This is a genomic window from Pedobacter terrae, from assembly GCF_900100705.1.
In the GTDB taxonomy this organism is placed as follows: Bacteria; Bacteroidota; Bacteroidia; order Sphingobacteriales; family Sphingobacteriaceae; genus Pedobacter; species Pedobacter terrae.
The window spans coordinates 1-56,732 of record NZ_FNCH01000028.1 but is presented as its reverse complement, the minus strand read 5'-3'; the positions used below and the strand labels follow the sequence as shown (position 1 = coordinate 56,732).

General features: G+C 37.9%; 63 protein-coding genes. 3 read left to right on the top strand and 60 right to left on the bottom strand.

Annotated elements, in window-relative coordinates; genetic code table 11:
- Nucleotides 1–173: 173 nt before the first annotated feature.
- The 11 genes from BLR60_RS25265 to BLR60_RS22675 all read right to left on the bottom strand — a co-directional run bounded on the left by BLR60_RS25265 (nucleotide 174) and on the right by BLR60_RS22675 (nucleotide 10,536).
- Entirely contained in the window at nucleotides 174–3,008 is a 2,835-nt protein-coding gene (locus tag BLR60_RS25265) for a TraG family conjugative transposon ATPase (RefSeq protein WP_090504205.1), read from the bottom strand.
- Entirely contained in the window at nucleotides 2,992–3,291 is a 300-nt protein-coding gene (locus BLR60_RS22720) for a DUF4133 domain-containing protein (RefSeq protein ID WP_090504201.1), read from the bottom strand. The genes BLR60_RS25265 and BLR60_RS22720 overlap by 17 nt, the downstream gene beginning before the upstream one ends.
- On the bottom strand, nucleotides 3,291–3,605 hold the full coding sequence (locus tag BLR60_RS22715) for a DUF4134 domain-containing protein (protein WP_244155731.1): 315 nt from the start codon (nucleotides 3,603–3,605) through the stop codon (nucleotides 3,291–3,293). The genes BLR60_RS22720 and BLR60_RS22715 overlap by 1 nt, the downstream gene beginning before the upstream one ends.
- A 235-nt stretch (nucleotides 3,606–3,840) precedes the next feature.
- Complete coding sequence (locus tag BLR60_RS22710) at nucleotides 3,841–4,164, bottom strand: DUF4134 family protein (RefSeq protein WP_090504196.1); 324 nt, start codon at nucleotides 4,162–4,164, stop codon at nucleotides 3,841–3,843.
- 1 nt (nucleotide 4,165) lies between these two features.
- Entirely contained in the window at nucleotides 4,166–4,522 is a 357-nt protein-coding gene (locus tag BLR60_RS22705; RefSeq protein ID WP_143009133.1) for a hypothetical protein, read from the bottom strand.
- 26 nt (nucleotides 4,523–4,548) lie between these two features.
- Nucleotides 4,549–4,974 (bottom strand): hypothetical protein, encoded by a 426-nt coding sequence (locus tag BLR60_RS22700; RefSeq protein WP_090504191.1) that lies wholly within the window; start codon nucleotides 4,972–4,974, stop codon nucleotides 4,549–4,551.
- Nucleotides 4,956–5,606, bottom strand: coding sequence for a ParA family protein (locus BLR60_RS22695; protein WP_090504188.1), 651 nt, complete (start codon nucleotides 5,604–5,606; stop codon nucleotides 4,956–4,958). Before BLR60_RS22695 ends, BLR60_RS22700 begins: the two co-directional genes overlap by 19 nt.
- Nucleotides 5,607–5,617: 11 nt before the next feature.
- Nucleotides 5,618–7,450 (bottom strand): relaxase/mobilization nuclease domain-containing protein, encoded by a 1,833-nt coding sequence (locus tag BLR60_RS22690; protein ID WP_090504186.1) that lies wholly within the window; start codon nucleotides 7,448–7,450, stop codon nucleotides 5,618–5,620.
- Between the two features lies 1 nt (nucleotide 7,451).
- Nucleotides 7,452–7,850, bottom strand: coding sequence for a plasmid mobilization protein (locus tag BLR60_RS22685; RefSeq protein WP_090504184.1), 399 nt, complete (start codon nucleotides 7,848–7,850; stop codon nucleotides 7,452–7,454).
- A 1,160-nt stretch (nucleotides 7,851–9,010) separates the two neighbouring features.
- Nucleotides 9,011–9,955, bottom strand: coding sequence for a helix-turn-helix transcriptional regulator (locus BLR60_RS25140; RefSeq protein WP_208600705.1), 945 nt, complete (start codon nucleotides 9,953–9,955; stop codon nucleotides 9,011–9,013).
- Entirely contained in the window at nucleotides 9,952–10,536 is a 585-nt protein-coding gene (locus tag BLR60_RS22675; protein WP_090504183.1) for a GNAT family N-acetyltransferase, read from the bottom strand. The genes BLR60_RS25140 and BLR60_RS22675 overlap by 4 nt, the downstream gene beginning before the upstream one ends.
- A gap of 221 nt (nucleotides 10,537–10,757) precedes the next feature.
- Between BLR60_RS22675 and BLR60_RS22670 the strand changes: the two genes are divergently transcribed.
- The 3 genes from BLR60_RS22670 to BLR60_RS22660 all read left to right on the top strand — a co-directional run bounded on the left by BLR60_RS22670 (nucleotide 10,758) and on the right by BLR60_RS22660 (nucleotide 12,247).
- Nucleotides 10,758–11,171 carry a helix-turn-helix domain-containing protein gene (locus BLR60_RS22670; protein WP_090504180.1) on the top strand — a complete coding sequence of 138 codons (414 nt, stop codon included), beginning with the start codon at nucleotides 10,758–10,760 and terminating at the stop codon, nucleotides 11,169–11,171.
- Between the two features lie 65 nt (nucleotides 11,172–11,236).
- Nucleotides 11,237–11,980: a ParA family protein gene (locus BLR60_RS22665; protein WP_090504178.1), complete on the top strand. Its 744-nt coding sequence runs from the start codon at nucleotides 11,237–11,239 to the stop codon at nucleotides 11,978–11,980.
- Between the two features lie 3 nt (nucleotides 11,981–11,983).
- Nucleotides 11,984–12,247 (top strand): hypothetical protein, encoded by a 264-nt coding sequence (locus BLR60_RS22660; RefSeq protein WP_090504175.1) that lies wholly within the window; start codon nucleotides 11,984–11,986, stop codon nucleotides 12,245–12,247.
- 29 nt (nucleotides 12,248–12,276) lie between these two features.
- Here the strand turns inward: BLR60_RS22660 and BLR60_RS22655 are convergent, their stop codons facing one another.
- From BLR60_RS22655 to BLR60_RS22410, 49 genes are all read right to left on the bottom strand, one after another.
- The gene (locus BLR60_RS22655) at nucleotides 12,277–14,697 is read right to left on the bottom strand and encodes a hypothetical protein (RefSeq protein WP_090504174.1); all 2,421 of its coding nucleotides are present in this window, start codon (nucleotides 14,695–14,697) and stop codon (nucleotides 12,277–12,279) included.
- On the bottom strand, nucleotides 14,681–14,884 hold the full coding sequence (locus BLR60_RS22650) for a hypothetical protein (RefSeq protein WP_090504171.1): 204 nt from the start codon (nucleotides 14,882–14,884) through the stop codon (nucleotides 14,681–14,683). The genes BLR60_RS22655 and BLR60_RS22650 overlap by 17 nt, the downstream gene beginning before the upstream one ends.
- Nucleotides 14,885–15,200: 316 nt before the next feature.
- Nucleotides 15,201–15,452 (bottom strand): hypothetical protein, encoded by a 252-nt coding sequence (locus tag BLR60_RS22645; RefSeq protein WP_090504169.1) that lies wholly within the window; start codon nucleotides 15,450–15,452, stop codon nucleotides 15,201–15,203.
- Nucleotides 15,453–15,487: 35 nt separating this feature from the next.
- Nucleotides 15,488–16,744 (bottom strand): Y-family DNA polymerase, encoded by a 1,257-nt coding sequence (locus tag BLR60_RS22640; protein ID WP_090504166.1) that lies wholly within the window; start codon nucleotides 16,742–16,744, stop codon nucleotides 15,488–15,490.
- Nucleotides 16,741–17,223, bottom strand: coding sequence for a LexA family protein (locus BLR60_RS22635; RefSeq protein WP_090504164.1), 483 nt, complete (start codon nucleotides 17,221–17,223; stop codon nucleotides 16,741–16,743). The genes BLR60_RS22640 and BLR60_RS22635 overlap by 4 nt, the downstream gene beginning before the upstream one ends.
- A gap of 158 nt (nucleotides 17,224–17,381) precedes the next feature.
- On the bottom strand, nucleotides 17,382–18,617 hold the full coding sequence (locus BLR60_RS22630; RefSeq protein WP_090504161.1) for a hypothetical protein: 1,236 nt from the start codon (nucleotides 18,615–18,617) through the stop codon (nucleotides 17,382–17,384).
- The gene (locus BLR60_RS22625) at nucleotides 18,618–19,838 is read right to left on the bottom strand and encodes an AAA family ATPase (RefSeq protein WP_090504157.1); all 1,221 of its coding nucleotides are present in this window, start codon (nucleotides 19,836–19,838) and stop codon (nucleotides 18,618–18,620) included. It lies immediately after the preceding gene.
- Complete coding sequence (locus BLR60_RS22620) at nucleotides 19,825–20,994, bottom strand: hypothetical protein (protein ID WP_090504154.1); 1,170 nt, start codon at nucleotides 20,992–20,994, stop codon at nucleotides 19,825–19,827. The genes BLR60_RS22625 and BLR60_RS22620 overlap by 14 nt, the downstream gene beginning before the upstream one ends.
- 1 nt (nucleotide 20,995) lies before the next feature.
- The gene (locus BLR60_RS22615; RefSeq protein WP_090504152.1) at nucleotides 20,996–22,324 is read right to left on the bottom strand and encodes a DNA methyltransferase; all 1,329 of its coding nucleotides are present in this window, start codon (nucleotides 22,322–22,324) and stop codon (nucleotides 20,996–20,998) included.
- Between the two features lie 2 nt (nucleotides 22,325–22,326).
- Nucleotides 22,327–24,225 carry a DNA methyltransferase gene (locus BLR60_RS22610; RefSeq protein WP_090504149.1) on the bottom strand — a complete coding sequence of 633 codons (1,899 nt, stop codon included), beginning with the start codon at nucleotides 24,223–24,225 and terminating at the stop codon, nucleotides 22,327–22,329.
- 57 nt (nucleotides 24,226–24,282) lie between these two features.
- The gene (locus BLR60_RS22605; RefSeq protein ID WP_208600704.1) at nucleotides 24,283–24,858 is read right to left on the bottom strand and encodes a recombinase family protein; all 576 of its coding nucleotides are present in this window, start codon (nucleotides 24,856–24,858) and stop codon (nucleotides 24,283–24,285) included.
- A complete protein-coding gene (locus tag BLR60_RS22600; RefSeq protein ID WP_090504146.1) occupies nucleotides 24,855–25,802 on the bottom strand; it encodes a toprim domain-containing protein in 948 nt (315 codons plus the stop codon). The genes BLR60_RS22605 and BLR60_RS22600 overlap by 4 nt, the downstream gene beginning before the upstream one ends.
- A gap of 328 nt (nucleotides 25,803–26,130) precedes the next feature.
- The gene (locus BLR60_RS22595; RefSeq protein WP_090504143.1) at nucleotides 26,131–29,361 is read right to left on the bottom strand and encodes a sacsin N-terminal ATP-binding-like domain-containing protein; all 3,231 of its coding nucleotides are present in this window, start codon (nucleotides 29,359–29,361) and stop codon (nucleotides 26,131–26,133) included.
- A gap of 146 nt (nucleotides 29,362–29,507) precedes the next feature.
- Nucleotides 29,508–29,750, bottom strand: coding sequence for a hypothetical protein (locus BLR60_RS22590; protein ID WP_090504142.1), 243 nt, complete (start codon nucleotides 29,748–29,750; stop codon nucleotides 29,508–29,510).
- A gap of 29 nt (nucleotides 29,751–29,779) precedes the next feature.
- Nucleotides 29,780–30,028, bottom strand: coding sequence for a hypothetical protein (locus BLR60_RS22585; RefSeq protein WP_143009132.1), 249 nt, complete (start codon nucleotides 30,026–30,028; stop codon nucleotides 29,780–29,782).
- A gap of 69 nt (nucleotides 30,029–30,097) precedes the next feature.
- Nucleotides 30,098–30,697: a hypothetical protein gene (locus tag BLR60_RS22580; RefSeq protein WP_090504138.1), complete on the bottom strand. Its 600-nt coding sequence runs from the start codon at nucleotides 30,695–30,697 to the stop codon at nucleotides 30,098–30,100.
- Nucleotides 30,698–30,722: 25 nt separating this feature from the next.
- Nucleotides 30,723–31,415 (bottom strand): hypothetical protein, encoded by a 693-nt coding sequence (locus tag BLR60_RS22575; protein ID WP_090504137.1) that lies wholly within the window; start codon nucleotides 31,413–31,415, stop codon nucleotides 30,723–30,725.
- A 125-nt stretch (nucleotides 31,416–31,540) separates the two neighbouring features.
- Nucleotides 31,541–32,338, bottom strand: a complete 798-nt coding sequence (locus BLR60_RS22570; RefSeq protein WP_090504135.1) for a Fic family protein — start codon at nucleotides 32,336–32,338, stop codon at nucleotides 31,541–31,543.
- A 26-nt stretch (nucleotides 32,339–32,364) separates the two neighbouring features.
- Nucleotides 32,365–32,604 (bottom strand): hypothetical protein, encoded by a 240-nt coding sequence (locus tag BLR60_RS22565; RefSeq protein ID WP_090504134.1) that lies wholly within the window; start codon nucleotides 32,602–32,604, stop codon nucleotides 32,365–32,367.
- A gap of 230 nt (nucleotides 32,605–32,834) precedes the next feature.
- Nucleotides 32,835–33,113 carry a hypothetical protein gene (locus tag BLR60_RS22560; RefSeq protein ID WP_090504132.1) on the bottom strand — a complete coding sequence of 93 codons (279 nt, stop codon included), beginning with the start codon at nucleotides 33,111–33,113 and terminating at the stop codon, nucleotides 32,835–32,837.
- A gap of 11 nt (nucleotides 33,114–33,124) precedes the next feature.
- Complete coding sequence (locus BLR60_RS22555) at nucleotides 33,125–33,319, bottom strand: hypothetical protein (protein WP_090504130.1); 195 nt, start codon at nucleotides 33,317–33,319, stop codon at nucleotides 33,125–33,127.
- 41 nt (nucleotides 33,320–33,360) lie between these two features.
- The gene (locus BLR60_RS22550) at nucleotides 33,361–33,621 is read right to left on the bottom strand and encodes a hypothetical protein (protein WP_090504129.1); all 261 of its coding nucleotides are present in this window, start codon (nucleotides 33,619–33,621) and stop codon (nucleotides 33,361–33,363) included.
- Nucleotides 33,622–33,675: 54 nt separating this feature from the next.
- The gene (locus BLR60_RS22545; protein ID WP_090504127.1) at nucleotides 33,676–33,924 is read right to left on the bottom strand and encodes a hypothetical protein; all 249 of its coding nucleotides are present in this window, start codon (nucleotides 33,922–33,924) and stop codon (nucleotides 33,676–33,678) included.
- Nucleotides 33,925–34,895: 971 nt separating this feature from the next.
- Nucleotides 34,896–36,122 (bottom strand): hypothetical protein, encoded by a 1,227-nt coding sequence (locus BLR60_RS22535; RefSeq protein WP_090504124.1) that lies wholly within the window; start codon nucleotides 36,120–36,122, stop codon nucleotides 34,896–34,898.
- Between the two features lie 235 nt (nucleotides 36,123–36,357).
- Nucleotides 36,358–36,717 (bottom strand): DUF6876 family protein, encoded by a 360-nt coding sequence (locus BLR60_RS22530; protein WP_090504122.1) that lies wholly within the window; start codon nucleotides 36,715–36,717, stop codon nucleotides 36,358–36,360.
- 371 nt (nucleotides 36,718–37,088) lie between these two features.
- Nucleotides 37,089–37,406, bottom strand: a complete 318-nt coding sequence (locus BLR60_RS22525) for a hypothetical protein (protein WP_090504120.1) — start codon at nucleotides 37,404–37,406, stop codon at nucleotides 37,089–37,091.
- Nucleotides 37,407–37,700: 294 nt separating this feature from the next.
- A complete protein-coding gene (locus tag BLR60_RS22520; RefSeq protein ID WP_090504119.1) occupies nucleotides 37,701–37,970 on the bottom strand; it encodes a hypothetical protein in 270 nt (89 codons plus the stop codon).
- Between the two features lie 86 nt (nucleotides 37,971–38,056).
- Nucleotides 38,057–38,317, bottom strand: a complete 261-nt coding sequence (locus tag BLR60_RS22515) for a hypothetical protein (protein WP_143009131.1) — start codon at nucleotides 38,315–38,317, stop codon at nucleotides 38,057–38,059.
- Between the two features lie 410 nt (nucleotides 38,318–38,727).
- The gene (locus BLR60_RS22510; RefSeq protein WP_244155730.1) at nucleotides 38,728–39,588 is read right to left on the bottom strand and encodes a J domain-containing protein; all 861 of its coding nucleotides are present in this window, start codon (nucleotides 39,586–39,588) and stop codon (nucleotides 38,728–38,730) included.
- Nucleotides 39,589–39,712: 124 nt separating this feature from the next.
- Nucleotides 39,713–40,213 (bottom strand): beta-barrel fold lipoprotein, encoded by a 501-nt coding sequence (locus BLR60_RS22505; protein WP_143009130.1) that lies wholly within the window; start codon nucleotides 40,211–40,213, stop codon nucleotides 39,713–39,715.
- 17 nt (nucleotides 40,214–40,230) lie between these two features.
- On the bottom strand, nucleotides 40,231–40,572 hold the full coding sequence (locus tag BLR60_RS22500; RefSeq protein ID WP_167354807.1) for a PH domain-containing protein: 342 nt from the start codon (nucleotides 40,570–40,572) through the stop codon (nucleotides 40,231–40,233).
- A gap of 133 nt (nucleotides 40,573–40,705) precedes the next feature.
- Nucleotides 40,706–41,824, bottom strand: coding sequence for a hypothetical protein (locus tag BLR60_RS22495; protein ID WP_090504112.1), 1,119 nt, complete (start codon nucleotides 41,822–41,824; stop codon nucleotides 40,706–40,708).
- 158 nt (nucleotides 41,825–41,982) lie between these two features.
- Nucleotides 41,983–42,798, bottom strand: a complete 816-nt coding sequence (locus BLR60_RS22490) for a topoisomerase C-terminal repeat-containing protein (RefSeq protein WP_090504109.1) — start codon at nucleotides 42,796–42,798, stop codon at nucleotides 41,983–41,985.
- Between the two features lie 48 nt (nucleotides 42,799–42,846).
- Nucleotides 42,847–43,320 carry a hypothetical protein gene (locus BLR60_RS22485; RefSeq protein ID WP_143009129.1) on the bottom strand — a complete coding sequence of 158 codons (474 nt, stop codon included), beginning with the start codon at nucleotides 43,318–43,320 and terminating at the stop codon, nucleotides 42,847–42,849.
- Nucleotides 43,321–43,504: 184 nt separating this feature from the next.
- The gene (locus BLR60_RS22480) at nucleotides 43,505–44,449 is read right to left on the bottom strand and encodes a DUF4099 domain-containing protein (RefSeq protein WP_090504103.1); all 945 of its coding nucleotides are present in this window, start codon (nucleotides 44,447–44,449) and stop codon (nucleotides 43,505–43,507) included.
- Nucleotides 44,450–44,467: 18 nt separating this feature from the next.
- Nucleotides 44,468–45,682 (bottom strand): ArdC family protein, encoded by a 1,215-nt coding sequence (locus tag BLR60_RS22475; RefSeq protein WP_208600702.1) that lies wholly within the window; start codon nucleotides 45,680–45,682, stop codon nucleotides 44,468–44,470.
- 10 nt (nucleotides 45,683–45,692) lie between these two features.
- Nucleotides 45,693–45,869, bottom strand: a complete 177-nt coding sequence (locus BLR60_RS24985; RefSeq protein ID WP_167354806.1) for a hypothetical protein — start codon at nucleotides 45,867–45,869, stop codon at nucleotides 45,693–45,695.
- The gene (locus BLR60_RS22470; RefSeq protein ID WP_090504096.1) at nucleotides 45,859–46,515 is read right to left on the bottom strand and encodes a M23 family metallopeptidase; all 657 of its coding nucleotides are present in this window, start codon (nucleotides 46,513–46,515) and stop codon (nucleotides 45,859–45,861) included. The genes BLR60_RS24985 and BLR60_RS22470 overlap by 11 nt, the downstream gene beginning before the upstream one ends.
- 245 nt (nucleotides 46,516–46,760) lie before the next feature.
- Nucleotides 46,761–48,737 carry a type IV secretion system DNA-binding domain-containing protein gene (locus BLR60_RS22465; protein ID WP_090504092.1) on the bottom strand — a complete coding sequence of 659 codons (1,977 nt, stop codon included), beginning with the start codon at nucleotides 48,735–48,737 and terminating at the stop codon, nucleotides 46,761–46,763.
- A 424-nt stretch (nucleotides 48,738–49,161) separates the two neighbouring features.
- The gene (locus tag BLR60_RS22455) at nucleotides 49,162–49,632 is read right to left on the bottom strand and encodes a hypothetical protein (protein WP_090504086.1); all 471 of its coding nucleotides are present in this window, start codon (nucleotides 49,630–49,632) and stop codon (nucleotides 49,162–49,164) included.
- Entirely contained in the window at nucleotides 49,632–50,480 is an 849-nt protein-coding gene (gene traN, locus BLR60_RS22450; RefSeq protein WP_090504084.1) for a conjugative transposon protein TraN, read from the bottom strand. Before traN ends, BLR60_RS22455 begins: the two co-directional genes overlap by 1 nt.
- An 11-nt stretch (nucleotides 50,481–50,491) precedes the next feature.
- Nucleotides 50,492–51,742 carry a conjugative transposon protein TraM gene (traM, locus tag BLR60_RS22445; protein WP_090504081.1) on the bottom strand — a complete coding sequence of 417 codons (1,251 nt, stop codon included), beginning with the start codon at nucleotides 51,740–51,742 and terminating at the stop codon, nucleotides 50,492–50,494.
- Complete coding sequence (locus BLR60_RS22440) at nucleotides 51,739–52,185, bottom strand: hypothetical protein (protein ID WP_090504079.1); 447 nt, start codon at nucleotides 52,183–52,185, stop codon at nucleotides 51,739–51,741. The genes traM and BLR60_RS22440 overlap by 4 nt, the downstream gene beginning before the upstream one ends.
- The gene (traK, locus tag BLR60_RS22435) at nucleotides 52,163–52,777 is read right to left on the bottom strand and encodes a conjugative transposon protein TraK (protein WP_090504076.1); all 615 of its coding nucleotides are present in this window, start codon (nucleotides 52,775–52,777) and stop codon (nucleotides 52,163–52,165) included. Before traK ends, BLR60_RS22440 begins: the two co-directional genes overlap by 23 nt.
- A gap of 66 nt (nucleotides 52,778–52,843) precedes the next feature.
- On the bottom strand, nucleotides 52,844–54,010 hold the full coding sequence (locus BLR60_RS22430) for a TraJ family protein (RefSeq protein WP_244155729.1): 1,167 nt from the start codon (nucleotides 54,008–54,010) through the stop codon (nucleotides 52,844–52,846).
- Nucleotides 54,007–54,798 (bottom strand): hypothetical protein, encoded by a 792-nt coding sequence (locus BLR60_RS22425; RefSeq protein WP_090504073.1) that lies wholly within the window; start codon nucleotides 54,796–54,798, stop codon nucleotides 54,007–54,009. Before BLR60_RS22425 ends, BLR60_RS22430 begins: the two co-directional genes overlap by 4 nt.
- A gap of 3 nt (nucleotides 54,799–54,801) precedes the next feature.
- Nucleotides 54,802–55,467 (bottom strand): hypothetical protein, encoded by a 666-nt coding sequence (locus BLR60_RS22420; protein ID WP_090504071.1) that lies wholly within the window; start codon nucleotides 55,465–55,467, stop codon nucleotides 54,802–54,804.
- Nucleotides 55,464–56,114 carry a hypothetical protein gene (locus BLR60_RS22415; protein WP_090504067.1) on the bottom strand — a complete coding sequence of 217 codons (651 nt, stop codon included), beginning with the start codon at nucleotides 56,112–56,114 and terminating at the stop codon, nucleotides 55,464–55,466. Before BLR60_RS22415 ends, BLR60_RS22420 begins: the two co-directional genes overlap by 4 nt.
- Before the next feature lie 6 nt (nucleotides 56,115–56,120).
- Nucleotides 56,121–56,732, bottom strand: a 612-nt coding sequence (locus BLR60_RS22410) for a hypothetical protein (protein ID WP_143009128.1), incomplete at its 5' end; no start/stop codon positions are given.

Below are 56,732 nucleotides of genomic sequence, written 5' to 3'. Positions count from 1 at the left end.
TTTTCCTTGGTAACATTCAACTGCGAATTGATCACGCTTGCGTGTGCAAGCTGTGCAGCAGAGGTAACAGGGTCGATGTATAAAGATTGGGCGTTTACCTTTTGCATTAGCATAATGCCTAAGCCAAACAACAATAAAAATCGTGTTTTCATAAGTAAATGAATTTGGATTGATTAACTAACTAACTGTAGTATTTCGGTCTTGCCTTCTTCGTAGATTGGCCTACGCATACTATTGACCTTATTGAAAAACTGGGGAAGTTTTAATCTTGATCGTTTAAGGTCTCTAACAAAATTGTCTATACCTGCCCTGTAACTGCCGTAAAAGCTGCTATAGCATTCAACTGCGGTTTTCTCCGGCTTCTCGGTAGTATAAATTAAATATTGCTCGAGGGCTACCTCTACACCGTAAACCTCGCCCGTGGCTCCCCTTCTGATATAAACCTCTTTAAATCGGCCTCTATTTTCGTGGTTATCCAACTGGTTAATGGTAAGGATTTTTTTGCGCTCATGGGCGTTGATCGCCAATAGCTTTGCTATTTCATCGAAATTGTCTTTAAACTTCGATTGATCTAACAGCATAGTAGTGTCGGAATTATTAATAATACTGTCTTTCACTACCGCATTACCTATGATATCGCCTAATTCCTGCGTAACCACTATTGCTTCTCCCCAAAACTTTCTAACTGTTTTGTACAGGTAAAGGATGTATCCGGCCATAAGTGGTGAAGCAATAGCCTTCCATGCTTCTTCGATTATTAGTGCCTTTCGCTGTTCGGTACGGAAACGCATCTTTTGGATGAAAACATCCATAATAATCAGCGTTACGATTGGGAATAATGTTTTATGCTCCTTAATACTATCTATTTCAAACACCACAAAGGATTCAGTGAACATTGAATTATCGGCTTCCTCATTTAAGATCGCTTGGAACTCGCCACCTTTATAGAACTTTTTCAGAACAAAACGGAACTCGTCAATATCGAAGGGTATGCGTTCCTGCTCTTTTATCTCGGGAATTTTGTACAAAGCAAATTCATAAAAAGAGTTGAAATTAAGTTCAACAACATTCTTCCTTTTAAATTCCTCCTTGTTTTTTATTCTCGCTTCTGTCAATTTGGTGTTGTACAGATCATCGGCCTGTGCATCTTTAAGCCATTCGATGGCTCCTTGCAATTGCTCGTCATAAAGCCTTTGATATTGCTGTTCATAATACGTAAGCTTTTCGTCTGGATTTCCTTCAAAGCTATTAGTGAGTGCTTGGGCTTCCGATAACAAACCGTCCAGGTCTAATGATTTTTTTGCTTCTTCGGTATAGTCCAACTGCGCTGCCTCGGCTTCCGCTTCCTGTTGAATTTCCCTTTCTTCTTCCTCGGTAATATCGACGAAAAGGGGCTTCCCAAAAAAGTTGCTGTAGTAAGATGAAATTGCCTGGGAAATAACGTCGCTTTCTACCTGATTGACTGTCCCATCAGCGCCCTTCCACAATAAGCTAATGAGCGTTTTTAAAAAGTCCTTTTTTTCGATATTGTACTCACTTTCACTGATCGCAAAAGGGTTCATGGTAATGGGCTTTTCCTCCGAATAGGTAATATATTTACCGCCATAATAAGAACATAATCCTGAATAAGAGTGCCCGGTATCGACAATTACAACATCCATCAACCATTTAGGCTTATCTGATTTATTGTACATGCAATATTGCTCTATAAGGGCATTCATAAAAAAGGACTTGCCCGAACCACTCGGGCCAAGAACGAACTTGTTTCGATTGTTAATCCTATTGGTCTGCATTGGCAAATCTGCGGGGTCGATTGCTACAGGTATGCCCTGTCTATCAGTAAAGCGAATTTGAAAGCCACTCACTTCATCTTTACTTAGGGCTTCTTTAAAAAAAAAACAAAGGGCTGCATCTGCTGTGGTCAAAAACAAATCATATTCCGCTAACTCGACCGTATTGCAAGGCATGGCCGTTCTGAAAAGTTCCATTTGGTTGTAGGCATTTTTGTTAGGTATAATGCTCTGTTGAAACAAAGAACTTTCAATGTAATTACACGTCTGCTGAATGGTTTCTAATGGGGCGCAAACCAAAATATTGAAATGACAGTAAACAAGCATTTGGTTTTCCCTGGCTACGTCTACAAGTAAATTATCAATATCCTCAACGCACATCAGATTTGCAGGGTCGGGAATACCTGAATGCCTTTTTCTTTTTAACTCCAACTTGCGCTGTGTCATGTTTTGGGCAGGTATATCTATGATCTGATTGTAAATTATGGTTTGATATAATGGTACGTTATACAAAAAACCCATTGTATCAATAGGGAACCCTTTAAGGGTGTCCTTATCGTTCCGCTCGATGTGTGTCGAAACTTTCTCCGGCAAATCAATTGTATCGATATTGACAAGCGGAATACTGCGAACTGCTTTATCGCCCATCTGTATTTCTACATCCGTAGCACGCATATTATTGAGTGAAACATTATTAGTACTAAAATTCATACTAAGTATGCGCTTCACGTAAAGGTCAATTTCATTTCGGGTTAGAATTTTGGGTGACAGGCTATTTCTTTTTAGCAGGTCTTCTAACTTGCCGATATTCTGCTCAAAATCGGAATAGTTCTTTTTATTATAACTGTAAAAAGAACCTCGTTTAGCTTTTCGGGTAACTACCAAATAAGTAGTGAGGTCGGTGTACTCTCGACCGTTGAAATGCTCGTCATACTTCTGCTGTAAGTATTCGGTGCTATCTGCTTTATTGTAAATCTTCTTTGTTAAAACATCCTGCTTTTGAATTACATACCCTTCGCCCAAAATCTTTGTGATGTTTACATACAGTTGGTGTGAGCCATCATAGGCGCTTGGGTCTGCTGAATATTGCAGTACTGGGTTATTAATTTGTATCACTACGCCATAATCCCCTTTTAAATTATAAATGGTTGGGTATTTCCCACTTTCGTCAATTCCGAAATACGGTAAATTGAACTCTGTTTTACGTTTTTGTGCCATATCTTAATTTTCTAAAATCAGTACCAAACCTGAATATGCCTGTGTGCCTTGTTTTGAAGTGCAATCCTTTTTTCTGCTGTTGAGCGGTGAAAACTAAGCCTCCTACAAAGCCACCCACACAAATGAGCCCTCCTAACGCCATGCTTGTTAAACTGCCGACAACTCCACCTGCAACTAAGCTTATGACAAGGGATGCTATGCCCCATCCGATGAATTTTCCTTGAAAACCACGATAAATAAGGGGCTTTTGAAGCCCCCTATAAATGTTGAATTGCTTTGCCATTATACACCAAAGAAAGCTTTGATAATAACGCCTACCAGTACTAAGAAAAGGCAAGAACCGCCCCATCCCATGATTTCTTTGTTGATATCTTGATCTCCGCTGTTCCATTTGATGTAAACACGAACACCACCGATAATACCAACAACCGCCCCGATTGCAAGGCAAAGTGTAGCAACTGGGTCAACGTACTGGCGTAAAGAAGTGTTGGCTGCATTGATACCAGTGATACCATCTTGCGCCATTGATTGACTTGCAGATACTGCGACTAAAGTTGCAACTGCGAACGCTTTTTTGAATTTGCTTGACATTTTCATAACAGATAAAAATTAATGGATAAAAAAATTTGAAATAAAAAATTGATTAATTGCGGATTGTGAAGTTTACCGATAGGTTTTACTATCAGTTTAGTTTAACCTGGTTCGCTGCAGCGAAGCTGAATGCTATCAAAACGAGCTGAGGGTCTTCGAACCGGTTTGAGAAAATGCTATCATTTGATCGGTGGCGCTGCCCTGATCTGCGGATGCTCCGGCTTTACTATGATAGCAAAGGTTATACACCGTACATGGCACCGATAATTACTGCGATAAGTTGAAGGAAAATAAAAGCCCCCAACCAACCCATTACCTGTGCATCAATGTGATGCTTTCCTGATTGCCAATTGTTATAAATTCTTAGGCCACCGACCAGACCGAAAATAGCGCCCAGTATAGATGCGGTATAGGTCAAAGCATGGTATTGATTTTTGACCATTCGTGTTGCATCCCCAAATTCTTGAATGCCGGGGGCTTGTCCGAAGGATGGCGAAATAAGGCAATAAAAAAGGGCTGTTAATGTTGCAGCCCTGATATAATGTATCTTCTTATAGTTTTTCATTTTAAAAGACGATTGACCGTTTATAATCTATGGTATTGCTTTTCGCAAGCTTGATAACTTCTGACATTTGGGTAATGCCACCTGTTGAACTATTGATATTATGTGATATAATATTGAGTTCCTCGGTGTCTTCGTCCTCGCGCTCCCAAACTGCGTTTTGGCTATCATCCTCAAATTCATCAAGGACTGCTACCGGAATTATCGCCCGTTCTTCTTCATGCTCTACAGGCGTGGTTTGTACTTCCTCACTAAATGTTAGAACATCCCCTCCGCTTGTTGCAGCACTTACGTTTTTGCTTTTCAAACTATCCATGATAATGTTGAATAAATAGTAGACTACATAGGCAACTATCAGCACTATTGTAAATTTTGACCAACTCATAATTATATCTCTTTAAGTGAATTTTTTAGTGAATTTTTCATTAGCGTTTTGATATCAGGATTCGTTTCAAAGAACCGTTCAACCAAAAAATTAACGAACTGAACAACGTTGATTTTCAAAGCTGGTTGAAGCATATTCAAGACTGGCATGTGCTTGTCGTCAAACCTGATCAACATCTTTGTTTGACCTGATACCTTTACAGAAGTAATCTGCTGTATGAGTTCTGTTAAATCCTGCCCATCCGTCAAAATAACTGGTGGTGGTTTAACGCTTATCGGTGGCGGTAGGGTCGATGCCTCACCGTCTAACGGTATTGCAATTGGGGCTTCTGGTTGTATGGTTTGGCTTTCCGTGCCCCCATTCAAAATTACCTGCTCTCTCTCTTTACGAACCCGTTCGGTAATTGCCTTTATACTTTCTCTTTCCATGACCCAGTATATTTATGTATGAACTCATTGAATATTAAATCGAATACCGGGGAAACTGCCTGTATGATACTGGGCGGTGTCTCAAAGGTGGTTATCCTTTGAAAGTCTATCCTTTCAGGAAGTGGCCTTGTGACCGCCCCAAAATTCAAAAGCACCTTGTTGACGCTCTCGAGCGTTTCGTACTTAACATTCGTTTTAATGCGGTTTGGCACAAAAACAATATTTGCCTTTTCATTCAGTGTGCGCACCACTTCCGAAAAGTCGATAGTCGCACCTACCGAAAATTCATCATAAGCAAAAGGGCAAATAATTAAATCAATACCCTTAAATATGGGAATAAGGCTATCGTTTTCAATGTTGCCCGCTACATCTAATATTGTAATCAGCCCTTCCTTTTCTCTGACTATTTCATTAATGGTGCTGAACTGCTCCATCTCGGCAGCTTCTACTTCATATAAAGGCTTATTCTCCAATACCTGGGCAGCTTGAACTTTATTATAAATAGACCGTTGGTTGTCCATATCGAATATAACAACCTCTTTATTCTGTACTAATGAAAGGTAGTTTGCGAATAAAACGGCAAGGGTAGATTTACCAACTCCCCCCTTTTGATTTGCGAATAGTATAATCATATGCTTGTGATTTATCTTGTGTTTACTCTTGATTTTCTAACCCTGCGCCTGTTCCTTCCGTTGATCTGTTCATCATCAATATCATTGGCAATGCTTAGTTCAAAATTTTGAATAGCATCTAATAACGCTGATTCATCATGACTGCTCATGACTGGTTGAGAAACGGCACCTTCGGAAGTATTGCCTTGATAGGAGTTTGAATTTGACCGCTCGTCCGGTTCTGATATCTCCCAGTCGTTGCGTTTGACTACCTTTTCTTCATAATGGGTGGTATTTCCCTGGGCATCTTTAACGGGAACTTGTATTTGCACCTCATTAAAGCCTTTGTAATTAAGCTGTACTGTGTCTCCAACTTGATACCCTGATTCGGCCACCGCTCTTTCAAGGTCGATACCCCAAACCATTTTTAAGGTTCCATCAGGCTTCAATAGTTCAATGAAGTAACTTGGCTTACCGTCTTTATCAAACTGGTAGTTAGCTGCTCCGTGATTTTTAAGTATGCCCTTAAGTGAATAGGCTTTGCTGTTATCGGTGTTGAGTATGACCTCTTTTTCTTTTTGCGGTAATTTCAAGCCTGAACGCCTTGCCATTAAAGCATAATCGGAAGTGCTTAATACCCGCTTTGCATCGATCATAATATTGCTGCTTTTGTCCAAAACGTACAAGCCTTGGTTATCTGTAACCAGTTCTATCTTATGTCGGCTTAAGCCTTCACTTACTGAATTGAACTCATGCAGGGCCGACTTAAGAATTACATTTATCAATGCCATTTTTTCTTTTGGAATGGCTGCAAAGAATACCCTGCCTAAACGCTCGCCAAAAATTCTTGCAGACGCTTCTTTTTCCTTAAATCCATCTACAGTAATTTGTATTGGCTCTGTGTCCTGAATAGTCCGGCTTTTATAATTGCTGTTATCTATAAATTCTTTAAGTGGCATTATCTCCCCTCCTTTGTAAACAGCTTTATTAGCATGATCTATGATGCTATAACCGTAAGGCGGTAATCCTTTTTTGCCGTGGTAGACGATATCCAAACCAAATTTTTCTTTCAGAACCTTTGCCAAATCAGATGTGTAGCCAATAGGCTTTTTTACATCTTCAAATTTTGATGGCTCGTACACTACACTTATTGAAGCATCAGAACGGCCTTTATATTTGTTGATGATACTTTTTAATTGAAGTATCCTGGTGTTGTCTTTTTTACTTTCAGCAATCAAAGAATTAACTTTTTCCATCGGAATTATTTGCTGAATATCGTCGTACTTCCGCAAGGTCATATCCTTATCATTATAGCTAACCGAATAGCCTTGTTGTTCGAAAAGTAGCTTAAACTGCGCTACGGTCGAAATACTATAATCGAATGATTTTTGAACTTGTGCTATTGTCGAATAGGCAACATCATTCTTAATTATCTTTTGAATAGCGGCCATTGCTCGTTTATATTCGAACGAGTCATTAATCTTCTTGCCCTCGGAATTTATACGGCTACTTACTATATGAACATGGTTGTTGGCCGTGTCGTTATGAAAAACAACCATGTAGGGATTTTTACCATAGCCCATTTCTTTCATGAAGGCATCGGCCATATCTGTTAACTGGTGTTTGTTATACTCCCTACCCTCGCCTGACAATACCAGGTGCAGCTGTTTGTCCTGAACTACGAAGTTGGTACTTGAATGGGCACGGAGATAATTTTTATATTCTTCCGGCATGACATTAGGGATACCTTGCAGGTAGCCAAAATTCTCTGTTTTCATCAGCTCCCCTTTGTCCTTTTCCATCTTGTTTGTGTTATAGCTTACTCCATTGAATGAACTATTGCTATTAAGAAATTTTACGACCATATTAATTTTTCATTACCCTATACATCTGCCTCAAAACTTTGTACAACTCCCTTTCTTGTACTAAGTGCAGACCTAACAGGTCGTTATACTGGGCAACTATTTCAGGTGGCAACTGGTGGTTTTTGATGATGGTATTGGCATGTTTCGCCAACTGATTGATATTGCTACCTACCTTTCCCATTTCAGCGCCAACCTTGGCAAGCTGAATAAGTACGTCTTTGGTAATTATAAAATCTTGGTTTTCTAAGACCCGCTTTATAAAAAGATCTGTTCGGTTCAAACCGATCTGATCTTCTAATTGCATCAGCTTCTTATGTTGATCTTCGGTCAACCTTAAGTGTGCTTGCTTAATTTTCTGACCTTCATTCTTGGGTGGCCTTCCACCTTTGTTTCTGCTCATAGGTATGTGGTTGGTTTAAGAAAAATGAGTTGCGAATTTTTCCCTACCCCCTATTTTTAAAATTTATGAGGTACGAATCAATTTTAAGAATGGGCAAGAACGTGTTGTGTATGGTAAATCCCAAAGGGTTTACGATACACAAAAACACATCTTGCAGTTACAAAAACAACATTCCGTTATGGCATTCTCAACCCCTGATTTGCAGTAGCCAGATATGCCGATATTCGAATATTCGTTTATCTCTACTATAAAAATTGAAATGGCGGTCAACGCCATAATAAAAGTTATATAGGTATTGAGTAGGCGGATAGCCGTAAATACGGATATCTGTATATTTAGCTATTTAGCTATACAGATATATAGATATTGCAATATCTGAATATTCAAATAATCAAGTAGCTATAATGAATTGACTGTTACCGTAGGTTAATCAGCAAAAAGAAAAGTAGGGGATTAAATCCTTTTGTACAGGCAGTGGCTTCGACACCAATAGCTAACTAATTAACTCTGCCTGTATATGCGTTCGGGAATACTCACGTCGGTATCTACATACCTGCCAAAACTGGCTGCCTATGGTTCGCTAAAGACAGTCTTTATAATTCATATCTCGATGAATAAAGAGTGAATGTAACTGCTCATAATTTTTGGCTCTGCACCAAAAATGCTTCTTCCCCCAATGTCAAAGACCTTTTTAACCGATCTGAATATTTAACCAATCAGCTATTCGGATATACAAATATACAGTTTTGCTATATTTTATAATATAAAAATATCAATTCGCTATATTTATAGCACAAAACATTGTATACAAAGTAATTAAAATTATCATTTTAAACTTTTATAAATCTATTCTTAAAAAAGATGGACTAAGGCTTTGGCCTTTTTTTTGATGCCTTTCGATGGGCAATGACAGCTAAAATCACATAGTAGACTATAACTGTCACTACTGGTACATAAGGCTCCATTTTGTTTCTTTAGGATAGAATGAAACAAATATGGTCGTAATAACGGGGGCTGTAAATACGCTGAAACTACTATTTAGAGGTTGAAAATCACGTATTTTTATACTACGTGATTATACGTATTAGCTTGCAAAGTGCTGATTTTAAATGATATAAAAATATACGTATAATTGACTATGCAACTATACGTATATATGGCTATCTAAATAGTTGGTCTTTACCTTTTAAAATATTCAAAAGTTCAACCTTATTCTTTGCTCCTGTTTTAAGGAACATTTTTTGAACGTGAGTGGTAACCGTTCGCTCCTGGATAAATAGACGATCCGCTATTTCTTTATATTTTAAACCATCCGCTATTAAAGCGGCAACCTCAATTTCCCTCGGGCTTAATCTGTAGGCTTCGCAATTTTCCATAAATACATCTTGCTTAACCTCACTATCCTCAACGGTTGAAAGTAATGCCTGTAAATGCAGCGCTTCTTCCCTGGCCTGTTCAATTGCCTTCCAGATGAATAATGCTGTTATAACGAGGAAACCACCATTCATTACTAAAACTTCCGGCAGTTGCCCAATTCTGAAAAATGAAAGAATAGGCATTGATACCCAGGGTGCGATTGCAACTAAGCTTAGAAGCATTTCTTTTCCAAGTTTAGTATCCTCACCTTGTTTAATTTTAATAGAACGATACATCGCTATCACACAAATTACCGCATAGATGAATGGGATAATTACCCCATGCTTAACAGCCCGGTCTATATTTCCTTGTATTAGATATTCGATGCCAAAAAATATTAAGAATGGCGCTAATAAGAATAGTAAAACCCCATACCTCGCATGGAACTTCAACCTCTCTAAATCATATGCTTTATAAAAATAATAAGGCATAAAACAGGCTAAAGCAAACCCGCTACCCCAGGCAAGTACATTCTGGACAGTAAGCGAAATTCTTTTTAGGGTTGGGTCAGGAAACAAGCCTCCACATACATTATAAATGATAAAGAGTATTAATAATATGATGTAGTATAGGCGTTTTTTTTCGAACGGTCTTTGTAAGTAAAATAGGAATTGATACAAGAGCATTATTGCTTCAAAAATCACAAAGATGAATGTCACAATGTGCATGTCCGTATTAAAGACTTTCATAGAGGTTGGTCTTCACCCCTCCTTAGCATGAAAAGTTTATACCCGAAGTCCAATTCCTTATAGATTGAAAATCCGAACTTCTGATACCAAGGAATATTTTTCATGGTAGAAGTTTCTAAATAAATGGGTTTACGCTGCACCTGGCTATCTTGTATAATCTCACGCAAAAGTTGGCTGCCTATACCTTTGTTCTGATCAGCATTAAGTACCCCCAAAAACCATAGGTAATATATCGGCTGATTGGGGTAATTGCTTTTGATTGCGCTTTCCCGGCTCATGGCCTTACCCGCTCGAGATATACCAATAGAATTTAACAAAAGCTGCACATCGAGTAAAGTTGATTTTATCGAGAATTTCTTTTGGTCTGGGTACAACACAAGAGCGCAAGCCTTCTTATCATCTGAAAGATATACAGCACCAAACATGTAGCAAATTTCAAAAGAGTAATCCATCAGCGCACGAATGCGATCTTTCCTTTTGCTGTCCTGCTTTACAATGTAGTTCACGCTTTGGTTATCCTCAAAGGAATTAGTAAGGATTTCAATCATATGTGATTTGTGGTTCTTATCGGCTTTAATCATAGGGCAATGATTTTTTTAGTATTAGTTAAGTGCTAAACATATATTAAACGTGCAGAATTGTGTTACGTTATAAAGCCACTCATAGCTATAAAAAATTTTTACTTTTATATCTTTACATCCTGCTTACAATATCCTTTGCTAAAGGGATAAAGCAAATAGCACAAAAATAAAGCCTAATTACAGTTTTGCTATAATTAAACAAGAACGTATGATTGAAGTCTATGGGTAATAATGAGAATGAACGTTTAAAGCTTATAAGAAAAGCTTTAGGATATAGCCAACTGGACTTTGCCCAGTCGATCGGCCTTACGCAAGGTGGGTACTCTGACATTGAAAGAGGCAAAAACGGTTTGTCTGGAAAAGTTAAATTGATGCTGATTAACATTCACAAGATCAATATTAATTATCTTGAAAAGAACCAAGGCGAAATGTTCTTCATTGAAACCCCTCCTGATCAGCCCGAAGTTGTTAATACTACTTCTGACCCAAATGCGGGATCGGACACAAAAGATAGGATGATCGAATTACTTCAAGCTGACATTAAAAGGCTTAATGCCGAGCGTGACTTATACATCGAACTGCTACAGGCCAAGGATAAAACGATCGCTGCCCTCGAGCGCCAATTAAAAAAATAAATATTTATATCAAGATATCATTATATAAAGATATTTGCGTATCATTGTATAAACATTGATTCGTTATGAAAACCATTGCTATACTAAACCATAAGGGGGGTACAGGTAAAACCACTTCGGCCCTTAATATCGGGGCGGGGCTTGCACGACTAAAGAAAAAAACCCTTCTGATTGACATTGACCCTCAAACTAACTTAACAGAAGGATTAGGAGTAAGGGATATTAAAACATCAATTTATAATAGCATCCGTGATGGCATTGATTTACCCATTGAAAAAATCAATGAGTACTTAGACCTGGTTCCTTCGTCTTTGGAATTAGTAGGTGCCGAACTTGAGTTAGTTTCAAGGCTTGCTCGCGAAAGTATCCTGAAAAACCTTCTTAAAAAGCTTAAAACGGATTACGATTATATCGTTATTGACTGTCCCCCGGCATTGGGCATGCTAACTATTAACGCACTCGTTCCTGCCGATACGGTACTTATTCCTTTAGAGGCTGAGTATTATGCTTACAGAGGTATAGATCGAATGGTATCAATAATTTCAGACGTAAGAACGCATTATAATGAGACCCTCACGATTGGGGGTGTATTTATCACAAAATGCAATCCTAAAAGGTTGCTGACAGAACATATAACCGAAAGCGTTCAGAAACATTTTGGCGATAAATTACTCAACAGCAAGATCAGGGTTAATGTGGCATTAGCGGAAGCCCCCATCCAGGGTAAAGATATATTTGAGTATGCTCCAGGTTCAAACGGGGCGACTGATTACGAAAACTTGGTAAACGAAATTTTAACAAAAATATAAGTCATGGCGAAAAAAAATTTGGGCAATTTGGAAGAAAACAATAAAAACATGACTGGGGTAGGTGCCCTGTTTAATGTGCCACCCAAAGTTGATCAAACAGCAAAAAGAAAAAGTGAGGCTGATTTAGAGGAAGAAGAAGAAATTACGGGATATCCGCTAAGGATGAAAAAAGGATGGTTGAAGCAACTCAAAATAATGAGTGCGAATACTGGCACTTCGGTAAAAGACCTGATATTAAATGCTGTTGCGGATAAATACAAACTATAAAATAAGCCCTGTCTAAGCAGGGCTTATTTTTATTGGTAATATGACAAATCTTTTAAATTTATTGCGTTACAACCACACTTTACGTAATCTGAGTTATTTGCGCTGCTTAGCCCGGTAAAAGACTTACACGTCTGACAATATATCATTTCCTCTATCTCCATCCACTTATTGAATATTTCTTCAATCTCAATTGATGTATATGAGTTAGCTTCATTTTTCCAATGAGCACAATAATTCCTGAAAATTACGATTTTTTCAAGTTCATCAAATGCTATCAGTAGCTTATGTTCCTTGCTACCATCTTTAAGCTTATCTTTGAACTTCTTTTTTAGCGGCTCAAAAAACTCTATAAGTGTATATACGTTCTCAATTTTATACGGTAACGCCACCTTCATTCTTTCACTTAATAAGCCAAAAGTCCATTCGAAATATACGCCCAATGAATTACCGGCTTCTTTAGGTTCGTCTTCATCAAGATGGTTTTTAATAGCTTCATTATAATTTTTGGCTAATTTAAACTTCGGCCCGGTCGCAAAATCCCAAGACGTAAATTTATAGCGCTGCCAATTAGGAAATGCTTTTTGTACAGTATCAAAAAAAATCTGATCATGGGTTAGCATTAATACTTGAAAGTCAGAAAATTTTGTGGCTATCAGTTCAATAACTTTTGGCCTTTTGAATGAATCAAAACTGTTCACTACGTCATCTAAGATAAAGAACTTAAAGTCTTTATTGAAATGCTTAACGGCAGACAGAAAGATTGCTAACCCGAAACTATTTACTTGGCTTTCGCTCATGAATTTGAATGCAGGTGACGTCTTTTCTGTAGCAAATTCAATTTCCAGTTCAACCGCCTTATCCTTCCCTGGAATGAGTTTTAACTCAGGATTTTTAATAAAACGATTAGCGACCTCTAAGATATTAAAACACTCAACCACGTCTGTAGATATAATTGTAAAAGTATCTTGTATGGTTGTCTGAATAAATAACGTTAATTGCCCAAGTAGGACAGTTAGGTTAGAAATAATATCCTCTAAATAATTAATCTTAGCTGTGCATACAAGTACCTTCTGATAAGAATCTGTCAGCTTAATTACAGTCCCAAAATCGTCTGCTAAGTCCTTTCTTTGGGTATTCCCTTCAAGCAGAGCAACCCTGTCTGTTACCTGTTCCCTAATGTTATGTTCCTTTTCAATTAAACTTTCAATTTTTTCTAAAAGGATACTATTGTATAAATTTATCTCGTTGATATCGTTCAACGGCTTTTTCAATTCGATTAGTATATCAGGAAGTGTGGATGAAATACTCTCAATGTCCTGAAATAATAAGTTTAAAGTAGTCAGTACAGTTGTGCTTTTCTCACCGGATATATTCTGCACTTTTCTCAAAATACTATGCAAAGCGCTTTCAATACTTGGTTTTAAGCGTTCAAAGTTTTTTTTCTTTTTAACAAGCTCATCTAGGGCATCATGCTTTTCTTTTACATGAGATAATAAATTAGCGCGTCCGGTCGCATCACATATTGGGCATTTCTCTTGATCTTCTAGCTGAGGTATAATATTGATAGCAGTTTCGTACAAACCTGTTAAAATAAGGTTCTTTATACTTTCCTCATCTTTTTTCAAAATGTCAAAGGTTTCCTCTAATTCTTTACAGCTTGGTTCTAAATCCTGAATTGGATAAAACGCATTAATCTTATCAAGAAAACTTTTCCATTCCGTCAGTTCCTTAGTTACAGGGTCTTCTTGAACTATTTTATCAAGGGATTCCTTTATTAAGATGGCTTCCTTAAAGTTAACTATGGGAGCTATTGAATATCTTGCAGCTATGTTATTCAGCGCAATGATGATCACGTTATCATCGAAATGTTTTTGGTCAATAATAGCCGTAACTGAATTTTGTGCTTCTTGACTATTTGTATTATAACCCTGTAGGGTAGCGGAAAGCCTATTCAGTGTAGCGGAAATATCATCTTGGTTTTTGATGAAAGCTTCTAAGCCAAAGAATTTTGCTATATATCTATATTTCTCGGTCTTTCTTTTAAATACGAAATCTTGTAAATCCACATATCTCAGATAGTTGGGATAAGTAGATAATGCCTTAAAAGCCGCAAAATCCCCTTCAATAAGCGGCATACTTATTTTTTTGCTGTTAAAGGCTGAACTTATATGCGATATTGTCGCATGGTCTAATTCAACTGAAATGTGGCAATCTGTGCCTCCGCATGATCTGTGGGGATAATCGGAAACGGATATCCCTTCCCTGTTCAGGCTTTCTATTACACCATTATTATTTAGCCATTCCCATGCATCTACGAGGGAGCTTTTTCCTGTACCATTTCGGCCGTATAATATAGCAGAGGTATGTTTACCGTTCTTCTTGAAATCCAGTGCTACAGGAAGCTTTATTCCTCGAAAATTTTCTACTGTTATCTTATTTACTTTCAACATTTTGCTTGTAAGTAAATGATTCTACAGCTTTATTTTCGGCTTCACTCAGCCCTTTGGTTACAGCCTTTTCAAATGCAGAGCTATTGAATCCGCTTTCGGAAAAGAATTTATCGAGCCTGTTTATAAAAGGCTTAAGGGTAGGATGGTCGTCTTTTACGTCTGCAATCCAATTTTTGAAGTCCGGCATGATAAGTAAGGCATTAATTGTTCATATAAATGTACTAAGAAAGTTCATTATATGCCAAACGTGTTTACTATCATTAACTATGTTCCAGAAGATCTCCAGGAATAATAAATGCTATCAAAAACAGCTGTGAGTTTTACTGCCGGCAAAGCTATTTACTATCATTTACTCATTAAAGTTGGCCCGATCTGCGGACGCTCTACCTTTATTATGATAGTAAAGACATAAATCCTATATTGCATACCTATTGTAAGCTTCCGCTTACATTGTGATAAGGTTTAGGTAAAAGCCTGGTTCCGCAAGGGATATCGGGCTTTTTTTATACCTCAATCTTATTGATTTCATTTATTAGAGCTTTTGCATCCCTTTCAAAATTTGCTAAAATGGTACTTTTTTGGGTAGGGTCAGTTGTTACTTGTTTGGCACTATTTTCAAACAAAGCAACTTCAAGTTTGCGATTCTCCAAAGTGCTATGTACATAGGTATTTACTGATACTGCGCCTGCTACTTCATCTTCCTTAGCAGATAAGGATTCCTTTACTTTTGATATTATAATCTCTAATTCTTTCATAAAAATATATTTCTCTAATATACAGATATGCGTTTTTACTGAATTAAAATAATATCGTCTTTGTCCGTAGTAAAGTGCAAAGAAAGTTTATCTGCTCTTGCTTTCCAGTCATGCTTGTATCCCATTGATGCAAAGCGCAATTTATCACGACCATAGCGACCATTCATTGCGTCCAAAACTGCCGTAAGCTTCGCATTACGTTCCGTATTGGGATTATCAAAAAGATTACTCTGTATTGCACCAATAGGCACTAAACGAGACAGGAAAACTCCAACCCTTTTATAGTCAAACCCTATGCGATAAATCCCCTTTAATAGTTTATTTGCTTCCTCTTTCAAAAGGTGTGTATGGTATGTGGCAACTGGCAATTCAACTTCTATACTCTTATAATACTGTGGTTCTTCGGTAGCAAATGGGTTAGTATGAATAAAAACAGACAAATGTTTACACGCCAAATTCTGCGCCCGTAGCTTATCGCAACACCGGGATAAATAAACCTCTAATGCTTCCTGTAATTGGGATAATTCAGTTACTTTAGTACCAAAACCTTTTGCGCTGCCTATCCCTTTTTTATTTGGCACCTCGTATTCAAAATTAATCCTTTGTTGCCCGTTTAATTCGCACCATAACCGATAGCCTACAATAGTCATCAACTCATTTACTTTCTCCCCAGGCATAATAGAAAAATCATAAGCTGTCTTAATACCCATAGCTAATAGCTTTTCTTCATACTTACTACCAATACCCCAAACATCGCCTACGGGAAGCCACTTTAATAATCGTATTCTATCTTCGTTATTTTTAATTCTGTAAAATCCGTTGGCCGTTTCCTTTTTGGCATATTTTGTGGCCGTTTTTGCTAAGGCTTTGGTTTGGCCGATGCCAACACTTACTGGAATACCAGTGTATTGAAGTATCTTATTTTTTGCATCCATTACGTAGCTATCCAGGTCAATATATTTATGCCTATAAAGGTTGGCAAATGCCTCATCTATAGAGTAAAATTCCATATCTGGTGTATACTGGCCGAACACTTCCATTACACGGCTGCTCATATCGCCATAAAGGGTATAATTGGAAGAAAGAGCTTGCAATCCATGATGGCCGTAAAGGGCCATTATCCTTTTTATATTATCACCCCTTTTTATCCCCAATGCTTTTGCTTCTTTGCTTAAAGCAACTACTGTATGATCACCATTACTTAAGATAACAACAGGCTTACCAATTAGTGAAGGGTTAAACACCCGTTCTGACGAAACATAAAAAGCGTCACAATCAGCATGTACTATCATATCACCTTTCTAATATGGCCATACCTATTTTTAACAACAGATCGGGGGTCTTTAATAATTTTACTCACGACACCCCAAACAATCAGATTATCAGGGTCAGCAACTTTAACTGGTGGGTACTCGGGGTTTTCAGATATCAGAAATACTTCGTTGCCCTCTTTCACGACCTTTTTAGCCGTAAATCCTCCCTCGTATGTCATAACGATAATATCGTTATTTACTGGTCGAAGCGATCTGTCAATGACAAGAACATCATTTTCAAATATACCTATACCCTCTAAGGACGAGCCAATTGCTCTACCAAAAAAGGTAGCGGTGGGATTACTAGTAAAAAAATCAGTAATTGATAGCCGAACTTCAAGGCTGTCAGTTGCAGGTGATGGAAAGCCACACGCTATTCCAGGCGCAATAAAATAGCTGATCTCACTATCCTTATATTCAGCTAAGCTTTCTTTTGACACCAACAAATGACTTTCCATAAGTCAAATGTAAACAATTGCTAATTAAATTAGCAATCAAGACTTTAAACATTCAATTCGTAGTGGCTATAGTTAGATATCTTTAACTAATTACACATTGATTTTCAGTATTTTGACTGAACATAAACTACATACAATGTTTTTCCATCACATCATGCTTATAACGTTTTAAGCCAATTTTCAATAATGTTGCCCATCGTATTTACTAAAGATTCGGACTGATTAATAGTAGGAACAGAAAGTACCGACACACGGCTGCCTTGGTCATTCTCTAATTCATGAACTTCATGGGAGTCAGATACAAACAGTAGCGCACCGATGAAAGGGTGATCACCCAAAGACTTCCTAAAATTTTCATAATAGCCTAGCATTTTATATACTTCTTCTGACTTCGATCTGCTATAGCTACGTAATTTAGCATCAACTATTAAAGGGCCGTCTGCTCCTACTTGCGTAAGAATAATATCAGGAATTCCTCTAAGACCTTTTTTATTTTCTGTGTAAAACCATTGGGGCTTACCCATTGGCGATTGTTTTTGAAACCAAATATTAATTATCTTACCATTTCTTTCTAATATATAAATTGGTTCATTATCTTTTTTAAAAAGAGGTTTTGGTCCGGTAACTAAGCTAAAGCCTATTGATATCAAAACTTGGGATAAAAACTTCAAACACCAAATTTCAAATACTTTTTCATTAAATGAATCTCCTGTTGGAAAAGCAAGCAAGTGGTTTCTCAACTGTTCTTTCGGAAGTTCGCCTGGCTTATTAAAAGCAATTCGCCACTCCTCAAACCATGATAAGAATTTGCCATAGCCAATATCATTACCAGTTTGGCGCTTTGTAACTCGCTTTCTACTCTCCAAGTATGTTCGCTCAAGATTATTAGAAACTATTACTGAATCCCACGGCCAGGAGGACAATCGGGTGTGGAGCCAGTTTAACAATTGCTGAACCGCTACAAATTCAGCAGTTTGTTTAAGAGGATACTTCGTAAAGTGCTGCATTAACAAAATCAAAGTAGACTTAACTAAAATATTCTCAGGTGTATTTGGTACAGATGTTCCGCGTATTACCGGATAATATCTGTTTCTCTCAATACTTCCATATCTTCTTTGCAAGTATTTGTTAATATCCAACTCTCCCCTTAAAGGCAGTTCTGAAAAGGTTTTATATTTTTCGGGCTTGCTAGATAGCTTAGTGTTAATTTCATCAAAAAAACTGACCAATAATCTGCCATAGGCAATGTCATGACGAAGATTCAGCTCAGCACGAAAAAGATGTTCTTCATCTTCATCAAAAGCGCTATGCATCTGAACATTATCAAGGACTACTGACTTATCAAAAAAGTAGCTTGCCAGGATATCGATAATATCACTTAGAAAGTAACTCATCTATCCAATGAAATACATACCGGCAGCGGCAATTTTCTTTATTTCACTTTTAGTCCTTTCATCAAATGGCGTTGCTAGGTTATTAGCGAAATTTTCTAGTACCCCACCATTGATAGTATCAGCTTCAAACAGCGGTGCAAGTTTCGAGGAGGCAGCCCAATCAATCAAAACAGATAACTGTTCTTCTGGAAAGCTGAAATGATAGTTGCCAAATAACTCCAATACATCGATTAACTGGGCAGTTCCTATAGGTAAATAAGGTAATCCACTATCAGCCGTCGCGTATCTTACCATCTCAGCGAGTTCAAATAACTTTTTAAATTCCTCGATAGCAGTAACAGTCATGAATTCAACAACTGTATCATAATCAATCGACTCATTGAATTTTGATGCTATTCTTATAATCGCTGCATCAATAACCACCTTAAACTCTTTGATCGCTAATTCATCACTAGTTGAATTGTATTCAAAACTATTTGATGCACTCCTCTGACTAGGAATATCTATGGTAATAAAAGTAAATCTACGTCTGATTGCCAAACTTAAACTATTGACAAACTGCTTGTCGATAGAGTTAATTGTTCCCACGACTCTGAATCGTCTTGGGGTAATAAGTGTTCGATTATTTTCCCGTTGATGTGAAAGTGTGACTGGACCTGGAATGCCAGAGCCTAACACCGAAAAGAGTTCACCAAACGCTCTGTCTACATGACATCGATTTAATTCATCTATAAAAAGCCAACTTGCTTGGGGGCTATCTTCGTCTTCAAAATTTTTAGAGATTGCATTTGCGCAATCTATAACTGTTGATGTAAAATAACCATTTACGGGCACAATTTCTTCCTTTCCTTCTGTGTTATAGGAAAGAGTTTGTCTCCCAATTATATCATAAGAACTCCATTCTTCATGGGCCGTAACAGGTAGCAAACCAATATTTAAACCCTTTGCAATAGCACGGACTATACTGCTTTTGCCAGTACCAGGAGGCCCTTGAAGCACTAAGTGGCCAGAAATTAGAGCAACAACTATAGATTTTAAAACCGGCTCATCAATAAGCAGATGAGCAGTAGCGGATTTAATTCGCTCCATAAACCCTTCTTCTAATTTAAGTTCATGGTTTGCCAGCTCGGCAATACGCTCAATATTTTCAGTATAATCTTGCAATGGTATTGCGCCATTATCTTCCAATTCATTTCTTGAAATCTCGTTAACTTTCGCCATTATCGAATAGATTTTTTATAATATTTGCATCCAGAATTGGCTTCCCCGTACGTAAAATAACTGAAATAGTACCGTCAGCATTTCTAACTTTTTTCTTAACCTTATAAAGCCATTTTTCCGTATCGTGACTTAAAACCAGATCTTGTCCAATTGAGAGTCTACAGAGTTGAGAAATTGATCCCGATATCTCTCTCGCGCTAACATAATTATAGTTTATGTCCTTTACCATCAAAGTGTAATCTGTACCATTGAACAATTTAACTAAAGGATCTTTAATAACATCACCTGTGGTGACCTGATCCATTCCTAAATACTCGAAGTAGTCCAATTCAGATATAATCGCCGGAGCTTCAGGAATGCGCAATAGAAAAGAAGGTTTTTCCTCACATTCAAAAGTTCCCGCCTGACCACCCATTTGTTGAATGATATAGTCCTTTTTGTCTGCAACAAAAGTATATACTATCGTATTTTCATCAGTATGAGGATAAAGGGTTTGCTCTTTATTCCATATTAAATAGTTCATTGAAGCATGCACTACAATTTGATTCATTGTATTATAAAATTTTCCTTGTGAAGGAAGTTCTCGCTCCTTCATGGTTTTATTATAATCTAATGCTCCGGTGCGAAGCTTTTTAATCAATGTAACTGCTGCCTCTACTTCTGACAAAAGGAATATACGTGAGATGATATTATCAATTTCAGATCTATATAGCTTACCATCAAGCTCTAACATCATTGCATAAAGCAACCAATAGGGTAGAATATCAGACTTTTTATGTTCTAAACCTCTGCTAGGGCGGGGCGGTGATGGAGGCCCTTTTAGTGGATATCGTAATAAACTTGATACTCCAGATTGAAACAATCCTGGTTCGTCATCAATTTTACCAGCCTGTATAAACTTTTCGCCATTAGGAGTAATATTGATTAAATCTGTACGGTTTTCAACATATAAAAATCCAAATTCTTCAAATGATGCTTTCCAGCTTCCAATTCCAGACGCACTTATTTTTTTGCCATATGTACCACTTTCCCATGCCGTTTTAAGTTCAGTCATGGAATCATTTTCAGCAAAAGTTAGTAAGATGCGCCAAGCTAATATTGCTTTATCGCCTCCAAATGGATTTGGATAACCATAACTATTGACCTCCCAATGCATCCTAGTATTTTTCTATTTCGATAACTGTTTCTCTCATCATTCTTTCATAATCATTATGCAATATATGCATTTGCTGAGATGAGGCACGAATCCTTCGGGCATACATTATTGTGTTTACTTTATAGCCTACATTAGTTGCTATATCCGCTATAAATAAATCAGTTGGAACCAATACACCTTTATATCCTGAGTTAGCGACAACAATATATGCCTTACCGCCCACCTCAAGCATTCTATGCATGCTTTTTAGTAACTGCTGAGTATCATCAAAGTAACCCCGTATCATATCTGGAATGTTCTTATTCCAAATATTCATTGTCGAGATTAAATTGGCTGTTAAATCAACCTTATCATCTAAATAAGAAAATGTATGATCAAATTTTGAGTTCACATGTGATCGCATTGCTATGTCTCGATATAAGGCAAAATCTTTGTAACTTTCAACGTACCCGCCAAGCCAAAGCTCAAGTTTATATACTTCGCAATAATCAAAGCAATTAGCATACGGAGGAGAAAAAATTGCAAGCGCTACTTTGGAATCATATTTATTGGTAGAATCTGCAAATCTTTTTAATGAACTACTATGAAAGTTTTGTTGAGTATCATAATTGGAATCTGACAATTCACTAAACATGAACTTACATTTGTCTAAATAAAACTGATAAATATCGCCAACCGGCTTTTTATTAGGGTTTAATTTAAGTCCATTTCCATCTTTGGATCTTGTGGAACAGCGCTCAATTATTGACAAATATGCAAGTCTAAAAAAATTTCTAACTTTTTCATTAGCATCAATTTCTTCTACAAATGCTCGAATACTTAGTAAGGCATTTAAATCATCATTACTAAATGAAGAAATAATTACTTTCCCTACTATTGGCAACATAAATGGGCGGGGTGGTTTAAAGTCGTCAATAAGCTTAGTTATTGTGGTTTTATCCTCTACGCTATAAAATGCACACTTAACAGATGCAGCCAAAATCGCTACTGGATTTATATCGAAGCCAATGCTTTTATATCCCAGGGATTGTGCAGCTAAATTTGTCGTACCAACTCCACAATAGGGGTCTAAGATATAACTATTCTTATTTGGTGAATTGTGTTCTATTATTGAACTTACTAAAGCTTCTGAATATCCATGTTTATAGTCAAACCAATTATGTTTTGCAACAGATCTATTATTCTTGAAATTAACTTCGGTTGCAAACTTAGATCCATCGGTAACAGGAAATTTCAATTGAAGCGCTTGAATCATTTCCCTATATTGAATAACTAAATCATCAAACTTTAAATTGTCATGCACTATTCTTTCTTCACTAATTCTTGCCATTCTTAAAACAGGGTTTTAAAATAATCCTTTTTGAAAAAATCATATAAACTATGATTTTGACATTTAAGATAACTTTTACTAAATCCCTCGATTAAAGGGATCACGTCTAAAAACATCTCTAATATTGTTGTATTTTTATTGTTTAACTCACCCGCCATCCAATGCTTAAATTTTTCATCTAATTCCTGTCTAAATTCCAGTTCCGTAGAATATTCTTTTAATGGATGCTCGGGTTTAGCTTTGATAAAACTGTAAATGAAGTCTCCATATGGCGAGCCTTGAAATCTAGTATGCGCCGTTTGCTTATAGTTTTGTACACCATCTTGAAAAAAGAGGCCGCTTCTCTCCATAGTAAACCCGGCCCGGAAAATTGAAAAAAGTAAAGCTAACCAAGCGCTAACATCTTTATTGTTAAATGTCAAAACCATATGTCTACCGTTTTTAAGAACCCGAAAGCATTCCTTAAACACTGGCATCAGGTTTTCTTCATAAGTGTACATTGACTTTGCTCCCTCAAAATTTTTCTTTCTATTCGATATAGCTTCAGCTGAAAAATTCGGCATTCCTGCATAAAGGTCTTGATTCCAGGGATACCAAAAGTGAGAAAGTTCAAGATATTGAACGTTGCTGCCATACGGAGGGTCTGTTATTATCGCACTTACCGACTCAGCAGGCAATCCCCCCTTATCCAATGAAGTATTCATTAAAAGCATATTGCCAGCACCTACTATTAGACTATTATAGTCCAAGGCTTTTTCACCTTTAAGGGCTCTTTCTTTATTAAACTCTACAGCAGCTTTTACTCGATTAAGAGAGGCTTTGAAAGCTTTAGATACACTAACTTCACAAAATTGAGATGGAACCCAATATGCATGTTTTGACCAGGCAGCCGGTCTACCAGATTGCCACTGGCTATTTGTAAAAGACATAATACTGGTATCCTTCAAAGTATTACTGAAACAAAGCCTCAACAACTCAAAATCATTTGTAGACAAAATCCCTTTATAGCTATTTATTTTGCTTAAAAGCAAGCTTAATAGTAATAAGTTACGTTCAGTAAAAAAGTCTTGGAACGTTCTAATTCCTTTTTGGAATAATTGATCTTCAAATTGTCTATCCCAATTTCTAGGTATCTCGTCGGCTGAAACTTTAACTTTTTGTTTTTTTGCTAATTGCTTTAATTCACTAATGTGCGAATTGATGTTTGCAGTTTCCAGTTCATCGACCTTAGTTACATCTTTCGTACCATCCTCAGAGTAAGCAACACGTAATAAGTAGTCCTGAGATACACGTTTACAATTTTTTGCCTCAAACCCGCCCTTTTTAGTGATATGACTATCACATCCCGGATTAGAACATTTATAAACTCCGTTAGTAATTTTGTTTTCGTTAGATAGCAGAACCAGCTCGTTACAATGGTTGCACACAACCTTAAATGCGAGTTCATACCATTCGTTTCGAAATTTTTTCCCTTCGATTTCAAAGCCTTGGTGAGAACCATATAATTTGTCAAGGTACTCCGCGATTTGGTGGAAAATATTGGCAAATTCTATTTCATCATCGATTTGCTTAACCATATTACCGACAACAAAAATTGAAAGTGGATTTAAGTCGAATCCAATGGGCCTTCTACCCTTCGCCAACCCTTCATAAATAGTTACTCCACCTCCACAAAAAGGATCTAGTATAATTTCATTTTCGTCACTGTAGGTGTCGATAAGTAAATTAAATACATTCCACGGTCGACGGGCAAAATATTTATGAATTTTATAAGGGGATGTATGCGATAAAGCTTTTACGGGAACGTAAATTCGTTCACGTAAACTATTATTCGAAGGCATTACTACCTCTGTATCAAGGCCCTCTAAGGTATCTAACCTACTATCGTTTTCCCAGGCCATATATTAAAGAAATTTTTTGGTGCAATATTACGTAAACCATCCTAAAATCTAATATTATTAGTAATTTATATACTTATAAACAGTGCTATTACTCTTTATATTTAACGTTTGCCTAATTTGGGCTATACTCACATTGGAAGCGTAGAGATTTTTAACAGCTTTCATTTTTAATTCGGCATCTGGTGTTAAACCTTTTGGTCGCCCCCCTACTCTGCCGCGCTCTTTAGCGGCTTTTAATCCCGCTATAGTTCTTTCTATTTGAACGGTTCTTTCATTTTCTGCAAGAATAGCATTCAGGCTAAACCAAATTTTTCCCATTGGCGTATCTGTATCGATTCCTTCACTAATCGATATGAAGCGAATATCTTTCTCTTTAAATTCGGTCATAAGCTTAATAAGTTCCCAGGCTGTTCGTCCTAACCTGTCAATCTTCCAAACAACAACTGTATCACCTTTTCTTAGCTGTGAGTGCAATGCATCCCATTCTTTTCTATACTTAACGCCACTTTCTTTTTCAAAATAAACTTTATCACACTTATAATTACTTAAAGCATCATCTTGAAGATGCAAGTTTTGGTCTTTCTTAGAAACCCGTTTATATCCAAAAACCATATTATCCACATTTAAAATCATCTTTTAATTTTATAGTCTTGGGTTTGCTGACTGACTAAATAATCATTAATGTCATTCAGGCCCTTATCTGCATAAAACGCACTTTTATCAATGGCAGCTCTTATGAGTTCAATTGCTTTTTTTGTGGCGTGCTTCCCTCCCACTCCGTCACGGCCATTATCAAAATACAAATGAACAGGAATATCCTTTTCTATTGATTTTGTGTTTATCTTTTCGCAAAGGGTCTTAGTTAAATTTCCTGTACCATTGAGGAGGATTGCATTATAAGATTCATCAGGAAACAAATGTCTGTAACTGGCAAAATCCATCGAGCCTTCAAACAACTTTATGCTCTGCGGATTCCCCCCGATGGTAAAAGTTGATATCCCACCTCCATTCAGGTTGCCTTTATATACCATTGATCGTACTGCATAACCATTATTCGAATTCGGGAAGCCTATTGCAAAGAAGTTATTACCATTGTTTGACCAATGAACTTCTTTACCAACACCAGCAATATCTTTAGACTCTAAGCCCCTACTTTGCAAATAGCTTAACAATGCGGGATGCTGGACTTTATCATGAACTTTTGTTATCTCTATGTCATACTCAGTTTCACCATTCTTTTTAAAAAAAGCGTGATAACCGTCAGCAACAATATCAGTATTATTAGACAGCCGCTTTATGGCTTCCACAAAATTTTTACCTTCAAACTTTTGAACTGCCTTTATTATATCACCACCGTCTCCCAAGGCATGATCATACCAAACGTTTGCCTGATCTGCAATACTAATTGATCCAGTCTTTTGATGGTCAAAACCAAAAAAGTACTCCTTTCCCTTTTTTCCATCATACCGAAGTAGTCCGATACTTTCAAGTTTGAAAAAATAGTCAAGTAAAGAAACTTCTGATTTAATACGTGCTGCTTCTGCGGTTAAAGCTGCGTAGTCATTTTTAGTATTCATAATCTTTACATTTAAAGGTATCAATAATTCTTTTAGGTGTAATCATTTTGTGTAATAGTTTTTTGTAATATTAAAAACATAAAAAAACCGATTTTTGATCGGTTTGGGTTGATTACAGTTTAACGTTCGTTTTAATGTAAGCTAAATAGTCATAAACTGATTATCAAAAAATCAATCTAATTTGATTAATGGATTGAGCTTATAATAATCAACAAAAAGAAAAGTTACTTCGAGTATAGTTAGTAGCACTAGTCCAATTGAGATCCCTGATATTAAAAAAATAACCAAACCGGAGACTTTTATGGAAAAATTGTTACATCCTGCTTAACTAGATCACGCTAACGTTTCTGATTTGGATAATTGACTTCTCTAATTTGGCTAAAAGTAAATCCACATAGGGTTTAAAATCCATTCCCTGGCCGATTCTTATCTGATTAATAAGTCCACGGTATTCTGTCAATGTTATCGGCGCTTCTGCATTTCTTTCAGCCAATAAATTATTTTCTATAAGCGGGTAAATGTTGGACCCGATTCCGTCTAACACCTTAACCAAGGGCAATATCTCCGCTTCACTTAAAGCGTATGGATCATTAGCTCCGGTATATTTTGTAACGTCTACTGAGATAAGTGCATAACGCTCGACGTTTTCAGAAGCTCTTTCCAGTTGCAGCTTGCTCATGGTGACAGAATTTCTGTCATCCCACCTTGATTTTACTTCCAGATAATAGATGGGCTTTTCATCATAGTAGATTACGATGTCCTGTCCGCCTTGTTCATCTTCCGCTTCTACAGATTTCCCTTTTTCCACATTGAACCTACTGGATAATTCACTACTGATTTTCTCTCTTATCCTATCTTCGATGTAGGTGCCGATCATATACTTATGTGCAAAGTCCGAGCGCTTCCTTTTTTCCTGCAAAATCACATCCTCCGCTTTTTCCAGAATCTGGTCAAGATTACCAGCTTTAATAATCTCACCCAGCCTATTGATTTGATGCTCTTTCAAGGTAACGATCGAGAAAATATGATCCTTAGTATTTTCGTTGGTAACGACAGCGAGCATGAGCGGTGCTTTTACGAGATCAAGTCTAGTAAATAGGCTTTTATAAAATGGCTTATTGATCTTAGAAATTATATTCAATATTTCATCCTTGTACGGGTTCTCATTGATATCGGGTATATCTGAATCAAGAAAAGCACTTTCAATCACTGTACTTAGGTACTTGTTATTGATCTGGTCATTTGCGGTCAAATAGCTGCTAAAATCCTTATGCCCGAGGATGCGCTTAATAGTACCGCCCGTTACTTTATCATATAGGGTGATGAGCTCTTCATCAAGATCAACATCCAATTTAAGATCGGTGAGCAACTGTAATTCGTATAGTTGATTGGGATACAATTTACATCCAGCATATTGCTCTTTAAAGCGATCCTCATAACAACCTAATAAGTCTTTGATGAAACTAAGATTATTTTTAACCCAGGCCGTATCTAATGTAAGCAGGCTGTTAAAAAAGATCCTTACTAATTTTTTTTGGGCCGTTCTCTTATCCAGTTTATTCTCAGTATCGTCGGTCGGTACAATTTGGATTAAGGAATTATCTAGTTGATAGTGATCACTGATCAGCCTCATAAGATTGGAAGGTTTGCTTTGTGATGCAGGATTAGTAGTTAGCTTACTATAATTTAAAAGTGCCTTAAATATGTTTACCGGTACAACTTCCTTGTTTTCCTCTTCACCGGTTTGATTATCGTTTTCTGTATTTATGCCAAGAAATATCGCATCGTCAGAAAAAAGTTCCGGCAATCTTGCTGTGACACTATTAGAAAAATCCTTTCTCGTAAAGTTGCCGAGATTGAAATCAAAAGCGAAGCTCTCGTTAACTAATAGGTCAATACTTGCAGGAATAAGTATTTTGCCAGCGTCAATAAGTGCAGGATCAAGATCTATGGCATGCCTTAGGCTATTTAAGGTTTGAAAATCACCGGCGGTATTTGGTATAAGTTGATAGTTGGCGAATAAATTATCTTGTTTAGCCTCGATGAGATACTGATAGTAGTCTTTTAATTTAATCTCGTCGAATTCCAATAATTTTTTATTATTTAGTCTTTCAGCAAGCTCACCATTGTTAATAAAAATCGCATCTGCGTAATCCCAATTGGCAACAAAATTACTCCAATAGATGACAGTTTCTTTGGTTGGCAGGTTATCATAAAAGCAGCGAAGGATATAGTCTATACTTTCAAAATGGCTGTCCGATCCTAATAAGTTAGGATCGATGAAAACAACTTCCGACACTGTTTTATAACCGTCATCTGTAAAAACTAAGGGAAGCTGGGTAAATCGATCGACCCAAGCCCCCTGCAGCTCCGTAAAATATCCGTCCAAGTGAATATCGCCAGAGTCTCTTTTGAAATTGATTTCTGCATATAATAACGGGTCCTCAACCGGAAGGACGTTACTCGATAAAAAATTAAAAAGTAGATCAGAAGCCCGTTGTATCAAACCTCTATTTAACTCTTCCTGATCCTTGACCTGATCTTTATTACTATTTAAGTGAATGCCGTCACGGGGTTCCGTTGGCATAAACTTAGTGCAGTTGATAATAAAGTTGATGCCGAATTTTTCAGATCCAACTAGCGGATAGTATAAAAACAATCTCGCAATCCTGGCCGGGAACTGTTTTAGCTTGAGATCAGTTTGAATAGGTAGAATGATCTCTATTTCCTGGGTCTTTTTATCACTGGTATCTGTTACCGAATAGATAACTTGTTCTTCTTCATTTTTATATATAGTTGTTTTAAATAAGTTAACACTTTTTTCATTTTGAACCGGCTCCCTTTTATGCAGGACAAATAACATCTCAATTCCTTCCTTAGATATAACTTTGAAAGACTTGATGCGGTCGTTAATAGCCAAGACAATAGGAATGTATTCTTCCAGGTCACTAAAGGAGTTGGTGATGTAAGCTTTTTCCTGTTCGGTCTCAGGGTAATAAGTGAAAGTTGTTTCAAAAACGGGATTTTCAATTATTTGGCCCGTCTTTAGTATTTTTAGCGCATTCTCTTTTTGCTTCCAGATATCTTTACTCAATTGCTCCCATTCCTTCGCCCGCCGGTCCACTTCAAACTTTTCTATTTTGAGATACATGCCCGAATACTCCAAAAGGGAGTCAATGTGGAATTTACGGCCCAATGAATGGGTGGTTAAAAATCCTGTACCATACTTTCCAACTGGCGGTATTTCGCAATCACCATCTTTGTCTCCTGAGACCTGTTTTATCAAAGAAATCAATGCGTTTGAAGTAAATGGTCGTCCATTGTGGGAAAAAGCAAATTTATCGTACCGGTAATCGATAACGATTTCGCAACTAGTCGTCAGGTCACAAGCATTTTGAACGAGTTCCCAAATAGCACGGTTCGAGGAAAAGTCATTAAATTTTTCAAAATCGCGAAGCATTTTCATCGCATGTTGCTTATAATCCGAAATCTCAGATTCAAGGATGGCTTGTGAAATAGCCTGTTCGCGGTCGAACGTTTCCGTGGATGGTATTGTCATATACTTTGTAGTAAGGTGGCACAATTAACATACGTATATAAAGCAACTGGAAAACATGTTTCCCGGCTACTTTAATATATTTATGCCTGTAATGATTGTTTCGCAGTCGAAATATTATAATGGTTTTTTACCATCAATAAATTGAGTTAATCTTCATTAAATTTATAAGCCTTATAAGGATCATAACTTTGACTTTTGTTTTTAAAAGCATCCCACTTTAAACGATTTTGCCTTTTTCGTTCGGCATCTTCGGCTAACAAATCATCAATGTCATCTTCTGATAGACTTTCTAAATATTTTTCATGTTCATCATAGAGCTTTTCTTGCTCTTCTTGCTTTTGCCATTCAGCATCAGCTTTATCAAATAAATAATCTTCTTCGTTTTCCATAGCTGCTTTTTACTTAATTAATTGACACATTAATTTGCCATATAATCTTCATAGTTGAACAGATCAGTATGTACAAACCTCTCGGTACTGTTTTGGATAGCCCCATCCTCCCCAAACATAATTGCAACACTATAGCCATTTATGGGAACCAATACAGGGGCACCATCAGAAAGTGATTCAGTTACACTTTGCTGTGTAATTGGTTTATCCAGGCTAAAGTTTTCATCATTGAAAAAGCTGGCTAACCATGTGTAAACTTCGGTTTCATTACGGCACATGACAGGATTAATAAGTGTCCTGGGTTCATCATTTTTTATAAATCCTATTAAAAACATAAGGTCGAAAAGCTATAATGGTGAATTTGTATGAGTTAATTCTGGAAGGTTAATTTCCTCGATTATAAAGCTTCTTACTGGGCTATCACTAAACATATTCTTAAGTTGAGGGTTCCATTCGTACTTATCTTCCGGTAACTGGTCGTTCCATACTTTAAGACTATTATTCAAAAAGGTATGCAGCTTTCCGACGTAAACAAGATAAACTGAAAAATCTACTTCAATATTAAAATCATCAGTTACACCCTTTTCCCAAATTTGACCTTCCATTGTTTTAAAAAAACCTGCAACTGATTGAATATAAATATCCCTGCTGTATATCTGATCATCGCCCGGGCCTCCTTCCATTCCTATTAAAAAACCTGTGGTAACTTCCCTTTCTAATCCTTCAAACAGATAAGTTACTTTGACGATGTAAGCCCAATCATAGTAAGATGAACACACCTCAATTTTGCGATAATTAAATGTTCGGCTTGTTGATGGCCGTTCCTCATAAAGATACCCTGCCAATCTGTCTAAGTTGGTATCGTCAAAAAGAAAATCAACCAGGTTAACGATCTCCTGATTAGAAAAACTGAATATATCCCTGCAACTGAATTTTTTGGTTCCCATACTTTAGATGTTAAGGTTTATAAATTTAGAATTTAATTAATGTATTTGCCCTATACTGGCCCAACTGTTCGTGTGTCACTCCTGCCTTATTAGCAAGTGCATGAAATTCTTTGATTTCTCTTTCATCTGTATTCCAATGAAAAGAATATTGATATTTTTCTCCGCTCAAAGTAACCGTTAAACGTATCGGTGCTTTCTTTAGATCAGCATGGGTTAAAGAGGCAATGGGCTCACAAATTTTATTAAACTCTTTGCTGCTGCTGTCTGTGGTATGATAAGCTATGTCGTACTTTGCTAATTGCCTTGCCCTAAAATCGTTCCTTGGCTTAGTCTTTTTTGCTTTAGCTTTTTTTCTTTTGATAACTAAATCCAAGGGTAGCATGGCCTCGAGATAATCAGGATAAAGCTTGACAATTTCTTGCATACAGAATATACCCCACTTTTTGAATGTCCTGCGCACAAAATTTTTGCGCTTGGTATTTTGAATTTGCTTGACACGACTTGTAGCACGTTCTAAGGTCAAATTAAACGGCTTTTCTCGTTCTTTTGAATGAATGGCAGCACGGACAATAACCTTAACTATAGGCGTTATTTCGTGGTCTAAAACGTTAAATAAATCTGTCCAGGAATACCTATCAAGGTTAGACGTAAATTCTTCAATTAAGTCCTGCTCTGTTAGGTTCGGTAATTGGATGAGTTCAACTGCTAACTGTACCATGCTGTAATATTTATATAAAGATATAAAAATATCTTTATATAAAGATATCACATGTTAGAATTTTTGAGGTTTTTCTTTTTTTTAAGAAAGTGTGATATCTTTATATATTGATATCTTTATATCAATTAGAACATTAACGTAAACCCCCTGCCACGCTTCGGTTTATCAATTTCTTCAAACCTGCTAATCTCGGTCTGTAAAAGCCTTGCGTATTCCTTGCCCATAAACTCCCTGAAAAACTTAATATCGTTTTTCTCGAGTGATTCGTTTAAAGCAGTAATATAACTTGGCTTAGATTCATTATGTACAATGGCAAGTGGTAACCCATAGAAAGACTGTACATAGTTCATCAGTAACCTTGATGTTCTTCCGTTACCATCATACCAAGGGTGAATATTTACAAGGTTATAGTGGGCATCAAATGACAGATTGATCTTCTCGGACTGTTTTAAAGGTTTATTCATTAAATCCTTCATTTTACCAATCATATCATTTAACAATGGAACTACTTTGTTGTAGTTAGGAAAGTAAGTGCTTCCTGCCTGAACATTACCCAACCGTAATTCACCCTTAGTTGCATCCACTGTGCCCAACATGGTATTGTAAACCTGTCCGGTGTTTCGCACAACGAGCGAATTTATCTCTTTTAATAATTCTAAGGATATCGGTCTTTTTTCTTTGGCTTCTTTTAAGGTAAAAAGTAACGCTGCATAATGGTCGGTAGCCATCAGCGTATCATGTAAGGCTTTATTGTTTGGTGTCAAACCATCTTCCAGTAAAACCCTCGTTTCGAGTTCTGTTAATGTAGAACCCTCAATTTTAGTGGAGTGGTGAACAATGGAGATCAGGTTGAATTTCTCATGGTCTACAACATCGGCTATACCTAATGAATTATATCTATCAATTAATTTTGCTAAGTCCATGAGTTCTAAATATAAAGGTTAAACCGTTATTTCATTGTTTTTCTTTTCTTAAGTATATCATCCATTATCTTCTGATCACGTTCCTCGTCCTTTTGTCTATCAGACTTTTTCACTGCAACGGTATCCTTTGTAACAGTATCGGCATTTTTCAAAGTATCAACTATAGAAACGGTATCTACGGAGTTTTCCTCTGCTGCCTTTTGGTTATTGCTGCAAGACGCTAAAAATATAATTGCTGATATTAGGGCTAAAAGCGATGTTTTCATAATAAAGGATTTAAATATCTAACAAAGGTATCCATTAAAAATTCATCAGGCAAAAAGCCAACCGAAAACAGTATTATACTATCAGTATGGCTTAACCTGGTTCGCTGCAGCGAAGCTGAATGCTATCAAAACGAGCTGAGGATCTTCGAAGCGGTTTGAAAAAATGCTATCATTTGGTCGGTGGCGCTGCCCTGATCTGCGGATGCTCCGCCCTAACTATGATAGCAACCTTATCTTGGTTCTAATTGAAGGATTAATGAAAGCGCTTCCAGTTCGGCTTGACTGTTGATATCCCTAACGGTAATTTCATAGGCCGGATTGCTTAGGTTCAAATCTTCCAACTCATTATACAGATCATCGACATTATCATCGTGAACAGCGCATAGCAAGTAATGGTTAGAACTTGGCAGTCCGGCACATTGGTAATCATCTTTAGCTAATCGAATAACGGCCTGTAAATCCTCACCCTTTATAATTTCAGTGTTTATCACTAATACATTTATTTTCATGTTCGTAATATTTAAATGGTTGCAACAAACTCTGATATATCTATCAAAAAATCGTTGTTTTTGATAACGTGGGCTTTTATAATGTTGAACTGGATATCGGGGCTTAACTCATTTTTAAGTGTCTCTAAAGCCTTGAAAACGTTCTCTCCCTTCATTTCCAGCCTTCCAAAATGTTCAACTTCAAATACATATTGTTCTTCGTCCATGACCTTATATTTTTATATTAATAGATAATGATATCAATATATCACCTTAACATTTCCTTTATTTCTTGGCACTCTCGGGAATTTTCAAACTTGGTTTTTGGCATTACGGCCAATAGAAAAACGGTAACAAGCAAGGTGAGAAAGAACAGTATCATTTCGAAAGTATCATAGTGCTGCCTTAGTTTATAGAATAGAGCAAGGCAGATAAAAGCATTCCAGGCTACCCATTTCCAACGCTCGAAATAATAACTTCTTTTGGCCTTCTTATAAAGGGCATGGTTTTGCAATTCATTTTCTTTCATAAAATAAGTTTAAAGTTAGATATAATGATATCTATACATTAAAATATAAAGATATCAACTGGTTAATTTTGTGATTTGAGATAGTCCGCTAAGTATGTCCAAACTTGCAGACCTATAATCAGCAACTTTTTGTTTAAGCTGTTGCCGTTCCTGCTTTAATTCTGCACATTCTTTTTCCAAAGCCAGGCATTTTTGGGCAGCATGTAATAATGCCTTTGTAGCTACTGGTATGTCGTACTTCTTTTTAAGTTCTTCGATTAATTGATCTTCACTTTCTGTTGCTCTTACGGTTAAAACGCTCATGATATTTAAATTAGTGATTAACGTTAATCAAAGATATAAAAATATCTTTATATATTGATATCTTTATATAAATTATTTCACATTCATTTGCTTAACCGTCATATCTTTTGTAACTTTATATAAAGATACTTTGATATAATTATATCACTATTTATTCACTTAAAGCAATTGGTTATGACTGGGTTCGGAAAATTCTTGGCAGCTACAATAGTGAGCTTCTTTTTAATGATAGGCGCTTTAGGTTCAGATCATCCTACCTTTTTGATTGCGCTTGCGCTATTGGTGTGGATTTTATTTGTCTGGTCGATCAGTTCAGGTTCTTCAAAAAGGAACCGTGAAAGGGATGAGCAAATAAGGCTTTTTAATTCTTTTATTAAATCTAAGGGCAAGTTCTAATCAAAACCAATCCAGTAGGGCAGTAGAGGCTCTATTTACTACCGTAAACGCTATTTCCATTAAGGAGATTGGAAACAAGCCTATTTTTTCTTTTTGCTGTTTAATCAGTTAGCCCAGTAAACACCAATCAGGCTATTATTTAGTCGATTTGCGGTATTTATATTACTTTTACGTAATCTTTATCGTTTTGATAAGTTTCTGCGCTTAGAAGGCTTAATATTGCTTTTCCGCTCTGCCGACCGAAGGGAGCCAAATTAAACTCTTTGCGAAGCAAAATCCTTTATATATAGATTATGCTATTAAGATATTAATATGGTCGAAATACTATAATGGTTTCTAAAAAAAAGGCTGTTTCCAAATCAGAAACGGCTTTTTTGTTTTCTGCATTGGTCGAAATACTATAATGGTGGCCTTCTTAGGTCGAAAAGATATAACCGTTGGTCGAAATACTATAACACTTAGGGCATCATGGTCGGCATACTATAGCAGTTGGTCGAAATACTATAAGGGTAAACCGGGGGATGGTCGAAATGTTATAATGCTCGGTCGGTATACTATAACGCCCAGTCGGTATATTATAATGCTCCCATAGTTGGTTCGATGCTCAAAAAGCCTTCATGTATCATACGCATTGCCTCGCTATCCTTAAGCTGCTTTGTTTTGTTCCATTCATTAGCTTTGAAGTAAACGGCTTTTAATATCTCAACCTTTTTGTGAAGGTCTGCATCTGTGGAGTTTAGCCACCGTTGAAATGCATCTGTTTCTTTTTCAAAAGCCGTAATCCTGCTTAACCGCTCCTGTGGGTATAAACTATCAAACAGATTTCTTAAGTCCTTTAAAAGTGTTAATTTAAGCTTATGATCAACCGACATTCTCTGCATGATCTCGGGATGCATATTTGAAGTAAAATCGAATTTAATCAAATAGTCCTCAACGTACCTGTTTTCGACGTTTCCACTCACAAATTTGTACTCAAATGAAAAGTGAAGCAGCTTTTTGTCGCTATTAATGTTTTTATGGATTGATTTAAGGATGTTGCTAACCGCTTCCTTTTTGTGCTTTGGCTCTTTCTCTACAGGATTCCCTTTTTTATCGGTTTCTTTCATGTACCGTACACCTGCGATATCGGCCAGGTGATCTACTGAATAGAGGGGAATATCAACCTTTCCTTGTTGTGATGCATAGATGTGAAATACCTTATTAAGCCAAATGTATATCTTCTTCCTGGAATGGCCTCCCTTTCCTTTGCCAATTGCCGGAAGCCTTGTGGTATCAAGCGTATAATAACGTTTTACAAACCCCTCTATTATCACATCAGAAAGACGCACTTCATAGACCTTCTTTGTCCCAAGTACAGTACCGCTCTGCAAAAATATGTCTTTTAAGATGGGGAAGTTTTCAAGCTTGATAATCTTTCCATCTTCCCGGTAATCATGTACCCTTGAAAACAGAATATTTGTTCTTAGCATCCGATAAAGAGTGTAATCAAGCACACTTTCAAATTTGTGACCTTCATATACTGGTGCCTTGACACGGCCACTTGCGATATCAGGATGAACAGCGCAAAGGTTAGGGGCGCTGATACCCGTAAATTCGCTATACTCCTTGATAGTAAATTTGGTATAACCGAAAAGATTGTTGTTTATCTTTTTGCTCATAAAGATGATAAAGTCCAAAACGTTTTGGGCATCACCCTCGAAACTGTTATCAATATCCATCAGGTTATCCGCAACGCTTCTATCAACCCTCGAAAGGCTGTAACTTAATTCTTTGGCTTTATCTGCTAATACGTTGTTTTCCATAACACAAATATGATATCAATATACAAAGATATCAATATATCTTAAATAATATACATTTTAAAGGTTTTTTTATAGCGTAACTGTAAAAATACGCATTTTTTCTTTTAGCTGTTAAAAGTGTATTCTCCATTGAAAGGGTAGGGGCAACAGCAATGTAACGCCCAGGCATAAGCATTATACTATTTCGACTCAAAGGAATACCGACCATAAAAAAAGCCCCATAAGGGGCTTATATTTAGTGTTCGTTCGGCAAGTGTATTACTTCGTTTTCTAACCAAACGTGTACCAAATCAGCTTTAAAATCAGAAAAACGAATATCAATTTCTTTAATGACATTTTTATTTCCATCTTCAACCGAAAGTTTGAAATGATTGCCTTTAACTCGCTTTAATATCCAAACCTGAAACTCTTGGGTATACTTGATTTCTCTTGAATGGATACAGATTAAATCAAGCAACCAGTAACATTCGTAAGTATCAGCAAGGTATTTAATGCCCTCTGTTATACGGATTCCGAAAGTGTACTTATAAACCGATTCTGAACCTCCCGCAAACTGATTAAATTCGTAAGTGCTGTTTAACCTAAATTCTTCCATGTTCTTAAACTTTAATCGTAAACCTGAATTAGTTTACATGCGTCACTCCGGCTCTAAGACCGAATAAGTGCAAAAAATTTGGAAAGAAAATGTGGAGGGTTCCCTATGGGATACCCATTTTGTTTTTAAATTTTTTGGTGCGGAATGGCAAAAGAAGGCTGCCCACGTTTCGGGATTATGGGCCGAACTTTGTATTTAAACTAATAATATGACTACTCCCCAATGATTTCTTTGAAAAGAACACCCCTCTATATATACGAATGCTATCAAAAGGAGTGAAGCTGCAGGACCTGGCCACAAAAAATTACTATCAAAAAGTCACGCCCGGACTTTCTCCAGGAATAACTTTTGCTATCAATAAGCAGATAAAATCAGAAAAGCGAATATTGAACTTCCGTATCAATAACAATGTATTCTTCTTTAATGAAATGCTTAATAGCATCCTCGGCAAATTCCTCAAAGCAGGTATAACCGTATAAAGATTCAGGGTGAAAGTAGTGCGATTTGCCGTTTTTCTTACCTGTGACCTGATTGATGCAGCTAACCTGCAAATGTGATATGCAAGGTAGGCCGTTGTCTTTAAGTACATTAAATGGCTTGAACCTGAAATGCAGTTCTACCTTTGTACTGCCTATGATTTTAATGTAGTGATTTTCTGTTAAAAATTCTTGATGAATGACCGTTTCCATAACAATAAGCTTAAATTTTTATTGCATGGGTGTAGGAACTGTGAGCATATCAGTCAAGGGCGGTGAGGTACAAATCGTTTATATACCCTTGACAGATATATAGCGACGTTCCACCTTTGCATACTAAAAATTAAAGCTGTTACTGGAAGCGTTCTGCTAAGGTGAACAGACAATTGCTATCGTAATTGATAACCTGGTAGATCTTCAGGTAAACTTAATGCTATCAAAGTGTGTGGCGGATCTCATTGCCGGCATAAGAATTTGCTACAATCTTAGACCGATAGCGTAAGAGGATTATTGCGCATCCTTTTTTGCAATATATTCCTCGAGAACTTTTAGCTTTTCAGATGGTATTGCTCCTATGCCTGGCAAAAGCGCCTTTACGATGCCCGCCAACTCCTTTAATTCTGCACTTTTTTCATTATAAGCTTCTTGGTAACCGACTGCAAATCCTTTTGCAGCAATACGGGCATCATCTACATTCTTATAGGTGCTGTCTGCATATTGGGTAGCCCTGCCAATAATGCTTTCCATCAATTTTTTGCTTTCTGTAGATACTTCCATAATTAAGTATATTAATTGCGTTTCAATAGCGGCCAAGGTAACGCCTTTGAAATTCTAATTTTTACGGTTTCCCGTATTTAAAAGCCCTATGCAGGGCTTCTATTTAGATATAGTGATTGCAAAAATTGTTCTTCTGTTTCATCACTGTTTAAAATTTCATAGTGAAATACAGTTGTTATTTCATCACCAACTGCCTTAGCTTCGTTATCGGATAAAGCGTCTGCCATTTCTTTAATCTTTGCCTGATTATCTGATTCGCAATAAGAGATCATCATATCCCCATAGTCTTCAAGGGTTTCAACTCCGTACTTTTTAGCTAATTCTGGATTCAATTTAACAGTATTCATTATCTTAAATTTTAACATAAACCTGAATTGATTTATGCACCCATCACTGGCAATAAGAACGAATACGTGCAAATTCTTAAGGAAAGAAAATGCGGTGGGTTCCCTTCGGGATACCCATTTTGTTTTATTAGGAATTTGGTGCATTAGATACAGGGTAGGGGGCACATTTCGGAATTAGTGCCGAACTTTGTATATAAATTGATTAGAGTAACTCCCCAGTCGTTACATTGAAGTTTTCCTTAATTTCGAGTGCTATCAAAAAGAGTTTTCCGGATCTTCTCGAGAGAAACTAAATGCTATCATAATCACAAGCTGCGCCTGGCGGCCAATTCAAAAAATGCTATCAGTTCCTAATGTGGCCTGTCCCGATCTGCCGATGCTCTAAGATTGGTTTGATAGCAAATGCACGATCAGAGTTTTCGAAGATTACCACTGGCGTTTAATGTATTTAAATCGGGATAGTAATAAGATAATTTTAGTTCCTCACTATCGTCAATGGTAATTACAATGGTTCCCCCATTATTACAAGTTTCGGCACCATAGCTGATCTGTTCTTGAAAAACCATTCTATCAGCACTGCTTTCAATTAATATCCATTTGCCACCACAACCAAGCGAAGGATATTTAATCGTGTACCTGCCTTTTTTACTAATTAACTTAACATCCCATGTTTCACTAATATCATACTGATAGGCAGTACCGACCCAGGTGCCACGTAATAATGCAGAAATTGAAGCCGCTTTACCTGTCTTGACCTTTTTTACAGGTTTAATAGGACTTATTGATTCAGGTGTGGCAGTATTTGGTGTATAGGCTGTTTCAATGGGCGTAGCATACGTATTCTGGTTTTTATTCAAGCTTTTAACGACCGCATGAATAAACCCTCCGACTAAAACAAATATGACAATCCCCCAAACGTTTGATCTGCTTTTTTTAGGTTTAGGCGGTGTAGGTGCTTCCTGATGGACGTTATTTGGTTGCTGTGGGGGCGGGGAGCTTCTGTTAAATTCCGGTTCCGTTTTTGACTTGCTTTGTTGCTCACGACTTCGTGTTTCGCTTTTATACCCCTGTTGAGCATCGTAATTACTCTTTCTTACTGGATTACTTAGAATTTCATAAGCCTCTTGAATTTCTTTAAATCGTTCCTCAAAAAACTTATCACCATCGTTAACATCGGGATGAAACTTCTTTGACAGCTTTCTATAAGCCGACTTTATTTCATCGGCTGTAGCATCTTTGTTTACACCCAAAAACTGGTAATAATCCTTCATAATGAGGTTAGGAGCTAAATAAAACCCTAATGTAGAAAAAGTACAGTGAAGATTAAACGCAAAAAGGCGTTGGCCGAAGCCAACGCCCATGATTAACTAAAATGGAACGGCTAAAAGAAAAAGATTAATAAGCAGAAATATCTAAATTCTTTGATACTGGTTCTGTTACCTGTCCAACTGGTAACGCCTTGTAAGTATAAGTTTTGATCAGCTTGTTATCCGCATACACTTTTATTACGGCTGATATGGGGGTTTGTGTCGTGTCATCAGTGTTTTTGGTCTGTGTGGCCGACAAAAGAAAACCCAATCTGTTGACCGCTTCCTTGCTTTCTACAACAAGCTTATTATTAGTTAAATCAGCAACATAATTATAGGCGTTTCCCTGCTCTATAATCTGTGTCCATTGAGTATTTGCAGGGGTGCTTATTATCGGCTCAACAAAAGCACCTTCTCCCTTGGTTAACGAATTAATGGTAAATAGCAACTGGTAATTCTGATAGTTGCCGGAAAACTCTACTTCAACCCTTACTTTCTTGGTTGAATTGGTTTTTACATCAGGGTCGTTGTCTTTACTGCATGAAACAAACATCAATGCTATTACGCAAAGGCTTAATAACTTTTTCATAGGTGTAACTTTAAAATTTAATTGATTTCGATGATTTTACTTTTTGCTCTCGCACGTTGTACCAAGTCCCTGATCGTGTCATTCAGGTTTGACTGAGGGATGCCGTTTAGGGCAATTACAACGTCTTGCTTATCGGTGGTGAACAGGGTTAGGGTCATAATTTTTAAAATCCGCATTATAAGATTTTGCTTAATGACGTAATCCTTCACCCGGTACAATTCAAGTGTTACAAGCGTGTAACTGAATATCCCAGTCCTAATTTTCAAGGTTTCTGCGGTAAGGATATAAAGCGTTAGACGGATGTAAAAGAACCGATAGAAAGCCATAGCCAATACTACAATAGCAGGTAAACAAAGCATGTTTAACCAAAAAGCCCCGACCAGTAACCCTATTGCGATAAATAACAGTCCAAAGACTGATAAAAAGCAATAGGAAGTGGTGGGGCTTAATTGTAAGTATCGTTCCTGATTTGGGATGCCGATACTGTTCATATTATCGGCTTCGTTGGTAGCCTGTATCTTCCTGATTCTGAACCTTTGCTTCCTGCGGCTTTTGGTACACAAGTTTGAGGTCTTTGTCGTACAGGCTAAGATTTTTGAACTGTGGACTTGCAGCTACAAAAGCTTTTTCTTCTGTTCCGTTTTTCTCAAGGGTAACGGATTGAAGGTTGCCACGCTTTAAAGAGGACATTAACCGTTCACGATGGTCGGGGTCGTTTAGTTCTTTTATCGGATGGTCGGTAACCGCTTTGTCCAAATCAAATCCATAATTTTTATAAAAGGTTTTAAAGGAAAACTGACCTTGCTCGTTCTTTTTATCAAAATCAAGCTTCATCCAAACTTCTTCCTTACGCTTAGTTGGCTCGCCCGATTCGGTCAAGTTTTGCTTGTCCGTTATCTCTGCGTTTTTTTGAATTGAACGGCCTGAAAGAAGATTATACGCTTCTTTGGCTGTTATGTCGTTCCCCTTATTTAAAGTGAACACACGGCTTACTGGCTCTTGTACCGTGCCGTTGGCATTACCCTTTTCAAGGGTTGCCTGATAGTCGTTTAAAAAATAGTTGTCGGTTGTTTTGCTTTTACTAAACCGCAATTCATAATTTACCATATCCTTAGCATTCGGCGTACTAAATGCAGCCGAAGCGCCCAAGGTAAATTTATCCGAACCCTCTTTTAGCCGAACTTCTAATGCAGAATTAAGATTTTCCCCAAACCCCAAATACTTAAGGCTTTTTTTAAGGTATTCAAAATTCTGTTCGTTAAGTTGAGTTTTCTTCATATCAAAAGTTACATCCTCAAAATTAACAAATCTCTTTTCCTTATCTGTCGGTTCTTCGGTAAAATGTCTCATAATATACCCTTTATCATCGACAAAGTAGTATACATCCTTCTGGTCTACAACCAGGGCATCTAAAAGAAGGTCGTACTTGTCTTTTGGTGATAACTGGTGACCGTCGATCACATCAGGAATTGAAGTTAACTGCTCGGGCGTAAGCTTTGGTTTTTCAATGGCGATTGCTACATCTGCCTTTTGTTGAAAGGGGGCTTCGTAAAGCTCTTTCTGTTCGGCACTCGGTGGAATGACCTGAACGGGGTTTGGCTTAATTTCCATGTTACATAGATTTTATGGTTAATGATCTTAAATGAGTACTCGTTTAAATGAGCATCAGGGATAGTAGTGGTTATCCTTTTTGCAATGAAAGGGAATGAGTGGGGGGCAAAAAGATATGAACGGATAGCCCGACCGTAGGGGATGCCCAAATTAGTTTTTCAGGAAACTTTAACTATTTCAAGCTTATAGTCCTTATCTAATTTATAGAACCCGGTATACTCGTCACCATTCTTTGGTTTAAACTTCGTCTTATCCGAACTACCTTTATGGCACAAATCCATCAAATCTTTAAGCGTAATTTTCTTGCCTGAAATCTCTCTCCAAACGGTAAACTCGCACTTAATTTCTTCATTCCTATAATTCGAGCAACCATACGCCCAGTGATTAGCGGAAACACTGCCCGTCTTACATTTCGGGCACTTAACAATCTCAAAATCAAACTTTACCTGAAAACTATCGTCAAGAATAAGCTTTGCTCCAAACATTCTTTGGCTATTACTTAAAAAATCCGTCCTATAATCTGTTGAACTTCCATTCAAAAGAACCTCGGCATCATTTTCTGACAAATAAACACCTGCAACATTCCTGTTGATGTACAAATCGCAATCTTTGTCGTTAAAAAAGCCTTCGCAAATAAACGCCTTAGTAGAAATTTTAACCTCCTTACCACACTTAGGGCAGGACGTATCCAACGAATTATGCTGAAAATGCGGCTTAATCACACCATCTTCAATCGCCAACTTTGCGGAAAACAGCTTATTATCTTTATTAACCAAGTCATCGAAAAATTCTGTTTCCTTATGATCGGCAAGCTGCTTGACGATATCTTTTGTCATTTCCTTACCAAAATAGGTCTTGAAAATTGTGAAGCTGCACTTATCATCCATGCTTTTAAAATGGTTGCACATATAACCTTTAGCGCCCTCTACCAAGTTTCCTTGATTGCAAACGGGGCATTTAGCGACTTTTTCCATAAAATGAGATATTTATATATTGATATATTGATACAAAGAAATGTCTGTTTAAAAGCCGTTCTTATGGGCTAAGTAGCCCAAAAACGACAAGTGGTTTTTGCCGTTCGGCTTATGAGTTTTTATATTGCTTCTCTTTCCAAACTGCCGATGAAAAGAGAAATAAGAAAATTGGCTCCGGCCAATGCTTATTTTTTTTGGAAATTCTTTGTCTGTTACGGCAGTAATAGTTACAATATCATCTGCAAGCGCAAATGAGCAGTCTTTATTTGTTAGCCAAAGCGAAGCTTTGCAGTCACAAACTTTACCGATTATGTCATTGGTAAACACCGCATGAAATTTGCAATCCTTATACTGCTTCCGAAGCAGGTCAATTTGCTGTTTTGAGGGGCGAACGCCTAAAGCGACGAACAGGCAACGGCCAAAACCGTTAAACTTAGAATTATTAAGATGGGCAAAAGCGATAGCCTCCATTGCTGAAAAAAAGAGAAAAACGTTTGTAGGTTTATGCTGATCTCCGGCCAACCATAGCCCATTGGTACAGGCATGTTTTACGGTCTTAAAACCGAACAGCTCGGTTTCTTTTAAGTCGTTGTTAGCATAGTAGTTAAAAACCAACCTTCCGGCATGGTCAAAATGCAGTGAGTTAAAAAAAAGGCGCTGGACCGCAAGTCCAACGCCTAAAACTGAAAGTAAGGGAATAAAGGTATTATCTGCCTCGGCCTCTTGAATTTTCGATATCGTGTTCATCTTCTCCTACTGGGTTATTTCTTCCATGATCGGGGTCGTTAACATTTTTCTCGTTCTTTACATCGTCTGCGTCTTTGAAACTTAGTGTGTCTAATTGAGCAGGTGACATAGCCGAAGCGTTGCTAAATTCATGCTTGACCACATTGAGTTCATTGGCAATGGACTTATCATTAGGAAACTTTTGCTGCTTGCGCTCTAACTGTTTTTCGACCTCCTTTAAGGCAGTTAGGTATCCTTTGGAGTAGGATTGTTCTTCGGCTGACTGCTTGCCCATCAAACGGCTTATACCTGTAACTAATAGGTAGCTTAAGCCACCGTCCAACAGAAGTGATAACACCAGGGCGTTTCGATTTGAACGTAGACCGTTTTTATCAGCCGTTCTATACTGAACCTCCGTGCCATCAGAAAGGGTAATCACCTCGCCTTCCCGAAGTTTTCTTTTCTTTTCAGGTGAAAGGTTCTCGTCATTTATGGCAACGGGGATTTTTAACTTCCTTGGGTCATAACTTAAGAACTGGTTGGTTAGATTATCAAACTCGATGATTTCGGAAGCTGCATTGCCGTCTTTATCAACCACCTCTTTTTTGATATTGGCAACCTCACCGCTTACAAGCTGCTCATGCTCCTTATCTGATAAGAGAGGGTGCTTTTGTACGTCCTTATAAACTGGGTCTATCCTTAGCTTATTCTCCCCGTTTTCGTCTACTACCGATAAACGGGCTTCCAAAGCTTCAATTTCGAAACCATCATTACCCTTTACATTTTTAAGCTCTACAAGGTCGGTCATGTTTCCACGCTTTAAGGCGTTAATGTTTTCCCTGTCCATTGTGATTGCGCCTTCTTTGTACAGACCTACACTTTCGAGGTCTTTTAAAGGCAACTGGTTATTTAATTGTTCGTTCATGTTACTATGATTAATTGATTAGAATTTTCTTTTGAAACTGCTTTCTTCCTGGGCAACCATTTCCTTTGCGGTCGAAATACTATAATCAGGCTCCATTGACTTGCTTTCTGCCTTATCCAATATTGAAATGGTATTTCTGTTGGCTCTTTTAGCCTCAATCAGGGAACTAAAAAGACCATCGTTGACGGTAAGCTGCACCTTGTGTTTATTGGATAAATCTTGTATTAAGAAGTTCTTTTTATCAGCTTCCAACACTTCGTATTTAGTGCCATTATATTTGATGATATCACCTGTTTGCAACGTGTTTGGGTTAAACTCCGGCACTTTGGTAGCCTCCTGCTTTTGTTCGATCTTCTTTTCAAAGGCCATTACATAATCGAAAATGCGCTGTGCGTCTGCTGCTGCTGCATGGATTTCATAAGGGGTATCGGTTAGGACTTTTATCCAACTATCCACGTAGGCGATATGCTGCTTCGGGTCGTGGCCTATCTTAAGTTCATTACCCAAAATCATTGAAGCGATTTCAGCACGTAATTCTTCTCGGGCATAGTCGGGGGTTCCGAACTTATTAACCAGTTCCCGATCAAGTCGTGAGTGATGCCCTGTCCAGTGGCCTAACTCGTGAAGCAGGGTCGAATAGTAGCGGTCGGCTGTTTCAAATTGGGGGCGCTCCGGCATATTGATTTTATCAAAAAGGGGCGCATAAAAAGCCCTGTCACCTGCAACATGTTCAATTTTTGCGCCCGAAGCTTTTACTATACTTTCTGCCCTGGCTACTTTTTCCCATAGTTCATTGTCTTTTATCTCCCGAACTGGCAAAGGCGGGATTCCTTTAATTTGCTCTGCATTAAATACCCAGGCTTTGGTAACAATGGGGCTGTTTAATTCTACTTTGATCTTAACGGGTTTTCCGTCTGTCCCGATAACTGGCCGTTTGTTCTCGTCAAGTTTAGTTCGTAGGTCATGGGTTTTCACGAAGTTTATCATAAACCCTTTAGCGCCTTTCTGTACTTGCCAACCTTCGCTTTCAGCTTGTTTGAAGGTTGCCCAACGTGGGTCTTCGTAAGGGCTGAATAAATGAAGATATAAGGCGTTTAAACCTTTGTATGGATTACCTGTAACAGCGTTGAAAGGCATACTATAATCAGTTCCTGCGCTATTCCAGGGTTTTTGCCAAGGTGCAATACCCTGCTTTAGCTGCTCAATGATTTTTTCAGCAACTAATTCATACATTTTTTTTGTTTCAGTTGCCATTGTTCGCCTCCCTTCCTTCATCTTCCAAATCTTCATCAGGTAGCACATCTGCAACATCTACTCCGTACAATTCAGCTTCGGCTTTATTAAGCTCTACACTTTCACCTTCGGCCACAAGCTGTAATTTGTTTTGCAGTGAAATTTCTGTTTTGGTCTTAATTGACATAATCACTTGTTTTAGTTAAAAATTCGGTTAGTTGCTCTTTGCGGTTAACGCTTAAGATTTCCTTTAGGAAGGGAAGGGGGTTGATGCTTTGGCCATTGTACTTTACTATGAAATGTAAATGCTCACCAGTAACACGGCCTGTTCTTCCGCTACGGCCTATTACAGTTCCGGCCTTTACTAAATCCCCTGCTTTTACAAATCGCACCGCTAAGTGGCCGTATGTAGTCTCATAAAACCCATGATTTACGACAACGTAGTTGCCAATGATATTATCATAGCTCGATACTACAACAGTACCATGAAGTACAGAATAGATATTAGCCTCACGTGCGGACAGGTCGATTCCGTTATGAAATTTAAGGTTCCCCAGTATTGGATGAATACGGTACCCAAATCCCGAAGTGAGTTTTATATTTGCCAAAGGCAAAGAGGACAATTCGAGGGGTTCACACTCGGGTAAATAATTCGAGGTATAAACGGTGTCTTTGATAATTTTAAGTTTGACAACCGTATCCTTGACAATGCTTTTCATTTTAACAGCTATGGTGTTAACTTCCTCTACGCTTACAATTGAGTTAAACTCTTGGGCATAGCCATTTACGGCAAAAAGAAAAAATACGATAAAGGAAAATTGAAAGTGTTTCATACGCTTTACTATCAAAAGGGTGAATGATCAACCGGGCGGCCAATGAATTATACTATCAAATTTGATGTACCTGGTTCTCTGCAGAGAACAAAACTGCTATCATTAACTTTCTTCCGGAAGATCTCCAGGTATAAGAATTGCTATCAAAAGCAGATGAAAATCATCGTGCCGGCAGAATTATTTGCTATCATTTAACTGGTGGCGCTGCCCTGATCTGCGGATGCTCCGGCTTAGATATGATAGCATTAATTAGAATAATATTGAATGATGCCATCTACATCCTTACGGATTTTCAAGAAGTTGCTGTTTAAGATTTTTGCTTTGTTGCCTTTAAAGTCATAGAAGTTGGGCAACTCACGATAACCCTTTTCCTCCCTTTGTATATCGGCCAAATTAAGGTTCACTTTACAATGAACGTTCGATGTAGTGTACTTTCCCGTATAATCGTTGTTTACATCGGTTGCAATCAAACCCACCAATTCACCTGTACCTAACTGGGCTATCTTTCCGGCGGGTATAAGAGGGTCGTACTTTTCATTTAAGGATACCGACGTTTTCGAGCGGTCAATGCTTAAGCCTTCACCAATTTGCTTTTTCTTACCAAAAAGGCGCTCTAACCAATCTAATGTTTCTTTATTCCTGACTGAACCCGAAATTACATTTCCAATTACTGCGGTGATTGTTGTTGCTGTATCTTTGCCCTGTAGCTGCTTCAATTGAGGCAACTCCTGCAAGCCCAATAAAACGGCTACTTTATTACTTCTTGCCGTTGATATTAGGTTTTCGATTTTATGAATAAATAGGGTGGGTGCTTCATCCGCTATAATAGCCGTTGGCAAATTACCCTTGGTATTGATAAGCCTTGTAAGGCGGTTGACTACTACAGAATAGCAGGTAGAATTGATGTTTTGCGTTGCAGGGCTATTTGCTAAAATCAATATGGATGGGTGCTTGGGGTCGCTGATCTTTAAATTAAAATCATCTGCTGAAAATACCCAGGCGGTTTCTTCGGTATTCAACCTTGAAATAAAAATCTTTAAAGTTCCTATCTGCCCTTCCAATTGATCATATGCCTTTTTTTGTAAAGCCGATGCGAAAGGAGAGAGCAAACTTTCAAGTACAGGATAAGTGTTCAGACAGGTAAAGATTTCTTCATAAGTCCTGTTCAAGAATGCCAAGAGATGGGCAAAAGTCGAATACTTACCATTGTCGTGCCGGGAAACAAAATAAATACACGATGCTAAAAAGTTTACTGCGGACTGGGTAAAGAACTTTTCGCTACCTCCGCTACTATCGCTTTTTTGTAGGCTTTCTACGATGGCCTCTGCGGTTTCAGATGCATCAGCGAGGGTTTCTATATAATCTGCCCGTAGTGGATTTATTCTCCGGCTCTTTTCAACCTTATCTAAATTAATAACGTTAAATTGGTAATCCTTAATTTTGTTGTTCTGCTTGGCTAAAAGGTAATGATAGTAAGCGATTTGGCCCAGGTCGGGAAATTTAAAGTCATACAGGCACATTGTATAGCCCTTGGCTATCATCTGCCGGATAAATGGGTTTACAACCCCAAAGGACTTACCGGAACCAGGTGTACCTATCAGAATAGTTCCCCGAAACGGATTTACTACATTTATAAAGCCATTATGCACCTTCTTTTTATGATAGAATTGCATCGGTATATTAACTGAATAGGGGGTAACGTCCTCTTTAACTGACTGCATGAAGCTTTCACCCTCAATGTTCCATTCATCTTTACCAAATCCACTATGTATGATTTTTGAAATGTTATCCATTGAGGTATGTATGAGAACCGCCCCAACCAATGAAGTAACGATAAATCCGATATTGTACCATGAGGTATAAGGGAAGGCATCTTTTCCGTGTTGATTCAAAAACCATATACTGCCAAAGAAAAGTAGAAGGCCGACCACCAAAGGGTAGACAATGTGTTTCTTCGGGTCTAATTCAAGCTTCTTTTTACTTAATGTGCCGATAGAAACTAAGCAGATAATTACTAAGGTTGTGAACTTACTATAAAAGATATTTTTATAGATCGCCATGTGTGACAGCTTTTCGAAAATATGGGCAAAGCCATTGCCGAACTTTCCTGAAATAAATACTCGTTCTGCATAGACAAATATTACGATCTCAAAGAAAATCAACAGATATACTACAAATTGCAGCATCCCATGCAGCTTTTGTAATTCCTTTTTCTCTTCCATTTTAAATAAAAGTTAGGGTATAAAAAAAGATGGCAATTTCTTACCATCTTTCTTAACGATTCGGCTATTCAGCCCTTAAGCAAATACGTTGTAGTAAACAACTTTGCAGATTTCATATAGCATGAGTGTCCACAAAAAAGCGCCAACTATCACTGTAGAAGCTATGATCTTATTTTTCCTTGACCAACTTTCTAACTTGGTCCTTTTGGATATCATCGAACGGATAATAACAGTAAACAAAGTGCATTCGACTACCAATAGCCCGAAAGCAATTGCAAATACGATAACGCCCGTCCTGTTAAGAGAAATATACGGTTCGACTATCACGGACAAGACAACAAGGCAAATGCCTATTGCAATTAAACCAAGATGTGGCAATTTGATAATTGGGGGTTGTTTAATGATCTGTTCCATAACAATAGATTTAGTTTATAGGTATTCTGATACCTGCTTCAAGTCCTATGCGCCATTTATCGGTTTTATCACCCCAGAATAACACCTGATTACGATTGATGATAAGAAGGTCAAAACCCTTCCCGATGCTTTGCGCATACTCTAATCCGACCTGTGGGGCTGCAACAAACTTTCGGGTTGTAGAGCCTAATCCTGCGCCTAACCTAAACCTCAAAGCGGTATTGCCGTTTCGGAACATAACGGGTTTAAGAACAAACCCGCCCATGACGGTTTTAAGATCATGGTTTTTATAGTTCTGATAGTATTCAGCATAGATTTCATTTTGGTTGAAATATTTCGTGCTGACATCGAGGCTTAGCGTTCCGGTGAATGCGTTCTTTGCAACCCAACCGCCCCTTAAGCTGAAAAATTTGGTTCCGTTTTGCGCCTTAACATTTATGGCTGCCATAAATATAAAGGCAAATAAAAGTGCCTTTTTCATTATAGGGTATCTGCGTTAAGTACGTCCGAATAATCAAGCTGTAGTGTTATAACACGACCTGATATCTGTTTTTCAGTAAGTTCAATGGCTAAGACCTTGTTATCGGGGAATGTGAACTTTTTAAAGGCAAACACGTTCCTGTATGTCCGTTTAAATGACGCTTTATTATAAAGCTGATAAACAGGCTTTACCTCAATCGACTGTACGTTTGTAGCCTTTGTAATTCGCTTATCATCGATTTTAAAACGGAACTCGTCAACATCATATTTAAGATTGGTATTATTTGAGTAGGTCACATCAATAAATACATAATCGTCAACTGTGTACACGTTATTTACCTGTGCGTCCATTCCATAAGCTGACGAGCGTATGGCGTGGGTCTTGGTTCCTTTCTTTAATGCCTGTAAAGCATAATTATGAAGGTCATTCTGTGACATAGGAATATTGCCTACGTCTAAAGGATTTGTGTTCTTTGGCAGGATTTCAATTTGCGTTTGAACACTTTCTTCGTTCTCGGTATACCAAACATCATACTGGGCGATAAACTTTTCACCAACAACAGTAACTATGCCCAGGCTCCGGTTTACGAAACCGTATTGCTTTGCGCTATCGGGAATGAATTTTATTCTTAAAACATTTTTAACGGGCAAATCACCCAACATGCTTTTTGTAGAGATATCCGCATATTGGATTGGCTCGGGTGATACAAAGTGTAATGATACATCCCGTGTTATGTAAATTTTTTCAAGCTTACTTTTCTGTAATGTACCGTCCTTTATTTTTTCCTGCGAATAGCCATTAAATGCTAAAAGGGAAACCATTGATAATAATATACGTATCTTTTTCATGGGTCTGTTCTTTAGTAGTTTTGTTGTTGTTCTTTTAATTCGTCCGGGTCAATCAGGTACACGAAAGTGCTGTACTTCAACTTTGCTTTATTTTGCCTGATAAGTTTGGATATGGCCGTAGAAGTCGAGGTAAAAAGTTTAGATAAGGCACTCATGTAAAGTTGGTTTGCGCTTGATGGGTCTTGCTGCATCTGAATACTTGAACCCAAATCGCTCACCTCTTTTGTAAAAGCCCTAAAAGCGGATGCCGGAACGAATAGCCCTTGCATACCGTCCAGATCGTACAATTCTAATTTAACTGGCAGTATCTTATCATCAGTCATAACAGACGTGACGGTCAATTTTACCCGTTGTTGTTCAAAGCCTGATATAAGAGCATAGATGTATGTCCCCTTTTTAATTAAGTGCTTTCCTGCTTTAATATCCTCCAATAAGCGAATACGAACCCTTGAACCTGCATATCCTGTGACCGTTTGGTCTATAATAGCTTTGATAAAATCGTTTTTCTTAGCTACCTGAACAGTATTAAAAGCATCATTCATGTTTGAAGCTTTTTCAACATCCAGCTTCGGCATTTTGGCTACTTGGTTATCGACCTTATTCAGTAATGCTTCTTTTTGCTTTTGGGCTTTGTAATCGGGGTCGTTCGCCTTTCCTACACTATCAATCAGCTTCATTTGCTCACGAAACAAGGCCATTGGGTCTTCGTATTTTTCCTTTGGGTTTTGCCCACTCTGTTGCGCTCTGGTGGAATTGCCTGTACCTTTTAAGTTGGATAGGGCATTTGCTAATTCCTGATCTTCTCTGCTTAAGGTGTTGCTGCTGCCCCTGTTTTCGTATGCTGACATACTTCTCGGTATAGCGTTTCGGCCTGAACCCGAATAGCTGCTTCCCTTGGAGTTGGGCGATTTTCCGAACCTGGCTTTATAAGCTGCATCGATACTATCCAAAACATATTTCTCACGGTCATTATACTGGCCTTCCAATACGCCCGATGCCGTAGGATCTTCTTCCAAAGCGCCAACTGCTGTATAACCGTCACCTGTTTTATACTGGTCTTTGAAAGCGTCAAGCTTGTTCCCCAGTTCTCGTTTTTTGATATCCTCGGATACTGGTGCTACGTTTGACTGCAATTCCGGCTTATCCTCTACCGCCTTTTCTTCACCCTTACTAAATGATTTGTAAGCATAAAAAAACAGGAAAAGGAAAGGAAGTATGATAATTGGGATAACATACTTCGGTTTTTTAAAATCTATTTTCATGGCTTCTTTTGATTACGTGGTTTGTTACTCTGTTCCAATTGCAGGATGGCCTTTTCTAAAAAAAGCGTATCTGCATGAGTTAATTTAGGTTTTGCTAAAACCGCCTCAACCTGTTTTCGTAGCGTATTTAAATCCGATATTTTTGTGCCCAGGTCGATGATCTGCCCTACACCATCGGTAACCTCATTGCCAACATGGGTAGTACCCTTGAAGAAATCCGGCATCTTTTCTTTCTGCCGTTGATCGGGAGTTAGGATTAAAAAACAGACAATGGCCGAAATAACAATTAGCGCAACCATACCGATAAATATTTGCTTGGGGTATGCACTTAAGAACCTGTTTCGGCTATCGGTTGCTTGGTCAAAGTACTTTCCAAACTCTTTGCGTATCTCCTTTGCAACTGTTGCATCAGGGTCAACTTTAGAACTGATTCTTTTGAACATTGCTTAAATCTTTGTTTTCAAGTGTTTTCCAATTGGTGATTAATACTCCGTGCGAATTGTTATCGCTCCTTGGTATATCCTTAAGATTACCCGTTGTAATAAGCGAGCGTGTCACTGTCGAGCTGCGTCTATCAATGATCTGCTTTCCGTAATAGATAAAGCGTTTGTTGACCATATCAAGCTGTATGCTGTCTGTCTGTAGGGTTAAGACGGAACTTGAAGAAAGGATAGAGTTAAAAAAGCCCTTTTCCTTTAGGTTGTTGTACTGTAAGGCTCCGCTTTCATCAACCAAATACATAGCCCGTTTCATTTGGTATTCTATGTACTTGTCATCGGGTGTTAGCGAAAAAAAGATAGAATGGAATAAGTCAATGTGCGCCCGATATTCTGCGGGTCTGTTAAGCTGCATGTTAGTTTGCTTCGCTAAAATGGGTACATTATTATCAAGGATATAAATGTTTTCCCGTGCGCTGCTTACCTGTTTATATGCAGATACAGAAACTATCACCGCTATAACAATAGATGTGATAAAGCTTCCTAATGCGATAAATAAGGCCAACCTTATTTTATTCTCTATATTTTTAATTAGCATGGTAAATACGGTTTAAATAAAAAGGGCTTGAAAAATTCAAGCCCTCCCTACTGTGATTAAGAAAAGTTATTTTTTGAATACGGCTGCTGATGCCATTCTTCCAACCTGCGAACCTGTACGTGCTGCTGTTGATGCAGCCGAAGAAATACCGGAAGTTGAGATTATCCAGGTGCTTATACTTGGGACGGTGGTAATGGCAATAGCACCGACAAAGAAGGCTACAATTACAAGCCCAAAGCTTAACACTCCGTTTCCGGCCAACCATGCCATTTTCTCCATTGCATCACCGCTACCATTGACTAAAGATTTATACTTTTCGATCTCAACGCTCATGGCATACTGTTGCAGCATTCCAACGACATACAGAATTAAATAAGCAACGCCTACGTATAAGTTTACCGAAACGAACCGTGCTACCCATGTGCTAAATGCGTCCCTATAAGCAGGTAATACGCTAACCGCCACCGAAAACGGACCAAGTATAACTAAGATGGTGGAATAGATAATTTGAAGCATGAAAACCACATACACGCAAATCCTTAATATCCATAAGGCAATAAGTTCCAAAGCTTGCGTGACAAGTAGTTGCAGACTGGTTTGCATCCTTATTTTCATTTCGACAATAGGATTGTATATGTTATCCGCAAAGAACCCCTTTACACTTTCAACGATTTGCTTTCCTACACCCTGATTGGTTTCTTTGGCCTCGTCTGCTGCTATTTCGGTCTTGGCCTGAAAGGTCATTAACTGATCGGCAACCTGTATCATTAGAGCAGCCCGTTCAAACCGCATGTTATTGATTTCGTCTTGCTGCTCCCCAAACATTGCTTCGGCCTTGGCAGCGACAAGATCAGTTGGATAAGCAAGCACCCTACAAAAAACGCCCCACCACATAATGACCATCATCAAACCAAACGGTCTTAATAGGGGCATTACCTCCAATTGCTTATCACCTGACATCATTTCATAAGACTTTATGGAGAAAAACATCAGCATAAAGATACAGGCCAACCCCTGCGCATCGTAAATGAATGCTGCAAAGTTGCCAAAGGCATAATCTCTCATACCTTCAAAAAACTTCATTACTGGGCGGTCGTAAACCCCATTGCCCTGCAAGAAGCTAACTGCATCTTTATATTGGTCGTTCCCGACTGGCGTTTGTGCGCTTACACTTAAACTGGTGAACATTATCCCGACTATCAGGATAAGTAGTATTACGTGTTTTTTATTCATGGTTTAAGTGTTTTTCGGTTCTTTAAAATATCGTTCATGATCTCGTCCTCGCTTTTGGTGGTACCATTAAAGTAGATATTGCCTTTTTCAATTTTATTCTTCATCTTCTCTTTATAGGCAAGCATCATTTCAGACATTGCTAATTTGTATTTCCAGTTCTCGGCTAATTTTCGATGCTCCAACATGATACGGTGATACAATAGGATACGCTGGCCTCTGTCGATATCAACCCGTTTAGCATTTTCGAACCGTTCTCGCAAGCTGTTCATTTCAGTGAAATACCAGTTATAAGCGCCACTTTCAGCCATATACAAAACGACGTTGGCAGGAACATTTTTAAAGGCATTAGCCTCAATGTTGTCCAGTGGGGCAAGTTCTTTTTTATAGTAAAGGTTATAGAGTGGGTCTGTGGCTGATACGGTGCCGGAATAATTGTAAAATTCCGCAAGTGCAGTATTTCTTAATGTATCGGCTTCCTTCTTATAAAAGTTGGATGATACCTGCATGGCTGCTGCCAAAGCAAGGCGCTGTGTTTGTTCACCACCTGCCCGAAGTGGCCGTATATCAGGGCCGTTTTTATATCCTGGCTGCAATAGCCACGTTAAAGCATAGGCAGCATAAGAGCCGGGGTTGTACCATTTAAATTCAGGGACAAACTTATCTTTATCCCATTGTTTATATACCATCCTTTCTTGTTGGTAGATGATGGCCTTGTCTTTAATGATTTTTTGTGCAAAGCAGGAAAAGCCCATTCCTGTTAGTATGAGCAATATAAAAGTCGTTTTCATAATTCATCGTTTTATCATTTGGCGTTTTCGTAAAATATCATCCATAATGGCAAGGTCTTTATCGATGTACTGTCGGTATGGATTGAGGCTCTTTATTACTCCACGTGTTTTAGCCCAGTACATATTTTGCCGGATTCCATAGATTAAGGCGTTCATGATTCGTAGTTCATCAAGGACTTTTCTAATAAGCTCGTCCCGAACATTGTAGTTCATCAGGACATTTTCTTTTTGCTGTAGTACTACTGATGAAACTTCACTTAATATTTTGATACCCCTATATTTTAGTTGTTGGGTTGATTCCTCGGCAAACAACATCAGTTCAGGATTGCCTTTTGCTAATTTGATGGCCTCACCACTATATCTGTAAATATCATCTATCAGATAAGCCATTTGCTTCACCTGTATAGCATCTTTTAATGCTTCGTTTATTTCGGTTAAAGACCGATGTATCATAGTTTGCACCAAGGAAACACTGGTTAGATTAATGGCAATATCGTCTGTATTTTTCCGGATTTGTTCAAGTGAGGCGTGATAGGCAAACTCTCCCGCAAGTCGTGTGGCAGCATTTGAGTTAACAATATTTAAGTGCCCTGGGTCAAACACTACTCTTTGAGCATAACTCCCCTTTATTATGAAAAGAAAAGCTATAAGTATAAACAGGTGCTTCATTGCTTTAGGATTTTAACGTTGTTCATTATATCGTCAACTACCCCCATTTCACGGTTGACATAGTCCGAAAAAGGGTCTGTCCCCCGGCTTTTTATAACGGCTGCCTGTAAGGTTCTTGCCACACCTCCCGATAAATAGGAAATGGCTTTTAATTCGTCTATGATGTGCTGAAACAGTATCCTTCGGTCACTAACCTTCATTTGGTTGAGGTCACCAACGGTTGCGCATAAGCCGATTAAATAGTTAACAAGGGAGTTTGCCCGTTTAACAAAGATTACTTCGCTGTCGAGCGCAACGGGCAGTAACACGGGGTCGCTCTGCGCATAGGTTACAATTACCTGTTGCTGTTTGATAATCTCCCGGACTAAAGGGGTGGCACTGATGCCGATATTTGCAGCATCAAATACGATGCTCATTTTTGCGAAACGCTCTTGCAGGGTACGGTACTTGGTTTTAACCTGCTTCATTAACCCTCTATTGCTTTCTTCAATGGCAGTAGAATTTCTTTGTTCAGTTTTTGCGTCTATCTGCTTTTTGTTCTCTGTTTTACTATCATTTACCAATTGGTGCAATAACGGAACGTTGACCTGAGCGTTAGCCCGTAGGGTGACAAACCCTACAAGCAAGGTGAATATTAATTTTTTCATAAGCCATTACTTTAAATACTTGCGTTTTCGAAGGATATCGTTCATGATTCGTTCATCCATATTTATATATCCTTGGAATGGATTGAGCGACCTTAATACACCTCGCATTTGAGCATAGTACATAGCCCTGTACATGCCATAAGTTAATGAGCGAAGGATTAACATTTCAGTCATTACCTTATGAATTAGCTTCGCTCTTTCTCCGGCATCCATCAGGTTTCCCTCGCCACCTTTTAAAGCGAACTGGCTAACCTCTAAAGCTAATTTTGTGGCTCTCGTATAAAAATAGTTGGCTTGATCTTCGGCGAAAACTAAAAGGATGGGGTTTTTTGCTGCAACGGCCATGCCTTTATTAATATCATCTGTCATGCCGATAGTTATCCTTGATATCTCCTGCACGTCTGCGAGATTCGTTAGAATGGAAGAAACTTGCGAAAGCCCTCTGTAGATTTTTGCTTGCATGTCATTGACAATGCCTAACTGACCAGTAACGGCTAATTGCCCCCTCTCGACCAGGGTTAATTTTTCCTTGGTAACATTCAACTGCGAATTGATCACGCTTGCGTGTGCAAGCTGTGCAGCAGAGGTAACAGGGTCGATGTATAAAGATTGGGCGTT

Coding starts and splice junctions, on each gene's coding strand:
- BLR60_RS25265 (WP_090504205.1), bottom strand. CDS start 3,008: ATGGCACAAAAACGTAAAACAGAGTTCAATTTACCGTATTTCGGAATT.
- BLR60_RS22720 (WP_090504201.1), bottom strand. CDS start 3,291: ATGGCAAAGCAATTCAACATTTATAGGGGGCTTCAAAAGCCCCTTATT.
- BLR60_RS22715 (WP_244155731.1), bottom strand. CDS start 3,605: ATGAAAATGTCAAGCAAATTCAAAAAAGCGTTCGCAGTTGCAACTTTA.
- BLR60_RS22710 (WP_090504196.1), bottom strand. CDS start 4,164: ATGAAAAACTATAAGAAGATACATTATATCAGGGCTGCAACATTAACA.
- BLR60_RS22700 (WP_090504191.1), bottom strand. CDS start 4,974: ATGGAAAGAGAAAGTATAAAGGCAATTACCGAACGGGTTCGTAAAGAG.
- BLR60_RS22695 (WP_090504188.1), bottom strand. CDS start 5,606: ATGATTATACTATTCGCAAATCAAAAGGGGGGAGTTGGTAAATCTACC.
- BLR60_RS22690 (WP_090504186.1), bottom strand. CDS start 7,450: ATGGTCGTAAAATTTCTTAATAGCAATAGTTCATTCAATGGAGTAAGC.
- BLR60_RS22685 (WP_090504184.1), bottom strand. CDS start 7,850: ATGAGCAGAAACAAAGGTGGAAGGCCACCCAAGAATGAAGGTCAGAAA.
- BLR60_RS25140 (WP_208600705.1), bottom strand. CDS start 9,955: ATGAAAGTCTTTAATACGGACATGCACATTGTGACATTCATCTTTGTG.
- BLR60_RS22675 (WP_090504183.1), bottom strand. CDS start 10,536: ATGATTAAAGCCGATAAGAACCACAAATCACATATGATTGAAATCCTT.
- BLR60_RS22670 (WP_090504180.1), top strand. CDS start 10,758: ATGGGTAATAATGAGAATGAACGTTTAAAGCTTATAAGAAAAGCTTTA.
- BLR60_RS22665 (WP_090504178.1), top strand. CDS start 11,237: ATGAAAACCATTGCTATACTAAACCATAAGGGGGGTACAGGTAAAACC.
- BLR60_RS22660 (WP_090504175.1), top strand. CDS start 11,984: ATGGCGAAAAAAAATTTGGGCAATTTGGAAGAAAACAATAAAAACATG.
- BLR60_RS22655 (WP_090504174.1), bottom strand. CDS start 14,697: ATGTTGAAAGTAAATAAGATAACAGTAGAAAATTTTCGAGGAATAAAG.
- BLR60_RS22650 (WP_090504171.1), bottom strand. CDS start 14,884: ATGCCGGACTTCAAAAATTGGATTGCAGACGTAAAAGACGACCATCCT.
- BLR60_RS22645 (WP_090504169.1), bottom strand. CDS start 15,452: ATGAAAGAATTAGAGATTATAATATCAAAAGTAAAGGAATCCTTATCT.
- BLR60_RS22640 (WP_090504166.1), bottom strand. CDS start 16,744: ATGATAGTACATGCTGATTGTGACGCTTTTTATGTTTCGTCAGAACGG.
- BLR60_RS22635 (WP_090504164.1), bottom strand. CDS start 17,223: ATGGAAAGTCATTTGTTGGTGTCAAAAGAAAGCTTAGCTGAATATAAG.
- BLR60_RS22630 (WP_090504161.1), bottom strand. CDS start 18,617: ATGAGTTACTTTCTAAGTGATATTATCGATATCCTGGCAAGCTACTTT.
- BLR60_RS22625 (WP_090504157.1), bottom strand. CDS start 19,838: ATGGCGAAAGTTAACGAGATTTCAAGAAATGAATTGGAAGATAATGGC.
- BLR60_RS22620 (WP_090504154.1), bottom strand. CDS start 20,994: ATGCATTGGGAGGTCAATAGTTATGGTTATCCAAATCCATTTGGAGGC.
- BLR60_RS22615 (WP_090504152.1), bottom strand. CDS start 22,324: ATGGCAAGAATTAGTGAAGAAAGAATAGTGCATGACAATTTAAAGTTT.
- BLR60_RS22610 (WP_090504149.1), bottom strand. CDS start 24,225: ATGGCCTGGGAAAACGATAGTAGGTTAGATACCTTAGAGGGCCTTGAT.
- BLR60_RS22605 (WP_208600704.1), bottom strand. CDS start 24,858: ATGATTTTAAATGTGGATAATATGGTTTTTGGATATAAACGGGTTTCT.
- BLR60_RS22600 (WP_090504146.1), bottom strand. CDS start 25,802: ATGAATACTAAAAATGACTACGCAGCTTTAACCGCAGAAGCAGCACGT.
- BLR60_RS22595 (WP_090504143.1), bottom strand. CDS start 29,361: ATGACAATACCATCCACGGAAACGTTCGACCGCGAACAGGCTATTTCA.
- BLR60_RS22590 (WP_090504142.1), bottom strand. CDS start 29,750: ATGGAAAACGAAGAAGATTATTTATTTGATAAAGCTGATGCTGAATGG.
- BLR60_RS22585 (WP_143009132.1), bottom strand. CDS start 30,028: ATGTGCCGTAATGAAACCGAAGTTTACACATGGTTAGCCAGCTTTTTC.
- BLR60_RS22580 (WP_090504138.1), bottom strand. CDS start 30,697: ATGGGAACCAAAAAATTCAGTTGCAGGGATATATTCAGTTTTTCTAAT.
- BLR60_RS22575 (WP_090504137.1), bottom strand. CDS start 31,415: ATGGTACAGTTAGCAGTTGAACTCATCCAATTACCGAACCTAACAGAG.
- BLR60_RS22570 (WP_090504135.1), bottom strand. CDS start 32,338: ATGGACTTAGCAAAATTAATTGATAGATATAATTCATTAGGTATAGCC.
- BLR60_RS22565 (WP_090504134.1), bottom strand. CDS start 32,604: ATGAAAACATCGCTTTTAGCCCTAATATCAGCAATTATATTTTTAGCG.
- BLR60_RS22560 (WP_090504132.1), bottom strand. CDS start 33,113: ATGAAAATAAATGTATTAGTGATAAACACTGAAATTATAAAGGGTGAG.
- BLR60_RS22555 (WP_090504130.1), bottom strand. CDS start 33,319: ATGGACGAAGAACAATATGTATTTGAAGTTGAACATTTTGGAAGGCTG.
- BLR60_RS22550 (WP_090504129.1), bottom strand. CDS start 33,621: ATGAAAGAAAATGAATTGCAAAACCATGCCCTTTATAAGAAGGCCAAA.
- BLR60_RS22545 (WP_090504127.1), bottom strand. CDS start 33,924: ATGAGCGTTTTAACCGTAAGAGCAACAGAAAGTGAAGATCAATTAATC.
- BLR60_RS22535 (WP_090504124.1), bottom strand. CDS start 36,122: ATGGAAAACAACGTATTAGCAGATAAAGCCAAAGAATTAAGTTACAGC.
- BLR60_RS22530 (WP_090504122.1), bottom strand. CDS start 36,717: ATGGAAGAATTTAGGTTAAACAGCACTTACGAATTTAATCAGTTTGCG.
- BLR60_RS22525 (WP_090504120.1), bottom strand. CDS start 37,406: ATGGAAACGGTCATTCATCAAGAATTTTTAACAGAAAATCACTACATT.
- BLR60_RS22520 (WP_090504119.1), bottom strand. CDS start 37,970: ATGGAAGTATCTACAGAAAGCAAAAAATTGATGGAAAGCATTATTGGC.
- BLR60_RS22515 (WP_143009131.1), bottom strand. CDS start 38,317: ATGAATACTGTTAAATTGAATCCAGAATTAGCTAAAAAGTACGGAGTT.
- BLR60_RS22510 (WP_244155730.1), bottom strand. CDS start 39,588: ATGAAGGATTATTACCAGTTTTTGGGTGTAAACAAAGATGCTACAGCC.
- BLR60_RS22505 (WP_143009130.1), bottom strand. CDS start 40,213: ATGAAAAAGTTATTAAGCCTTTGCGTAATAGCATTGATGTTTGTTTCA.
- BLR60_RS22500 (WP_167354807.1), bottom strand. CDS start 40,572: ATGCTTTGTTTACCTGCTATTGTAGTATTGGCTATGGCTTTCTATCGG.
- BLR60_RS22495 (WP_090504112.1), bottom strand. CDS start 41,824: ATGGAAATTAAGCCAAACCCCGTTCAGGTCATTCCACCGAGTGCCGAA.
- BLR60_RS22490 (WP_090504109.1), bottom strand. CDS start 42,798: ATGGAAAAAGTCGCTAAATGCCCCGTTTGCAATCAAGGAAACTTGGTA.
- BLR60_RS22480 (WP_090504103.1), bottom strand. CDS start 44,449: ATGAACGAACAATTAAATAACCAGTTGCCTTTAAAAGACCTCGAAAGT.
- BLR60_RS22475 (WP_208600702.1), bottom strand. CDS start 45,682: ATGTATGAATTAGTTGCTGAAAAAATCATTGAGCAGCTAAAGCAGGGT.
- BLR60_RS24985 (WP_167354806.1), bottom strand. CDS start 45,869: ATGTCAATTAAGACCAAAACAGAAATTTCACTGCAAAACAAATTACAG.
- BLR60_RS22470 (WP_090504096.1), bottom strand. CDS start 46,515: ATGAAACACTTTCAATTTTCCTTTATCGTATTTTTTCTTTTTGCCGTA.
- BLR60_RS22465 (WP_090504092.1), bottom strand. CDS start 48,737: ATGGAAGAGAAAAAGGAATTACAAAAGCTGCATGGGATGCTGCAATTT.
- BLR60_RS22455 (WP_090504086.1), bottom strand. CDS start 49,632: ATGAAAAAGGCACTTTTATTTGCCTTTATATTTATGGCAGCCATAAAT.
- traN (WP_090504084.1), bottom strand. CDS start 50,480: ATGAAAAAGATACGTATATTATTATCAATGGTTTCCCTTTTAGCATTT.
- traM (WP_090504081.1), bottom strand. CDS start 51,742: ATGAAAATAGATTTTAAAAAACCGAAGTATGTTATCCCAATTATCATA.
- BLR60_RS22440 (WP_090504079.1), bottom strand. CDS start 52,185: ATGTTCAAAAGAATCAGTTCTAAAGTTGACCCTGATGCAACAGTTGCA.
- traK (WP_090504076.1), bottom strand. CDS start 52,777: ATGCTAATTAAAAATATAGAGAATAAAATAAGGTTGGCCTTATTTATC.
- BLR60_RS22430 (WP_244155729.1), bottom strand. CDS start 54,010: ATGAATAAAAAACACGTAATACTACTTATCCTGATAGTCGGGATAATG.
- BLR60_RS22425 (WP_090504073.1), bottom strand. CDS start 54,798: ATGAAAACGACTTTTATATTGCTCATACTAACAGGAATGGGCTTTTCC.
- BLR60_RS22420 (WP_090504071.1), bottom strand. CDS start 55,467: ATGAAGCACCTGTTTATACTTATAGCTTTTCTTTTCATAATAAAGGGG.
- BLR60_RS22415 (WP_090504067.1), bottom strand. CDS start 56,114: ATGAAAAAATTAATATTCACCTTGCTTGTAGGGTTTGTCACCCTACGG.